Below are 56,645 nucleotides of genomic sequence, written 5' to 3'. Positions count from 1 at the left end.
GGCAGGCTCAGGAGTGCGGTGGCCAGTCCGGGGCGCGTCGACCAGACCCCGGCTCAGACCTGGGAAGCGCGAATCGCGGCGGCGAGCCGATCGGGCGTGCGCGTCGAGATCGTCCACGTGTCGACGGGATCGTCCGCGTCGAGGTTCGGGACGACGACGACTCCGTCGATCCCGCCGCGGATCAGGTGCCATCCCCGTGCCGGGAGACCGGGGCCGCGGGCGTGACGTGCGTCCTCGCCGGTCAGCGGGGTGGGGTCTCCGAGATGCTTCGTGTCGATGTGCGCCCGCCCCGCGTGCAGGATTGAGCCGGAGACGGATACCACCGGCGTGGCGGCGATCACCGCGAGCACGAGCAGGGCCGACACAGCCGCACCGACGACGAGAGCGACCGTCGAGCCGATGGGCACGAAGACGAGCGAGACCATGGGACCGGCGACCGCGACGGTCACGAGCAGCCAGAGGCTCGGCGAGAGTCTCTCGCGGTAGCGGGGACGTGAGTCTGTGACGGGGTTCTGCATTAGCCTCATGGGGTGACCGATTCCGTTGATATCCCCATTATCGCTGCAGTGGTGCCCGGGTATGCGCATCCGGGAGATGCCGGTGCCGATCTCGTGGCGGCAGAGGCGGTGCACCTCGAGCCGGGGGAGCGCGCACTCGTGCCGACCGGGGTGCGCATCGCGTTGCCCGACGGCTACGCGGCATTCGTCGTCCCCCGCAGCGGGCTGGCGGCCAAGCACGGCATCTCGATCGTGAACTCCCCGGGAACGGTGGACGCCGGATATCGAGGCGAGATCAAGGTGAGTCTGATCAACACGGATACCAAGAGCGCGTACGATGTGGCGGTCGGCGATCGTATCGCGCAGCTGATCATCATGCCGGTCACGCGCGCCACGTTCATCCCGGTCGACGAGCTGCCGGACAGCGTCCGCGGTGCCGGTGGCTTCGGCTCCACCGGCTACCAGGCAGCGACCCACCAGAGCGAAGCAGGACGAGCCAATGACTGACAACAACGAGACCCCTTCGAAGTCGGCACCGCTGAACCGTGCCACCGACGGCCCCTTCGACGACTCCGAGGCGAACCCGGTCCGCCCGTACATCGACCTCGGTGGCATCAAGATCCTGCCGCGCGAGGGGCTGAACCTGCGCCTCGAGGTCGAGGAGCAGTCGAAGCGCATCGTGGCTGTCGGCCTCGACTACGCGGACTCCTCGCTGCAGGTGCAGCCGTTCGCTGCCCCGCGCTCCGGCGGTCTGTGGGACGAGACCCGGGTGCAGCTCCGCGACCAGGTCAAGGCGCAGGGCGGTCGCGTCGAGGAGCGCGAAGGTCCGCTGGGCAAGGAGCTCCTCGCGGAGGTCCCTGCCACGGCTGCGGAAGGATCCGGGCTGCGTCTTGCGCGCTTCATCGGCATCGACGGCCCGCGCTGGTTCCTGCGCGGAGTGATCGGTGGCGCAGGAGCGTCCGACCCCGAAGCCGCCGAGAAGGTCGAGGATCTCTTCCGCTCGATCGTGGTCGTCCGCGGTGGTTCGCCGATGCCCCCGCGTGACCTCATCCCGCTCAAGATGCCGGCGACCCCGGGCTCCGCGTGAGCGTTCCCGAGCCCGACGCCGAACGCGAGAAGAGCACCTCCGAGATCCTCGGGGAGGCGCTCGGAGGAGTCGCGCGTCGTGCCGGCCTCGACCCCGCTGAGAGCTCCAGCACGCACAAGGTGGTCTGGTCTGCGATGGGCGGGTGGCGCGGCATCCTCGAGTCCGTGCTCCCGAGCCTCGCCTTCGTCATCCTGTTCACCATCCGACCGGAACCGCTGATCCTCTCACTCGGGGTGTCGGTCGGTCTGGCAGCGGTGTTCACACTCGTCCGACTGGCGCAGAAGTCTCCACCCTCGGCCGCGCTCGGTGGTCTGATCGCCGCCGTCGCCGCCGCAGCCCTCGCGCTGTGGACAGGGCGAGGCGCGGACAACTTCGTGCCCGGACTCATCACGAACGCGGTCTACGGATCGGTGATCCTGGTCTCCGCGCTGATCGGCTGGTCGCTCATCGGCCTCGCGGTCGGATTCCTGATGGGGGAGGGCACCGCGTGGCGCGATGACCGCCGCAAGCGCCGCGCGTACTTCTGGCTCGGGATCGCCTGGGCGGCGCTGTTCTTCGCACGTCTAGCCGTGCAGCTTCCCCTGTATCTCGCCGGCGACGTGACGGCCCTCGGCACGCTCAAGCTCATCATGGGGCTGCCGTTGTTCGCACCGCTCATCGCCGTGACCTGGTTGGTGGTCCGCGCTCTCCACCCCCGCGAGGCTGCGCGCGAGGACACTCCCGAGGCATGATAGATTTATCTTGACATCAAGATAAATCGCAGGCTTTCGCCGGTGCGCTTCCCGGAGCAGACTGGTTAGGTCCCCCTTGCTAGCCGCAGGGGCTCGCTGGCGAGCAAGATGGAGGCGCCTGTCGCTCCCATCCGAATAGAAGGAGACGGATTCGTGTCCACGGTGAACAGCTTCGGTGCCAAGAGCACCCTGACAGTCGGCAGCACCGACTATGAGATCTTCCGCATCGACACGGTGCCCGGTTTCGAGAAGCTCCCCTTCAGTCTCAAGGTCCTCCTGGAGAACCTGCTCCGCACCGAGGACGGCGCGAATGTGACGAAGGCGCAGATCGAGGCGCTGGGGTCCTGGGATGCCGCGGCAGAACCCAACACCGAGATCCAGTTCACGCCGGCGCGCGTGGTCATGCAGGACTTCACCGGTGTCCCGTGCATCGTCGACCTCGCCACCATGCGCGAGGCCGTGACGGCCCTGGGCGGCGACGCCAACAAGATCAACCCGCTCTCGCCCGCCGAGATGGTCATCGACCACTCGGTCATCGCCGACCTGTTCGGCTCCGAGAACGCACTCGAGCGCAACGTCGAGATCGAGTACGAGCGCAACGGCGAGCGCTACCAGTTCCTGCGCTGGGGACAGACCGCCTTCAGCGACTTCAAGGTCGTCCCGCCCGGGACCGGCATCGTCCACCAGGTGAACATCGAGCACCTCGCCAAGGTCATCTACGACCGCGACGTCGACGGCGTGCTCCGCGCCTACCCCGACACCTGCGTCGGCACCGACTCGCACACCACGATGGTCAACGGCCTCGGCGTGCTCGGCTGGGGCGTCGGCGGCATCGAGGCCGAGGCGGCCATGCTCGGCCAGCCCGTGTCGATGCTCATCCCTCGCGTGGTCGGCTTCAAGCTCTCCGGTGAGATCCCCGCCGGTGTCACGGCGACCGACGTCGTGCTCACCATCACCGACCTGCTGCGTAAGCACGGCGTCGTCGGCAAGTTCGTCGAGTTCTACGGCGAGGGCGTGGCCTCCGTGCCGCTGGCCAACCGCGCCACGATCGGCAACATGTCGCCGGAGTTCGGTTCCACGGCGGCGATCTTCCCGATCGACGACGTCACGCTCGACTACCTGCGCCTCACGGGTCGCAGCGAAGAGGCCGTCGCACTGGTCGAGGCCTACGCCAAGGAGCAGAAGCTCTGGCACGACGCGTCCCACGAGCCCACGTTCAGCGAGTACCTCGAGCTCGACCTCGGCACCGTCGTGCCGTCGATCGCCGGCCCGAAGCGCCCGCAGGACCGCATTCTCCTCTCCGAGGCGAAGTCGCAGTTCGAGCAGGACATCCTGGCGTACGCGACCGCGTCGACCTCGGACTCGGTCGTCGACCTCGAGTCGAAGCACTCCTTCCCGGCGTCCGACCCCGGTTCGGTTCCCGGCGAGGAGGAGCCGACGACCACCCGTCCGGTGCACATCAACAGCGGTGCTCCGGCGAACGCGTCCAAGCCGGTCCCGGTGACCACGCCCGACGGGGAGAAGTACATCCTCGACAACGGCGCCGTCACCCTGGCTGCCATCACCTCGTGCACCAACACGTCGAACCCGTCGGTCATGATCGCCGCCGGTCTCGTCGCACGCAAGGCGCTCGAGAAGGGGCTCAAGCAGAAGCCGTGGGTCAAGACCACTCTCGGACCCGGCTCCAAGGTCGTCACCGACTACTACGAGAAGTCCGGTCTGGACAAGGACCTCGAGGGTCTCGGCTTCTACACGGTCGGCTACGGCTGCACCATCTGCATCGGAAACTCCGGACCGCTGATCGAAGAGGTCTCCGAGGCCATCAACTCGCACGACCTCGCCGTCACGGCCGTCCTCTCGGGCAACCGCAACTTCGAGGGCCGCATCAGCCCCGACGTGAAGATGAACTACCTCGCCAGCCCTCCGCTGGTCATCGCCTACGCGCTGGCAGGGTCGATGCACTTCGACTTCGACAACGACGCGCTCGGCAAGGGCAGCGATGGCGAGGACGTCTTCCTGAAGGACATCTGGCCGACGCCCGACGAGGTGCAGGAGATCGTCGACTCGTCGATCTCGCGCGACCAGTTCATCAAGCAGTACGCCACGGTCTTCGACGGTGACGAGCGCTGGCGCAACCTGCCGACGCCCGACGACGACACGTTCCAGTGGGACGAGAACTCCACCTACGTCCGCAAGGCACCGTACTTCGACGGCATGACGATGGAGCTCACCCCGGTGAAGGACATCGAGGGTGCTCGTGTCATGGCGACGCTCGGCGACTCGGTCACCACCGACCACATCTCGCCGGCCGGGAACATCAAGCCGGGAACGCCTGCGGCGCAGTACCTCACCGAGCACGGCGTCGACCGCAAGGACTTCAACTCCTTCGGCTCGCGTCGCGGAAACCACGAGGTGATGATCCGCGGAACCTTCGCCAACATCCGCCTGAAGAACCTGATGGTCTCGGCAGTGAACGACGGCCAGGTCGTCGAGGGCGGGTACACCCGCGACTTCACGCAGCCCGGCGGTCCGCAGTCGTACATCTACGACGCGAGCATGAACTACCAGGCTCAGGGCACGCCGCTCGTGATCTTCGGTGGCAAGGAGTACGGTTCCGGTTCGTCGCGTGACTGGGCGGCAAAGGGCACGAGCCTGCTCGGCGTCAAGGCCGTCATCACGGAGAGCTTCGAGCGCATCCACCGGTCGAACCTGATCGGCATGGGAGTCGTGCCGCTGCAGTTCCCGGCCGGCGAGAGCTGGGAGTCGCTGGGGCTCGACGGCACCGAGATCGTGTCGATCTCCGGCCTGGAGGAGCTCAACAACGGCGTCACGCCGAAGACGGTCAAGGTCACGGCCACCCCGAGCGAGCACTCGCCCGAGGGCAAGCAGCCGGTCGAGTTCGACGCGGTCGTGCGCATCGACACCCCCGGTGAGGCGGACTACTACCGCAACGGCGGCATCCTGCAGTACGTGCTGCGTTCGCTGGTCTGATCGCACGCTGGTCTGATCGCACAACGGAGGGGCCCGTGTCTTCGGACACGGGCCCCTCCGTCGTGTCAAGGGGGGACTCCATCCTCGGAGCTTTCCCTGCCCGGGGCGGTAGTATCAGGACGACGCCCGCACCCGTGTCGGGCGTCTCTGACGAAGCCTGTGAGGAGGCGCAGATGCCCATTCTTCCGAGCATCTCTGGACCCCGCGATCTGGATGCCCTCTCGACCGAGCAGCTGGCGGAACTCGCCGCGGAGATCCGCGAGTTCCTGGTCGAGAACGTGTCCCGTACCGGTGGCCATCTGGGCCCCAACCTCGGCGTCGTCGAGCTGACGATCGCCTTGCATCGCGTGTTCTCGTCTCCGGACGACCCCTTCATCTTCGACACCGGGCATCAGTCCTACGTGCACAAGCTGCTCACGGGCCGCCAGGACTTCTCCGGCCTGCGCGTGCGCGGCGGACTCGCGGGTTACCCGCAGCGCGGGGAGAGCGCCCATGACGTGGTGGAGTCCTCGCATGCGTCGAGCTCGCTCAGCTGGGCGGACGGCATCTCGCGGGCGCTGACGGCCACGGGGCGCGCAGACCGGCACGTGGTCGCTGTGGTCGGCGACGGCGCATTGACCGGCGGCATGACCTGGGAGGCGTTGAACAACATCTCCGATGACAACGACCGCAACCTGGTCATCGTCGTCAACGACAACGGGCGCTCCTACGCTCCGACGATCGGCGGCATGTCGCGCTACCTCAACCGGGTGCGAACGGCAGCGGCATACAAGGACCTGCATCAGCGCTCCGACCGCCTCTTCCGCGCTTTCGGTCCCGTCGGCCGAGCCGTGTTCCGCGGCGTCCGCGGCGGTACCCACGGATTCCTCTCCAGGTTCACGAACAACGAGGCGTTGTACTCGAACCTCGACATCAAGTACCTCGGCCCGGTGGACGGGCACGACCTCCCCGCGCTGCTCGAGACGCTGGAGCTGGCGAAGTCCTACGGCGCCCCCGTGATCGTCCACACGATCACGGAGAAGGGTCGCGGCTACCAGCCTGCCCGCGACGACGAGGCCGATCAGTTCCACGCCGTCGGCAAGATCGATCCGACCACGGGGGAGACGCTGTCCTCGGGCGGTCGGGGGTGGACCGATGTCTTCTCCGACGCCCTGGTCTCCGTGGGCGAACAGCGGGAAGACGTGATCGCGATGACCGCCGCAATGCTCCGGCCGACGGGCCTCGCGCCGTTCGCCGAGCGCTTCCCCGACCGGGTCTACGACGTGGGGATCGCCGAGCAGCATGCCGTGGCCTCTGCCGCGGGACTCGCCTACGGAGGACTGCACCCGGTCGTCGCCCTGTACGCCACGTTCATGGGGCGTGCCTTCGACCAGGTGCTGATGGACGTGGCGCTGCACCGCGCGGGAGTCACCTTCGTCCTCGATCGGGCCGGCGTCACAGGTCCGGACGGCCCCAGCCACCACGGCATGTGGGACCTCGCGATGCTGCAGATCGTCCCGCACATCCGTATCGCCGCTCCCCGTGACGGTGCACGGCTGACCGAAGCTCTGCGTGAGGCGGTCGACGTCGAGGACGCCCCGACGGTGATCCGCTTCCCCAAGGGAGAGGTCGCCGCCGACCTTCCGGCCATCGAACGGTTGAGCGATGGGGTCGACGTGCTCGCGCGCGGCGAGACCGAGGACGTGCTCATCGTCGCCATCGGGCCCTTCGCAGAACTGGCGCTCGATGTCGCCGACCGGCTCCGCGCTCAGGGCATCGGCGCGACGGTCATCGACCCGCGGTGGGCCATCCCGGTGCAGCCGTCGATCGTGGAGCTGTCCGCCCACCATCGCCTGGTGATCACGATCGAGGACGGTATCCGCGTCGGCGGCATCGGCACTCGCGTCCGGCAGGTTCTTCGCGAGGCCGGCATCGACACGGCTGTCGACGAACTGGGTCTCCCGGACGAGTTCATCGATCATGCCTCGCGCGATCAGATCCTCGTCGATGCGGGGCTCACCGCCCCGAAGATCGCGCAGGACATCGTGTCGCAGGTGCTCGGGACCCGCATCCCGAAGGCGCGTCACGCGGGCGAGACCGGAACGATCGACCTTCCGCTGCACGAGCGGCACTGAAACCCGTCCGACGGCGCCCGCTCCAGCGGCGGCGCCGGGGAGATCAGTTCAGCGCGTGCAGCGCGGCGACGGCCTTGGCCTCCCGATCCACCTCTCGGAGGGCGGTCGACAGCAGGTAGCCGTCGGTGAGGGCGTCTCCGGTGACCATCACACGCACCAGCTCGACGCCGCAGGCGCGGCGAACCTCGTCGGCACTGGCCGCGATGACCCGTGTGTTGATCTCGTCGTTGCGTGGCAGCTCGGCTCCCTCGAGTCCGCGGACCACATCCCGCAGGGCTGCACCGACGATGTTCGAGGCGCGTTCCTTCACGTTCACGACGTCGAGTTCGAAGACGCGCAGATCGCGCCCGGTCGGTATGGGGCGCCACTCGAACGAGGCGTGCACGCGATGCTGATGACCGCCGGCACCGCTCAGCTCGCGCGCAGGCAGATCCGTCGCGCGACATCTGACGTCGACGAGTCTGTACCAGTAGAACAGGGGGAACGCCCCGTGCGAGCCCGGATCGAGCACGACGACTTCACCGACCGCGCCGCCACGATGGGACGGACGTCGTTGGGGACGGTTGCGGATGATGGGTTTGCCGTTACGAGTCCGGATCGCCGCCCAGCCTTCATCGACCGTGACGATGAACAGTTTGAGGAGGGCCGGGAGCACCAGGAGAGTGGTGAGGATGGCCGTCCCGGTCTTGAGCAGACCTGACATCCCCTTGCCGCCCAGCATCGTGAAGAGCATGTCCATGTCACCACTGTGCAGGTTCGCCGGGTGCCGACGTGTCGTCGGGTGGCGTGCTCGCGATGATTTCACGCGGTGTTCCCCGCGCGTTCCCTGCCTGGCCGCGCGGTGGATACGAGACGGCTCGGCACATGTCGCGGTCTGGTCACCGCGATCTGGTCCCCGCGATCTGGGCGCCGTGTCCTTGGCCTCGAGTCCTGGGCTCAGAACAGCTCGGAGATCGTCCGAGTCACGACGGCATCCGCCACCGCGAGGCAGCGCGTGCGGTCGGCGTCGACGAGTCCGATGCGCGTCCGCCGGTCGAGGACATCGTCGACCGTCATCGCCCCCTCGACCCGGACGGCGTAGACGACCTCGGCCTCGGTCAGCCCCGTCCGCTCATCCAGCAGCTCGCCCGATGCCGGCACATCGCGCTCCGCGAGCCGCAACGACGCCGTGCGGCTCCGTCGCGACGGCAGGCTCCGGGTCTCTATGGCGAGATCGACGGCATCCTCGGCCATCCGTCGATAGGTCGTCAGCTTTCCGCCAAGCACCGAGACGAATCCTGAGTCCGACGCGGTCACGAGGTGCCGACGGGAGATGTCGGCTGTCGAGTCGCTGCCGCTGTCGACCAGCGGCCGCAGGCCGGCGAAGGCGCCACGGACCTGGTCGCGTCGGACGGGTGTGGCGAGAACGCGATTGAGACTGCTCAGGAGGAACTCGATCTCCGGCTCTGTCGGCTGGGCGACCCGGGGGACGGCGCCGGGTGAGTCTTCGTCGGTGAGTCCGACGATCAGCCGGCCGTAGGCCCGAGGCAGAGCGAAGACATAGCGGCTGATCGACCCCTCGTGGGGGATGGTCAGCGCGGTCGATGGCGTGCCGAGGTCGGCGGCGTCGAGCACGATGTGGGTCCCTCGACTCGGTCGCACCGTGATCGACTGATCGAGTGCTCCCGCCCATACGCCCGTCGCGTTGACGACCGCACGCGCACGGATCTCGAAACGCTCGCCCGTGGTCGTCTCCTCGACCGAGGCGCCGTCCGCACGCAGGGAGAGAGCACGGACCCGGGTGAGGATGCGGGCGCCGAGGGAAGCTGCAGTGCGGGCCACCGTCGTCACGAGGCGCGCGTCGTCGACGAGCTGACCGTCATGGGACAGCACCCCTCCGCGCAGGCCCCTCTGGTCGAGGGCGGGCATCAGACGCAGCGCCGTGCGCGCGGAGACCAGAGCAGGCGCAGGCAGGACACGGCGAGGCGTGTGTGCGCGCATCCGCAGCAGGTCGCCGAGCCCCATGCCCACGGTGCCTGCGGTTCGCTGGCGGAGCGTGACAGCCTGCGAGAACGGCAGGAGCTGCCCGAGGGGGCGGATGAGGTGCGGGGCGATCGTCGTCATGAGCAGGTGGCGTTCGTGCGCACTCTCGCGTGCGGTGGCGATGTCACCTGTGGCGAGGTAGCGCAGCCCGCCGTGCACGAGCTTCGAGCTGAACCGGCTGGTGCCGAACGCGAGGTCCTCTGCGTCGATCAGCGTCACGGTGAGTCCACGGGACACCGCATCGAGCGCGACCCCCACGCCTGTGATGCCGCCGCCGACCACGAGCACATCCACTCGCTCCTCGGCGGCGAGCATGAGCTCCGTCCTCCGTCGCGCGACATTGAGCGCGGATGGCTCCCTGGTCATGGGCGCAGCAGTCCGTCGAGCGCGGCCCGAAGTTCGCGTTCCCATGCGCCCTCCGAGATGAGGTCTGCCACGGTGCCATGGGAGAGCACCGCCGACTGCGCGATGAGCAGCACCATGACGGCGATCTCCTGCGGCGCGCCGTCGCGGACCGATCCGTCGAGCTGTGCGGTTCCGATGGCGTCGGACAGCCACCCGAGGATCATGCGCTGGCTCGACCCCACGCGCTGCAGCGTGTAGCGCGTGAACGCCTCCGGTTCGTCGGCGAGCAGTCGTGCATAGAGGGCGTCACTCCGGAAGAGGCCGATGAAACGCAGCACGTCGTCGACGAGGGCCGACCTGGTGGCCGCACCCGCGGGGAAGGCACTGAGGATGGTGGACACACGACGCAGCAGTGCCGCACGGACCACGTCATCGGCGTCATTCCAGTTGCGGTAGATCGTCGGTCGACTGAGCTCGGCGCGGCGGGCGAGCTCTGCGACGGTGAGCCCGTGCACGCCGCGACGCTCGATCAGTGCATCGGCAGCGTCGAGGATCTTCGTCTGGGTGGCATCCCAGAGAGGTTGACGTTCTTCCATGATGTGTCACACTGTAACGCATGAGCCAAGAGGATGGCAGGGTCGATGCAGACCCGGCGATGAGATGGAACGGCTGGGGCGACCCCGCGAAGGCCAAGGAGCTGCCTCTGCCGGTCCGTGCTCTGCTCCCGATGCTGTTGGGCCGCGTCCGCAAGCCTGCACCGGCCGTGGACCTCGCCGACGTGCAACTGGAGCCTTCGCGGCTGACACCCGAGGACCACGCGGCGTTCGCCGTCGCCGTCGGCCTCGAGAACGTCGACGACACGCCGGAGGCCCGGGTGCGGCACGCGGGTGGGCGGTCCACGCCGGATCTCCTTCGCCGACGCGAGGCACGACAGGACGCTCCGGACGCCGTCGTGCGTCCCGCCGACCACGACGAGGTCCGTGCGTGTCTTGACGTCGCGACAGCACGAGGGATCGCGATCATCCCCTTCGGCGGCGGCACGAGCGTCGTCGGTGCGCTCGATCCGGAGCGGGGCGCGCATCACGCGGTGGTCAGTCTCGATGTGCGGCGACTGAGCGGACTGATCCGGCTCGACGAGACCAGCGGCGAGGCCGTGCTCGCGGCCGGGACAACGGGTCCGGAGGCGGAGGCGCTGCTGTCCGCGCGCGGGTTCGAGCTCGGGCACTTTCCACAGAGCTTCCGCTACGCCACGATCGGTGGATTCGCGGCGGCTCGGTCGTCGGGGCAGAACTCCGCGGGGAACGGGCGCTTCGACACCATGGTGACCGGGATCAGAGTGGCCACACCGACCGGCGACATCGAGCTCGGGCGGTCGCCTGGCTCTGCCGCAGGGCCCGACCTGATCCGAGTGCTCCTCGGGTCAGAGGGGATCTTCGGCGTGATCACCGAGGTGCGGGTGCGTGTGCATCCGATCCCGCGCGCCCGGGTGTTCGAGTCCTGGTCGTTTCGCGACTTCGCCAGCGGAGCGGAGGGACTCCGTCGTGTCGCACAGCTGAGCGGTGGTCCGACTGTCATCCGGTTGTCCGATGAGGCGGAGACAGCGGTGAGCCTCGCCCAGGTCGGGCGGATCGGCAAGGCGCTGGCCAAGGGCGCGAGCGTCATCACGGTGTACGAGGGCGAGGGGATCGCGGAACGACGGGCCCGTGCGAGCGCGCACCTCGCAGCGGCGGGCGGCACCTCCTCCGGGGAAGGCCCTGCAGAGGACTGGCTCAGAACCCGCTTCGACGGGCCGTATCTGCGCGATTCGCTGCTCGACGCCGGGGTCTTCTGCGAGACTCTGGAGACCGCGACCACATGGTCGAACCTGCAGACGCTGCGCTCGGCGGTCGAGGTGGCACTCAAGGAGGGGTTCGCGGACATGGGCGCCAAGTGCTACGTCATGTGCCACGTCTCCCATATCTATCCGACCGGGGCTTCTCTGTACTTCACCGTGCTCGCCGGGATCCGTACCGACCCGCTCGCGTCCTGGGAGGCGGTGAAGATGGGTGTGAACGATGCCATCATCGCGTCCGGCGGAACCATCAGCCACCACCACGCGGTCGGACGCGACCATGCGCCCTGGCTCGGTCAGGAGATCGGCGAGACCGGGGTCCGCATCCTCGCAGCGATCAAACGAGAGCTCGATCCGTCCGGCATTCTCAACCCCGGCGCCGTGATCCCTCTCGAACGGACGCACTGACATGGCCGAGCACATCGCGGTGCTCTCGAATCCGTTCTCCGGCAAGGGCCGGGGTGCGAGAGCCGCCGACGTGGCCGTCCGCCATCTCCGGGAGCGAGGCGCCGACGTGCGCACCTACGCAGGTGGCTCCGCGATCGATACCGCGCAGCTGGCGGTCAGAGCATTGGCGGAAGCTCCTCGGGCGCTGGTGGTGGTCGGGGGTGACGGTACGCTCGCGGGCGTTCTCGACACGGTGTGCGCGGCGGCGGTGCCGGTCGTGCTGGTACCGGCAGGCACTGGAAACGACCTCGCGCGCGCGCTCGAGCTGCCGCGCGGTGACGCCGCGGACGCCGCGGCTCTCGCGCTCACCGGAGTGCCGCGGTCCATAGACGTCGGTGAGATCACGTCGGCGGGGGAGAAGCGGATGTTCCTCACCATCGCGGCCCTCGGCTTCGACGCGAAGGTCAGTGATCGCACGAACCGACTCCGCTGGCCTCACGGTGCGCTGCGCTACTACCTCGCATTGCTGATCGAACTCGTGCGGCTGCGGGCCATGGACTTCACGCTCGTCGTCGACGGAGAAGCGCCACAGCGAGCTCCTGGCACGCTGATCGCGGTCGGGAGCACCTCGAGCTATGGCGGAGGCATGCCCATCTGCGCCGGAGCCGTTCCGGACGACGGACTGCTCGACATCGTGCACGTGGCGCCGCTCGGCAGACGGCGGCTGCTGCGTCTGTTCCCGCTGCTGCTCCGAGGTACGCACTTGGACCGACCGGAGGTGGTGCATCGTCGAGCGCGGACCGTGACGGTGTCGGCTCCCGGCCTCGTGGTGTACGCCGACGGCGAGCGGGTCGGCGAGGACGAATGCACGATCGCCGTGCTGCCGGCTGCGCTCACCATGCTGGTGCCGGCCTCGACCACGGGAGGTGAGTGATGACCGGTTTCGATGAGGACGTCGTGATCGTCGGATCGGGGTTCGGCGGGTCGGTTGCCGCGTTGCGCCTGGCCGAGAAGGGCTATCGGGTCCGTGTCTACGAAGCCGGTCGTCGGTTCGAGGACGAGGACTTCGCGAAGACGAACTGGAATCTCCGTCGCTACCTGTGGGCGCCGATGCTCGGATGCCACGGTGTGCAGCGCATCCACCGACTGCCGCACGTGATGATCCTCGCCGGCGCCGGGGTCGGAGGCGGATCGCTCAACTATGCGAACACGCTGTACCAGCCGGGGGAGGCATTCTTCGAAGACGCGCAGTGGCGGGACATCGCCGGCTGGGAGTCGGAGCTGGCGCCGCACTATGCCACCGCGAAGCGGATGCTCGGCGTGGTGGCGCACTATCCCCATACCGGACCCGTGGAACGGATCATGGCTGGAGCGGCGGAGGATCTCGGTGTCGGCGCCAGCTTCCGTCACGCGCCGGTCGGGGTCTGGTTCGGGAAGCCGGGGGAACGTACGCCGGACCCGTTCTTCGGTGGTGAGGGGCCCGATCGCACCGGGTGCACCCTGTGCGGCAACTGCATGGTCGGCTGCCGCGTCGGCGCGAAGAACACCCTCATGAAGAACTACCTGGCTCTCGCGGAGCGCCGAGGAGTCGCGATCGAAGCGCTCCGCACGGTGAGCGAGGTCCGTGAGCTGCCCGGAGGCGGATTCGCGGTGACGACTCAGCGCAGCGGGGCTTGGTTCCGGCATGCGCGCAAGACCGTGACCGCCCGGCAGGTCGTGCTCGCCGCCGGCACCTGGGGCACGCAGCAGTTGCTGCACCGTATGAAGGCGTCCGGCGCGCTGCCGTGCGTCTCGGACGCTGTCGGCCGTCTCACCCGCACCAACTCGGAGGCCCTTGATGGCGCAGTCGCCGTGAGGGTCCCGGACTCGCTCCAGCTCGCCCGGGGCGTCGCGATCACGACCTCGTTCCACGTCGACGACCGCACGCACGTCGAGAACGTGCGCTACGGGCCCGGATCGAACCTGATGGGTGCGCTCGCGACCGTTCTCGTCCCCGGCGATCGTCCGCTCGGTGCGCGAATCCGCAGCCTCGTGACCCAGATCCTTCGCGCTCCGGCGCGGCAGTTCCGTCTCGGGAGTCTGCGCCGCTGGAGCGAACGAGGAATCATCGCGTTGGTCATGCAGACGGCAGACAACTCGCTCACGCTCTCGTTGCGCCGTCGTTTCGGTCGCCTCGTCATGACGAGCGCGCAGGGTCACGGGGAGCCGAATCCGAGCTACCTGCCTCAGGCTCACACGGCCGCTGCGGCGATCGCGGCGCGGGTCGAGGCGGACGGCGGTGTGCCCGCCGCTGCTCGCGGATCCTGGCCGGAGGTGTTCGGCATCCCCCTGACCGCGCACTTCCTCGGCGGCGCTGTGATCTCGGCTTCGCCCGCGGACGGCGTCGTCGATGCGTATCACCGAGTCTGGGGGCACCCTGGCCTGCACGTCGTCGACGGCGCGGCCGTTCCCGCGAACCCCGGCGTGAATCCGTCTCTCACGATCACCGCGCTCGCGGAGCGGGCCCTGTCATACTGGCCTCATCGCGGCGAAGACGACGCGCGACCCGATCAGCCGGCTGGCTGAGCCTCGGCGACCGGACTCTGCCGCGCGGGGTCTGCGCACAGCGCCCGCGACGCCGACCAGTACCAGCCGTATGCGACGCTGACGGCGCTCATCCCCAGCAGGGGAAGTGCGATGTACGGTTCGCTGATGTCCGTCAACACGAACCCGAATTCTCCGGTCAGGTTCGCGGGCACGACGCCGACGACGGCGATGACGACACCTCCGACCACGAGACCGAGTCCTGCGAAGGCCATGAGGTGTCGGCGAGTGCCCGTCGTGGTCCGCAGAAGCCTGCCCAGGCCGAAGGCAGCCCCGCTGCCGATGATGGTCGCCAGAGCGGAGGCGGCCACGACGAAGAGCAGCTGGAACCACGCCACCATGATCAGGATCGAGAAGAGGGTCTGCAACGAGCGCGACATGATCGTGAGAACGACAGTCGTCACCATCAGGAACAGCGCGTTGAAGGTGACCCAGGCAGCGATGGCACCGCGCCAGAACTCGCGCCGGCTGAAGGCCATCGGCTGTTCGGCCGTGCGCGGAGACGGGCGAGAGATCATCGATCCAGGCTAGGGCTTGCGGGGCGCCGGACGGCGAAGCGCCCCACCGGATTCGCTGGGAATCAGCTGGGGCGCTTCGCCTGATGCTGTCCGACGATCAGCGGCTCTCGACGCCGCGGATCTGCGGGGTGTGGAAGGAGCCACCGAATGCCCGCTCCGATGCGCCCTCACGGTCGAGGTACGGCGAGGCACCGCCGTCGATGAAAGGCCATCCGGCACCGAGGATCAGGCACAGATCGATGTCCTCGACCTCGGGGACGACGCCCTCGTCGAGCATGAGCTTGATCTCCTGCGCCAGACCGTCCTGCACACGCTGGAGGATCGTCGCGGCCGTGGTCGGAGTCTTGCCCACCGCCGGCTTCAGGACCTTCTCGGCCTGCTTGCTCCACCCGACGACGCGTCCGCCCTTGTCCTTCTCCACGACCGTGTCGAGCTCGGCGAGCGCGTGGAAGTTCTCGTTGGCGTAGAACCGCTCGGGGAAGGCATGCACCATCGTGTCCTGCACGTGGGCGGCGACCTTCCAGCCGACCAGGTCGATCAGCTGGAACGGACCCATCGGGAGGCCGAGCGGGCCGAAGGCCTTCTCGACGTCGGCGATCGGGGTGCCCTCGTAGACGGCGCGTGCGGCTTCACCCATGACCTTCGCGAGCAGACGGTTCACGACGAAGCCGGGGGCGTCGGCGGTGAGCACCGCGTTCTTCCCCAGATTCTTCGCGACCACGAAGGCCGTCGCCAATGCGGCGTCGGCGGTCACCGGGGTCTTCACGATCTCGATCAGCGGCATGACCGCGACCGGGTTGAAGAAGTGGAAGCCGACCAGACGCTCCGGGTGGGCGAGCTTCGCTCCGATCTCCTCGACCGAGAGCGACGACGTGTTGGTGGCGAGGATCGCATCCTCGGCGATGATCTTCTCGATCTCGCCGAACACCTGCTGCTTGACGCCGACCTCTTCGAACACGGCCTCGATCACGAAGTCGCAGTCCGCGTAGAGACTCTTGTCGGTGGTCCCCTTCACGAGTGCACGCAGCTTGTTCGCGGTGTCCGCATCGAGCCTGCCCTTGGCCTCAAGCTTGCCGATCTCCTCGTGGATGTAGGCCACACCCTTGTCGACGCGAGCCTGGTTGAGGTCGGTGATGAGCACCGGCACCTGGAGCTTGCGCACGAACAGCAGTGCGAACTGGCTGGCCATGAGCCCGGCGCCGATGATGCCGACCTTGGTGACCTTCTTCGCGAGCTGCTTATCGGGCGCGCCGACCGGGCGCTTCGCGCGCTTCTGCACGAGGTCGAACGCGTACATCGACGCGGCGAACTGATCGCCCGTCACGAGTTCCGCCAGGGCCTCGTCCTCGCGGGCGAAGCCCTCCGCCTTGGTCCCGCTCTTCGCCTTGTCGAGCAGGTCGAGCGCGGCGTACGGCGACTTGGGCACCGTGCCGATCTTGGACTCCAGCATGCCGCGCGCCATCTTGATGGCGATCGGCCACTTGGTGAGGCGCTCGATCTTGCCCGGCTCGTTCTTGCGCTCGACCTTCTTGCCGCCGAGGACGGCATCCGCCCAGGTGAGCGAGTTCTCGAGGTAGTTCGCCGCCGGGAAGATGGCGTCGAAGATGCCGAGGTCGAACGCCTGCTGCGGCTTCAGCATCCGGTTCTGCTTGAGCGGGTTCGAGATGACGACCTCGAGCGCGTTCTCGATGCCGATGAGGTTCGGCAGCAGGTAGGCGCCACCCCAGCCGGGGATGATGCCGAGGAAGACCTCGGGGAGCGCGACCGCCGCCGCGGACGCGTCGACCGTCCGGTAGCTGGAGTTCAGGGCGATCTCCAGCCCGCCGCCGAGTGCGAGTCCGTTCACGAAGGCGAAGGACGGAACGCCGAGGTCACCGAGCTTGCCGAGAACCTTGTGGCCGAGCTGGGCGATGAGGCGCGCGTTGTCTCGGGACCCGACCTTGCTGATGTCGGAGAGATCTGCGCCGGCCGCCATGATGTACTGCTTGCCGGTGATGCCGACCGCCTGGATCTCACCGGCCGCTGCGCGTGCCTTGAGGCCGTCGAGGGTCTCGCCCAGCTGGGTGAGCGTCGCGGGTCCCAGCGTGTTCGGCCGGGTGTGATCGCGACCGTTGTCGAGCGTGATCAGGGCCAGCACCTTGCCGGAGGCGAGACGGATGTCGCGCACCGGCGACTGCGTGATGACCTCGCCCTCGGTGAGGGCCTGGATGGGGGAGAAGTCGATGTCGTCGTAGTCAGTCACGTGCTCACTCACTTCTTCTTCTTGCCGTCGTAGTGCGGGTTCTCCCAGATGACCGAACCGCCCTGGCCCAGACCCACGCACATGGCGGTGAGGCCGTAGCGGACATCGGGGCGCTCGGCGAACTGTGCCGCGAGCTGGATCATGAGACGCACACCGGACGCGGCAAGGGGGTGCCCGAGGGCGATCGCGCCACCCCACTGGTTGACGCGGGGATCCTCGTCGGCGATGCCGAAGTGGTCGAGCAGCGAGATCACCTGGATCGCGAAGGCCTCGTTGAGCTCGAACAGACCGATGTCGTCGATCGTGAGACCGGCCTTCTGGAGCGCCTTCTCGGTCGAGGGGATCGGTCCGATGCCCATGATCTCCGGCTGTACGCCTGCGAAGGCGAACGAAACCATCCGCATCTTCGGTGCGAGTCCGAACTCCTTGACCGCGCCGCCACCGGCGAGCAGCGACATCGTCGCGCCGTCGGTGAGGGGAGACGAGGTGCCTGCGGTGACGCGCCCGTGCGGGCGGAACGGCGTCTTGAGCGCGGCGAGGTCTTCCATCGTGGTCTGCGGGCGGCGACCTTCGTCCTCGGTGGCGAGGCCCCAGGCGCCGTCGGCACCCTTGATCGCCACGGACACGAGGTCGGGCTGGATCTTCCCTGCGTCGTATGCCGCCTGCACCTTGTGCTGGCTCAGCATGCCGAAGCGGTCGGAGCGCTCCTTGGTGAGGTGCGGGAAGCGGTCGAAGATGCGCTCAGCGGTGACGCCCATGTTGAGGGCGCCGGGATCGACCATCTTCTCCGCCACGAAGCGCGGGTTCGGGTCGGCGTTGGCACCGATCGGGTGGTGACCCATGTGCTCGACGCCGCCGGCGAGGGCGAAGTCGTACATACCGACGCCGATGGACGCGCCCATCGTGGTGACGCTCGTCATCGCGCCGGCGCACATGCGCTCGACGGCGAGACCGGGCACCGTCTGCGGAAGCCCGGCGAGGATCGCCACCGAGCGTCCGAGGGTCAGCCCCTGGTCGCCGGTCTGGCTCGTCGCAGCGATGGCGACATCATCGATGCGGTCGGCCGGGACGGAGGCGTTGCGCTCCATCAAGCCGATGGTCGCCTTGACGGCGAGGTCATCCGCGCGGGTGTTCCAGTACATGCCCTTTTCGCCGGCGCGCCCGAAAGGGGTGCGTACTCCATCGACGAAGAAGACGTCCGAGATCTCGGCCACTCTGCCTCCAAGTTAGTGCGTGGCCTCAGTCTATGAAGCCCGGGAAACAGGGAGGAATCGGTTGGTTCGAACCTACGAAGCGGGTGCGGAGGTGGTGTCGGGCGTTTGCGCGGCGTCTACAAAGGCGGTCGCGATCTTCTGTGCGGTCTGTTCAATCTGCCAGGGGCGCGCACCGAGTGCCGCCAATGCGTTCCCGATCTCCTCCGCCGTCTCGCCCGGGAGATCCCAGGCCACGCGACGGAGGTACTCCGGGGTGAGGAGGTTCTCGGTCGGCATCCCGAGCTCCTCCGCGACGGCCTCCACGATGGGGCGCGCGGACTTGAGGCGCGCATCCGCTTCGGGATTGCGATCGGCCCACGCGCGCGGGGGAGGGAGGGTATCGCTCGGGACGCGCTCGCGGGGAAGCTCCTCCGATGCGCGACCGTCGACGATCGCCTGCCACCACCTGTCGAGCTGGGAACGGCTTGCGCGACCCTGGAACTCCTTGATGCCGGCGAGGGCCTGCTTCGACGGCGGGTTGGCCATCACTGCGGCGACGAGTGAGCGGTCGGGGACGAGCCGGCCGGGGGAGACGTCCTGATCCTGCGCGTAGGCCTCGCGGGCCTGCCAGAGCGAACGTGCGACTGCGAGGTTACGAGCCCCACGCACCTGGTGCAGGCCACTGAGCCGGCGCCAGGGGTCCTCCCGCGGAGGCTTGGGCGCGCGGGTCAGAGTGGCGGCGAACTCCTGGGCTGCATACTCCGTCTTGTTCTGCTCCTCGAGCTCGAGCACGAGGACGTCGTGGACATCGATCAGGTGCAGCACATCGAGCGCCGCGTACTCGAGCCAGGAGTCGGGAAGTGGACGTGTCGACCAGTCAGCGGCCGAATGCTCCTTCTTGAGCGTGATGCCCAGCGTGTCCTCGACGACCGCACCGAGCCCGACCCGTTCATGTCCGAGCAGACGGGAGGCGAGTTCGGTGTCGAAGATCGCCGGAGGCTCGACATGCAGCTCCCGCAGCGAGGGCAGGTCCTGGCTGGCGGCGTGGAGAACCCATTCCACACCGCCGATCGCCTCCTGGAGAGGGGCGAAGTCGCCGATGGCCGGCGGGTCGAAGAGGAAGACCCCCGCATCGCGGCGGAACACCTGCACCAGATATGCACGCTGCGAGTATCGGAAGCCGGACGCGCGCTCCACGTCGACGGCGACGGGTCCGGTGCCCGCGGCGAGCACGGCGCAGGCTGCGCGGAACTCCTCAGCATCCGAGATCACGGAGTATTCAGTCACGTACAGCCTTTCGCGCGCCGATCACGGCGATGCCCTCGGAGCCGGGCGGAAGTCCCGCCAGCATTCCGACCAGCTCGGCCCATGCTTCGACGTGCGGTCGGAATGGGCCCTCCGGAGTCCAGGACGCTCGCAATTCTATCTGCGCGCCGTCGCCTTCGACGGCGAGACCGCCGAATCCCTTCGACAGCGTCTTCGTCGACGTCCCCGATTCCGAGTGGTAGACCGCATCCCGCGAGTCGAGTGCGTCGACCAGCCATGACCACGTCACGTCGGCGAGCAGCGGGTCGGTGCCGATCTCGGTCTCCAGCGGAGCCTGCGCGAAGATCACGATGCGCCACGAGCCGCCCCACGCTCCCGGCTCGTCCGGATCGTGCAGCAGGACGAAGCGGCCAGTGCCGTACACCGACTCGCCGTCGCTCTCCGGACGCACATCGGCGGCGAGCGCGATGGCGAAGGGCGCGAGACCCTGAGGTGTGGCGATCTCCCGCACCGTGATGTCATCACGGAACTCGGTCTCGCGCAGTTCGGCCACGGCGCTCTCGAAAGGCGTCCCGGCCTCGGGGTGTGCGGTCACGGCAACAGGCTAGAGTCAGGAAGCGATGAAGAGTCTCAGGCACGCCGTTACGCTCCTTGTCCCCGCGCTGTTCGCCTTCGGGGCAGCGTTCGCTCTCGTCGTGTTCGCGGTCGCCCGTCGGGTGGTCACCCCGATGCGTCGACCGACCGATACGCAGATCCTCGCTGTCGACACCGGCGCGCAGACCATCGAACTGCAGCGCACACCCGATACCGAGCTCCCGGGCCGATACGGCCTCTTCACGACAGGGACCTACGGCTACGTCAAGCTCGGCGCGGTGCTCAGTGCAGACGCCACGGCGGTGCGGCGCAAGCTGCTCACCCAGATCGAACCCGGCGCGCGTGTGGACCGTGATGCGGCGTTCAGCGGCTACTACTACTCCACTCCGAGCGAGCTCCACCTGGAGTGGGAGAACCTCCTGATCGGCTCGCCGGCGGGCCCGTGCCCGGCCTGGTACTTCCCGGCATCGTCATCGACCTGGGTGATCCAGGTGCACGGGCGGGGGGCGACGCGCGCGGAGTGCCTGCGTGCCGTGCCGGTGATGCACGCTGCGGGTCTTCCGACGCTGGTGGTCTCTTACCGCAACGACGGCGAGGCTCCCCGCACCAGAGCCGGCGCCTACGCGCTCGGAGCGTCCGAGTGGCGCGACGTGGATGCCGCCATCGCGTATGCACTCCGGCACGGCGCAGAGCAGGTCGTCCTGATGGGCTGGTCGATGGGGGGAGCGGTCTCGCTGCAGGCGGCGGTGAGCTCCGGCCACAGGGACCGCATCGCCGGGATCATCCTCGAATCCCCGGTCGTCGACTGGCGCACAGTGCTTCGGTTCCAGGCGAAGATGGCCGGAGTGCGGGCGCCGTTGCCCGAGCTCGCGATGGGCGCGCTGCAGATGCCGCTCACCGCACGCCTGAGCGGCGCGGATGAGCCGATCCTGTTCGATCGCCTGGACATGGTCGCCCGCGCGGACGAGTTGACCGCGCCGATCCTGATCCTGCACAGCGACGACGACGGCTTCGTGCCGGCGGATTCGTCCCACGCGCTGCGGGAAGCACGCCCGGACCTCGTGACCATGCCGAAGTTCACCGTGGCCCGCCACACGAAGCTGTGGAACTACGATCAGAGCGGATGGACCACGGCGATCACGGACTGGCTCGACGCCCAGGGGTTCAGCGCTTCTGCGTGACCTGGTTCTTCGCCCGCATCAGCATCCCTGTCATGCCTCCGATGCGCAGCGGCGATACCGCTCTGGTGAGCCCGATCGACTGCGGGTAGTCGTTCGGGATGGCGAGCACCTCGTCGGCGGTGAGGCCGGTGAGCCCCTGCACCAGGATGCTGGCGAACCCGCGGGTGGTCGGAGCCTCCGGAGGTGCCGTCGCGTGCATGGTCACGATGTCGTCGTGGACCTCGACGTGGATGTACACGGGGGACTGGCACTCCGCGACCCGCTCGTACATCTCGGGGTGAGCGGCCACCTCTTCGGAGACGTCAGGGAGCTCATCCGAGTACTCGAGCAGCAGCAGGAGCCGATCCGATTCCGGGGTCTCCAGGAACGCGTCGCGGATCTCGGCGAGGGTGTCAGGAACGTGGCTCGTGCTCATCCCTGTCATTGTCACATGCTCAGACGGTGCCCGGCTCTGAACCCGTGACGATCGGCACGCGCACGGCGCTGCCCCACTCGGTCCAGGAGCCGTCGTAGTTGCGGACGTTCTCGAACCCGAGGAGGTGCTTCAGCACGAACCAGGTGTGGCTCGACCGCTCGCCGATGCGGCAGTACGCGACCACATCATCGCCGTCGTTGAGACCGGCGCCGTCGCGGTAGATCGCGTCGAGCTCGGCACGGGTGCGGAATCCGCCGTCGTCCGCGACCGCCTTCGCCCAGGGGACGCTCTGCGCGGTCGGGATGTGGCCCGCTCGCAGCGTGCCCTCCTCGGGGTACGCGGGCGCCGTGGTCCGCTCCCCGGAGTACTCCTCGGGCGAGCGCACATCGATCAGCGGGCTGCCGATGTGCGCCAGGACGTCTTCCTTGTACGCGCGGATCACCGTGTCGTCGCGCTCGACCACGGGGTACTCGGTCGCCGGTCGGGTGGTCGTCTCTCTGGTGAGCTCGCGACCCTCCGCGATCCAGCGGTCGCGTCCGCCGTCGAGCAGGCGCACGTCCTCGTGGCCGAACAGCGAGAACACCCAGAGGGCGTAGGCGGCCCACCAGTTGTTCTTGTCGCCGTAGATCACGACCGTGTCGTCGCGGGCGATGCCTTTGCGGCTGAGCAGCTCGGCGAACCCCTCGCCGTCGACGTAATCGCGCACCACCGGGTCGTTGAGCTCGGTGTGCCAGTCGACCTTCACCGCTCCCGGGATGTGGCCGGTCTCGTAGAGCAGCACGTCCTCATCGGATTCGACGACCACCAGGCCGGGGGTTCCCAGACGTTCCGCGAGCCACTCCGTGGTCACGAGACGGCCCGGTTCGGCGTACTCGGCGAACTTGGGGGAGGAGGAATCGAACTCGATGGCCATGGGGTCTCCGAAGCGTTGAGCGGACGAGGATGCTGCTGCAGACGGCGTAGTGTTGATCCGTCTCTTCGACGATAGATCCCCGCCGAGCACCCTGCGCCCGATTCGTAAGACTTCGACACAGGTGAGCACCTGATTCAGGACCGTGATGACCGACCCGACCAGCCGCACGGGACTCGTGCACCTCACCGATCGTCAGCCGACCGTCAGCGGACCCGAGATGCTGGCGAGCCTGGTGCCGCCGCCGCAGTTCGGCAGCGCGACGTTCGACAGCTACCGTGCGGACCCCGCCTACCCCTCGCAGGAGGAGGCGAAGGAGACGCTGATGCGCTTCGCCGGGCGAGGTGCTCCCGTGAAGCGCGGAGGTCTGTTCAGTCGGGCCAAGAAGGAGCCGGAACTCAAACCCGGTGTCTACCTCGACGGCGGCTTCGGTGTGGGCAAGACCCACCTCCTCGCCTCGATCTACCACGCGATGCCGGCCCGTCGGAAGTACTTCGGCTCGTTCATCGAGTACACCGCGCTCGTCGGCGCGCTCGGCTACAAGAACACCGTCGATCTGCTCAAGGGGGCGGACCTGCTCTGCATCGACGAGTTCGAGCTCGACGACCCGGGTGACACGATGGTCATGACGCGTCTGCTGGGCGAGCTCGTGCCGACCGGCACCCGACTCGCCGCGACCTCGAACACCCCTCCGAACGCACTCGGTGAGGGTCGTTTCGCCGCGCAGGACTTCCTGCGCGAGATCCATGCCATGTCGGACAGCTTCCAGACGCTGCGCATCGACGGCGTCGACTTCCGCCAGCGCGCCCTCGACGGTCACGCCGTCGTGCTCGACGACGACGCGTATGCCGCGGGCATCGCAGCGGCCGGCGCGACGGGCACAGCCTCTGATGACCGCTTCGACGATCTGATCCGCCATCTCGCGCAGGTGCATCCGTCGCGCTACATCCGTCTCATCGACGGCCTCGGGAGCGTTGGTCTGCGCGATGTCCGTCAACTGACCGACCAGTCGGAGGCACTGCGCTTCGTCGCCTTCGTCGACCGCGTGTACGACGCGCAGATCCCGATCCTCGCCACCGGGCTCGGTCTCGACGCCGTCTTCTCCGACGAGATGCTGGCCGGCGGGTACCGCAAGAAGTACCTTCGCGCCATCTCCCGGCTCAACGCCCTCACACATTCTGCGTAAGCCCGCAGACTCGCGTAACGCGATGTTCACGGGCAGAGCCGCGCCGTAACAACGGGGAAACAAACCTCACGCATTGACGAAACCGCAGGTCGTCACACTGAAGCTCTCAATTACTTCGGATGTGAGGTTTTCCTATGGATGCTCCCGGCAACATCTCGTGGGCGATCACCGCGACAGCGCTGGTGCTGCTCATGACGCCCGGCGTCGCCTTCTTCTACGGCGGTCTCGTCAAGGCGAAGAGCGTCGTCAGCATGATGATGATGAGCTTCGGCTCCATCGGACTCGTCGCCGTGCTGTGGATTCTCTTCGGCTTCTCGATGAGCGCCGTCGACAGCCCGACCGCCTTCGCAGGCAACCCGTTCGCCGACTTCGGACTCTCGAGTCTCGCGGCGGGCGAGGGCTCGAACGTCGCGCTCCTCGGCGTCGCCTACGGTGCCACGTTCGCGATCATCACCGTCGCCCTGATCTCCGGGGCGATCGCGGACCGCGCGAAGTTCGGCAGCTGGCTGATCTTCGCCGGCATCTTCGCCACCGTCGGGTACTTCCCGGTCGCCGCATGGGTCTGGGGCGGTGGCTGGATCATGAACCTCGGCACCACCCTGTTCGGGGAGGACAGCGGCATCGGTGTGATCGACTACGCCGGTGGTACCGCCGTGCACATCAACGCGGGCGCTGCTGCCCTCGCTCTGGCGCTCGTCCTCGGCAAGCGCATCGGATTCCAGAAGGGCATCCTCAAGCCGCACAACGTGCCGCTGACGCTGCTGGGCGCCGCTCTGCTGTGGTTCGGGTGGTTCGGCTTCAATGCCGGCGCTGAGTGGCTCTCGGAAGACATGGGCGGGGTCGGCCTCATCGGCATCAACACGCTCGGCGCGACCGCGGCAGCCATCCTCGGCTGGATCCTGGTCGAGAAGATCAAGGACGGCAAGCCCACCTCGGTCGGTGCCGCCTCGGGAGCTGTCGCCGGTCTGGTCGCCATCACCCCGGCGTGCGCCAACCTCACGCCGGGGTGGGCCCTGCTGCTCGGCGCACTCGCCGGTGTCGTCTGTGCACTCGCGATCGAGCTGAAGTTCCGTCTGGGCTTCGACGACTCGCTCGACGTGGTGGGCATCCACCTCGTCGGCGGTCTCATCGGAACGCTCTACCTCGGGTTCTTCGCCACCGAGACCGGTCTGTTCGTCGGCGGAGACGCGCGTCAGCTCGCGGTGCAGCTGATCGCCGCCCTCGGAGTCCTCATCTACTCGTTCGTCGTGGCGTTCATCATCGGCTTCGCGATCCAGAAGACCATCGGCTTCCGCGTCACGAACGAAGACGAGATCGCCGGCGTCGACCAGGTCGTGCACGGCGAGGAGGGGTACGCACTCGTCGACGCGTGATCTGCGGTTAGGGTGACCGTGTGAGCAAGACCAACGGCATCCTGGCAACACTCGCGGAGATCCTGCTCAAGGCAGTGGGTTCCGGCCGGGCGTCTCGGACATCAGATCCGAGGCGCCCGGACGCGCGTCTGCGTACCCCGCAGGAGAGCGATACGCGTCAGGGAACGGGAGCCGACCGCGGACGCGGCAGCGGCACGGAGACCGTGCGAGTCGATCCGAATCGCATCCGGAACGTGCGGGTCGCCTACGCGCCCCAGCGGGACGGCGCACCGGACGCCGGGGAGATCGTCTGGACCTGGGTTCCGTACGAGGAGGACGACGGCCGAGGGAAGGACCGACCGGTGCTCGTCATCGGTCGCGAGTCCGCCGACCGCGTCTATGCGGTGCGGATGACCAGCAAGCCGCACGCCGGGGAACGCGACTACCTCCCGATCGGATCGGGCGCGTGGGACTCTCAGGGCAGGGAGTCATGGGTGGACATCGAGCAGCTGTACAGCGTGCACGAGCGTGGACTGCGCCGGGAGGCGGCGGTGCTGGATCGCGGTCGCTACGACCGTGTCGGGGCGTCTCTCGCACGGCGCTACGGGTGGTCCGTCGACGGTTGATTTGTCGGTGGACGCCGCCCGCAGAGAAACCGCATGCACGTGGGGCCAATCCGATCGGACGTGTGCTTCGAACCATCGGTGAGTCGCGAGAAGCGGCGCCACCCAAGGAGGAATCATGCGTTTCATCCCCACCAAGGTCCACGGAGTCTTGGACTACATCGTCGGCATCGCGCTCATCGCCGCCCCCTGGCTGTTCGGCTTCGCGAGCGTCGGCGGAGCGGCTGTCATCATCCCGATCGTGCTCGGCGTCGGCCTGATCGTCTACAGCCTCTTCACGAAGTACGAATGGGGCCCCTTCGGATTCATCCCGATGCCCGTCCACCTCGTGTTCGACATCGTCGCGAGCCTCTTCCTGGCTCTCTCGCCCTGGATCTTCGGATTCGCCGGTGAGGCTCTCAACGTCTGGCTCCCGCACGTCGTCGTCGGGGCCGCCGTGATCGTCGTGGTGCTGTTCTCACAGCCGCAGCCCGCGACCGCCCGGGGACGCGCCGCAACGGCCTGACCCCACCCCCGGACGCGGTGCCGGGCGACTGGACTTCCCGAAGCAGTCGCCCGGCACCGTCATGTCCGGGCTAGTGCCATGCACTCTCGACGCCGCGCAGCGCCTCGCTCAACCACCGCCCGTACAGCCGCCATGGCTCGCCCTCCCGTTGCAGAGCAGCGACGTGGACGCGCAGCTCATCGGTGAATGTGAACCATTCGCCGCCCTCACGGATGTCGGCGAAATCCCGGTGGCGCTGCTGCTCGACAGCTCGCCCTCCGCGCTCGAAGGCGAGGAGCTCCTCGTGCCGGATACTCGCCAGTCTCTGCCGCGGGCGGCGGCTCGTGCCGATCTTCACGCGGCGGTCGAAGCGGATGTAGTAGACGACGTCGACGCGGGGGAGCGGCAGGTCGGGATCGGGAGCGTCACCGTAGCGCCAGTCGCAGGAGGTGCAGCACAGGGCGCCGTCTCTGCGGATGCCCTGCGCGTTCCCGCAGAGGGCGCAGGGCCCCGGCAGCGTGAGTGAGGACGACACTGGGGCAGGCTACGACCACCCACCGACACGGGAGTCCCCGCGGAAGAGAGAAAGAGCCCCCGACGATGTCGGAAGCTCTGTGGTGGGCGATACCGGACTCGAACCGATGACCTCTTCCGTGTGAAGGAAGCGCGCTACCAACTGCGCCAATCGCCCATACCCTCGGGGTACGTCAACCGATACTACCGGACGCTCGGAGGCCGTGAAGACCACTTGGCGAGACACGCGCGAGATTCGCTCCCGGTTTGGCGGAGTGCGGATCATCGGCTAATGTTTCATGAGTGCCCGGGACAACCGGGAACGAAATGCGGATGTAGCGCAGTTGGTAGCGCACAACCTTGCCAAGGTTGGGGTCGCGAGTTCGAGTCTCGTCATCCGCTCGAGTGCAGTGGGTCTTCTCTGGAAGACGTGCAGCACGTGGGGTCAATCCACACGGTGGCGTGGCCGAGCGGCTAGGCACCGGCCTGCAAAGCCGTTTACACGGGTTCGAATCCCGTCGCCACCTCGCGGGAAAACTGAATAGCCCCAACGGGCGCGATTGGCGCAGCGGTAGCGCGCTTCCCTGACACGGAAGAGGTCACTGGTTCGATCCCAGTATCGCGCACAGACAGAAACCCCCGGTTCCCCCGGGGGTTTTTCGTGTCCAGAGGCACCGTCCGCCGCGAGGGACGAGGTGAGCAGACGTCGGGACAGTGGCGACCATTCCCCTGCTGGTGCCACAGTCTGCTCCACGCTACCGGTCGCACTGCGCCGTCGTCTGTAGGCCGAAGAGGGGACAGCGCGCCGCATCGATCGCTCAATACGGTGTGGACCATGACATATCTACATCGCCCAGTTCGCCGGAAAGCCCGCGCGCTCGTGATCAGCATGCTCGCGACGATCACCGTCGTGTTCGGCGTGCTGATCCCGGCCACCGCCGCCTCCGCGACGCCAGCGCAGCCGGGGACCCAGGCACTCGCTCAGCAGATCCTCGCGACCGGCAGGTTGAGTGGAACCACCGAGACCATGGCTCAGGTACAGGCCTATGCGAACGGAACGATCCGGGTTCACCCTTCCACGGGCAGGGACTGCAACATCGACCCCGTGATCATGCAGGCAGTGAAGACCGCCGTCGTCGACCACGGGTTCAGCCTCAGGATGTCCTCGCTCAACCGATACTGCACGAACCAGCTCACCGATTCCGGGACGAGCAGCTACCACTGGCGCGACGGCGGTGGTCACGCCATCGACTTCGATCGCGTGAACGGCACGAACTCGACGGGGAACACGGCGAATGATCGCGCGCTCATCAACGTGATGTTCTCGGCCCTCCCTGCGCCGGCGGGACTCGGGCAGAAGAACTGCCGTGCGGCGATCACCGTCCCGAACAACTGGGTGCAGTTCAACGACGCCTGCAACCACAACCACTTCGAGTACCGCGGCGGCCCTGTGTCGGTTCCGATCGCCGACCTCGACAGGTCCTTCAGCATCACCGTCGATGGCTCGCTTCAGGCGAAGAAGGGGATGTACGAGGCCGTCACGACTCTCCGCAGCGACATCGTCGCGCTCGACGTGGATGGCACGACCACCGCGGCTGTGGATTCTTCCGGGAACGTGTGGGTTCAGCAGGGCGACTTCTCCAACGGCTGGGTCGGTCTCGTCGGTGGCGCGAAGGACGTGGCGGTCGACGGCGAGCGCTTCGTCGTCCTGACCAACGATGGCACGGTGCTCGCGAAGGACGGTCTCTACTCCACGAACTGGACCACGCAGCTCGGGGGAGCCACGCAGATCGACGCCGATGCGGGTCGACTCGGCGTTGTCGCAGGCGGAACGCTGTACGTGAAAGAAGGCAACCTGTGGTCATCGTGGACGACGCAGTCGACCAGTGTCACAGATTTCGCCTTGGACGGTTCACGTATCGGCGTGGTCTCCAACGGGATCGCCTATGTCAAGGAAGGAAACCTGTGGACGGACTGGGTGACGATGGTGGCGGGTAGCCGCATCGACCTCGAAGGCAACCGCGTGGCTGTGCTGGCAGGCGGCAACACACTGCTCGTCAAGGAGGGCAACCTCTGGGAGAGCTGGAACACACTGACCGGCCCAGGGGTGAGCGATTTCTCGCTCTCCGGGAACCGCGTGGCCGTCGTCAGCAACGGAACCGTCCTCATCAAGAGTGGGCCGCTGAACGCCGGGTGGATCGGCGCATTCAGCAACTCCAAAGCCGTCCGCTTGTCGTAGCGCCGTTCGAATGCGAAGAGGGCCCCCTCCCGATGCGAGAGCTCGGGTGGGGGTCCTCCCCGCATTCCGCGGATGACACCGCTCAGGCCAGAAGCGTTTCGCCGATGTACCCACCCTCCGCGCACCCGGGTGGGACGGCGAACACGGCTGACCCGATGGGGACCGTCCACTCGTTGAGCAGGTCGAGTTCGTCCAGCCGACGCTGCATGGGGATGAACTGCCGCTCGACATCCGCTTGGAACGCGACGAAGATCAACCCGGACTCGGAGACCTCGGAGCCCGCCGGCCGCTCGTCGTAGTTGTAGGCGCGGCGGAAGATGCGCTCCTTCCCGTCGCCCCGAGCCCGCCGTATGTGCGCGAACTGGGGGATCACGGGGAATCCGATCGATGTCTTGGCCTCGAAGTCCGGTTCGTCGAACTCGTCCGTTCCGGTCAGCGGTGCCCCGTTGGCGAGGGTCCTCCCGACGGAGGCGTCCCGTCCGCCGCGGTCCAGCCGGTCCCACTTGTCGAGGTCCATCCGGATGCGGCGGATCACCATGCCGGTGCCGCCTGCCAGCCACCCGTCCGCGCTCCACACGACTTCGTCGAAGTCTGCCGTGCCCGGCTCCGGGTTGGTCGTGCCGTCGACCTGCCCGAAGAGGTTCCGCATGGTCGTCCCCGGGCGTTCTGTGCCGTAGGCGCGACGGAAGCCCTGCTGGGTCCATCGGATGTTCGCGAAGCCACGTGCATCCTTCAACAGCATCCGGGTCGCATGGGCCACTGTCAGCGGATCATCCCCGGCGATCTGGAGCAGAAGGTCACCGTCCGAGAACTCCGGGCGCAGTCGATCCACGCCGAAAGCAGGCAGGGGCGCCAGCCACGAAGGACCCGTCGAACTCGCGCGCGCGACGAGGCCGGGGCCGAAGCCGAAGGTGATCGTCAGCCGTGCCGGCGTGAGGGCGAGCTCCGGCTCGGAATCGGCGAGCGCGGGAAGGCCCTGCGTGAGCCGGGCCGCGTCGTCCGTCAGGATCCGCATCAGGCGGACGATCCCTTCGCGGTCGACGTCGTCGTGGAGGTCGAGGCCCACGAAGACACCGTGCGCTTGCGCCGCGGTGTCGACGCCGGCCTGGTGCGTGCCGAAGAACGGGACCTTCTGCTCGCCGTTCATCGGAGCGGCGACCGGTTTCGGGTCGTCCTTCTGAGCGTTCAAGGCGAGATCCGCTCCGACAGCCGCGACCGCGCCGACGCCGGCGACAGCTCCTCCGAGGAGGAACTGTCGCCGGGTCGAACCGGTGCGGCGGGAGCGGGCGCCCTCGGTGGGCGCCGACATCACTGCCCGGATCCGTCTTGCATCTCGCCGCCCTCGTAGTTCTCGTTCGCACCGGAGTAGTCCTTGACGGGTGCGGTGAACTCGTAGGTGGAGTCGTCAGAGAACGTCAGGGTGAACGTGACGTCGCTGCCTGCGGCGAGCGGGCCGGTCAGATCCATCATCATGATGTGGTTCGCTCCGGGCTCCAGCACGAGGCTCCCCCCGGCGGGGATGATGAAGCCGCCGTCCTTCTCGCGCATCACCATCTCGCCGGCCTCGTTCTCGACCGTCTCGTGCAGCTCGAGCATGTTCGATGCCTCGGACGCGACGGAGACGACCGTCACATCGTCGGCGCCGCTGTTGACGAGCGTGCCGAATCCGGCCGACATGCCCTCGTCTGCCGACTTGACCCAGGCGTCCTCGATGGTGACTGTCTCGCCGGCCGGGCTAGACGTCGATTCGGTCGGAGTGCTCTCGGGAGTGCATCCCGTGAGCGCGAGGAGGGCGACTGCGATCACTGCTGCGAGGCGGGGAAGGTTCTTCGTGGTGTTCATGATGGTGTCTTTCACAGGTCATCTGCCGCGGAACCGCCGGCATCTGGCGGTGCGGCTGCCGTCCGAGGACGGCGAAGGAATCGGATGGCGACGAAGACGAGGACAGCGACAGCCGCCCCGCCCGCGCCGATGAGCAGCATCCTGGTGATGCCGCCCGAATCTGCTGCGGTCTGATCCGGTTCTGATGCGGACGCCGGACGGCTCTCGGTCGAGCCGCCGGCCGTCGGGGCCCGCATCGGCTCGGCATCGCCGACCGTGAACGGGATGACCCCCGCGATCGGATGGCCGTCCTCCGACACGACCTGCCAGCGCACCTGATAGCCCGCGACAGGCATCTCGGGAGCGAGCGGGGCCGTGACAGTGCGCCCGGCGACCGTGACGTCGCCGGCGACCCAGTCCTTCCCCGAGGAGTCGACGACCAGGACGACGGCCCCGGTCAGCGACTCGTCGAGGACCAGGAGCTCGCCGGAGAAGGTCATCGTGACGCTCTCCGGGGAGGACGCCAACTGCTCATCGGCGGCCGGGGTGCTGGATACCAGCTGGTCGTGGGCAGACGCGGGCGTGGCGATCGCGAGGGTCGCGACCGTCGCCAACGCCAACCCGGCCGCAATCCTGCGGACAGGGGACATGGGAGTGGCCTCTCATCAGACGTCGCGTGGGCGACGTTCGTGCATGCGTTCGGAACGCGCGCGCATCGAGCGCGCGGCGGTGACGCGCCACGGGGCCGGCGGGCCCAGGGCGCGGATCAGATCGCAGCGGTGAGAGGGGGTGCGCGACCTCTGAGGGTCGCGAGAAGGATGAGGCTGGAGGCCTCGTCGACGTCGAAACGCCCGCGGACGAGAGGGGCGACAGGTGCGCCCGGGAGCACGAGGACATGATCGACACGCTGACGCAGCCACCGGATGACCTGTGCTGCGAGATCTCGCGTGGCGATGATCAGGCGCTCACCGCGGTACAGCGCCGCGATCGTCAGCACGGCGGCGAGCGCGTGCCCGAGCCACATCGACGCGTCAGCCGTGGCCTCGGCGGGAAGCCCCACCGTCGACGGGATCACCAGAGGCGCCCCGTGCACGTGAGGCGTCGAGACGCCGGACGGCGTGACCGTGCCGAGCACGAAGAGCGTGTGGAAGAGGAACTGGCTCACCGTCACGGAGAGCCCGAGGCGCATGAGTGACAGCGACCGACCGGCAAGCAGCACGCAGATCATGAACGAGAACACCCATGGCACGAGGATGCCGAGCGGCCCCGGCATCTGACCTCCGCCGGAGACGTGGCCGGCGAGGGCGACGAAGATCGCCAGAGAGGAAGCAGCGAAGCCGCGGATGACGGCTGGCTTCCTGGACTCGGTCACGGCACCAGTCTGGCATGGACGGCGCGGACGCCACATCGCATGCCCCCGTGCCGCGTCCGCGCTGCGCTCATTCGCGCGGTGACTTCGGCGCGCTCTTCACGACGTCGTAGGCGGCGAGCGCAGCCTTCCGTGTCTCGCCGAGGTCGACGATCGGCTCTGTGGGGGCGTCGGCGGCCCAACGCGAGATGTAGAGGTTCTGCGGGTCGAACTTCTTCGCCTGGAGTTCGGGGTTGAACACGCGGAAGTACGGTGCCGCATCGGCACCCGAACCGGCGACCCACTGCCAGTTGAACGGGTTGTTCGCCTCGTCGGCGTCGACCAGCGTGTCCCAGAACCACTCCTCGCCGAGACGCCAGTCGATGAGCAGGTTCTTCACCAGGAAAGAGGCGACGACCATCCGCACGCGGTTGTGCATGTAGCCGGTGTGCCAGAGTTCGCGCATCCCGGCATCCACGAGCGGCACACCTGTCTCGCCGTGCTGCCAGGCGTCCAGATGCGTGGGGTCCAGAGGCGGCCAAGGGAAGGCGTCGAACTCCGGGCGAAGGTTCTCCGTCGCGAGGTCGGGGGAGTGGTACAGGGTGTGCCAGGCGAACTCACGCCAACCCAGCTCGGAGAGGAAGCCCCCCGCGCCGTCGACGCCCACCGCCTCATGCCACACCGTGTACGGGCTGATCTCTCCCCAGCGAAGGTGCGGGGACAGCAGCGAGGTCGCCCCGGCGGCAGGTTCGTCGCGTGCCCGGTCGTAGTTCCGGAGATCGTCGTCGAGGAAACGTCGCAAGCGTCTTCGCGCGGCGGGTTCGCCGGGCTCCCAGGTTTCTCGCAGTCCTCCGGCCCAGTCGGGTCGGGTGGGCAGCAGGTCCCAGTCGTCGAGACGATCGGATGCGGGCGCATCGCCGATTCCGGGAACCGAGCGGGGTTCGGGAAGGGGAGCGCGCGGTGCGGGGAGAGCGAGGCATGCGCGCCAGAACGGCGTGTAGACGGAGTAGGGCGTTCCGCTCCCGGTCGTCACGGTCCACGGCTCGTGCAGCAGGGATGCGGCGAACGACGTCACCTCCAGCCCTTCTGCACGCAGCGTGGTCTTCAACGACGAGTCGATCTCGCGTTCGGCCCCGCCATAGCGACGGTTCCAGAACACCGCACCGGCCTCGACCTCGGCCGCCAGCTCGCGCACGATGCGTCCTGCGGCGCCGCGACGCAGCACCAACGCGCCGCCACGCTCGCGCAGACGCTCGTCCAGAGACGCCAAGGAGTGGTGAAGCCACCAGCGGGCAGCGCCGCCGAGCGGTCTGACACCGGCGGACTCCTCGTCGAGCACGTAGAGCGCGATCACCGGTTCTCCGCGATCGATCGCGGCGCGAAGCGCCGGGTTGTCGGCGAGCCGGCGATCATCACGGAACCACACGAGCGACGGGGACGTCATGGTGTCATTCTCCTGGAGTGAGCGCTCTCGGGTCACGCGCGACGCCGACGACCGCGTCGGCTGTGTGGGTTCGACTCCCCCGTGGACCACAGCGCCCACAGGACGAGCAGCGGCTGCAGGAAGAGCCGGCCGAGACGTCGTGCATCCGTGTCGAGACCAGGCGTCGAACGCCTGGTCCGCCACTGGTGGACGTTGCCCGGCATCACGGCGACGAAGAACGCGGCGGTCGCCCAGCCGATGCGGCGGCGCTCCTTCGGGAGGGCGAGCAGCCCTGCGGCGAGCGCGATCTCGGCGGCGCCGGAGGCGATCACGATCGTGTCCTTGTCGAGTCGGGTCAGGCGGGTCGCCCAATCGGGCACGACGACGCGGAATCCGCGGGTGCTGAGGAAGTGACCGGCCCCGATCGCGCCGAGCGCGACCGCCAGGATCCATCGTGCGACTGCTCTGTCCATCCGTTCACGTTACGTGATCCTCTCCGGTGCGCGCCGATGACGCCCGCCGAGAGGCCCTCACTCGACGAGGGAGGGCCTCTCGTGCTCCCAGGCGCGGAACGCGTCGACGATCTGCGGTGTGTGGGTGTGATGGAGGTAGTGCTCACCGTCGAGCGGCACGACGGTTCCATCCACGACGGACGCGGCCTGCTCTTCGTGCACCTGCACCCACGTGGGCACTGTGGGGTTGTCGGAGACGACGAACAGCAGCACGGGGAGGTCTTCGGGGAAGCCCGTCCCGAGCGCGTCTCGGAAGTTCACGGGGAGCAGCGACATCGCGTTCAGGTAGGTCGGACTCAGCGTGTTCCGATCGGTGAGCAAGGCGATCTGCTCGCGTGCCTCTTCGGAGTACGCGGTCTCGTCGTAGCCGGTGCCGCGAATGGCGGCGACGAGACGAGCGAGCCCGAGGTTCTTCGCAGCGCCGAACAGTCCGACCGGCAGCTCGGTCTCGGATCCCGGCTGGCCAGGAACACTGGTGTCGATGCCCACGAACGCCCGCACCTCGTCGGGATAGCGGTTCGCGAACTGGATGCCGTAGAGCCCCGCGATGGAGTGCCCCATCAGGATGTAGTCGTCGACTCCGAGTATCTGCAGGGCGGCGTGCGTCTCGGTCACGATGTTCTCGGTGGTCCGCGCACGCTCCGTGCCGTCGCTCAGCCCGTAGCCGAAGGGCTCCACCACGATCACTCGATGATCCTGCGAGAGCTCGGTGACGAGGGGCTCGAAATCGAGCACGGGCGATGCGGTGCCGAAACCGGGAAGGAGCACCACGTCCGTTGCGCCCTCGCCGGCGATCAGCACGTTCATCTTCTGACCGTCCACCGTGACCTTCTGCCCGTACGGTTCGATCCGGTCCTGTTCGACTGCCGTCGCGACCGCGTTTCCGACGGTGGTCGTCGCGAGGCCCAGCGCGAACACCCCGATGACGGAGGCGACCGTGATGAGCGTTCTCCTGACGTGCTTGTTCATGCAGACCTCTCCGAGCGCACACCCTGTGCTGCCTCTCTTCCAGCCTGTCGATGCGTATGGGCTGCCGCATCGTCGCGCCGTGGGCATCCGTGTACTGCGATCGCGGTATCTCCCCCTCATCCCGGCGGGGGATCCCTGGCGCGACCGTGCGGGGAATACTGGTGTGATGCCCTCAGCTCGTCCACGAATCGCAGCGCCTCTCGGCGACGTGCTGGCCGTGCTCGTGGTCGCGCTGTTCGCGGTCTCGCCGTTCCCTGACGAGGGTTTCCGTGCGAACGGCTGGCTGATCGTGGTCGCGCTCATCCCTGCGGCTGCGATGCCCTTCCGTCGCCGCTTCCCCCTTCTCGCGCTCGGCGTCAGCCTGACGTGCGCGGTGCTTCTCGCGTTCACCGGGGTGGTCTCGCCGAGCGCTCTCATCGCTGTCGCCATCAGCGCCTTCGCCGCGGTGGAACGGCGGGGAAGGCTCGTCGGGGGCATCGCCGTCGGCGCGGCGACGGCGATCGTGTTCTTCGTCAGTGCGATTCCTCTCGGGGGCGACCTCTGGGACGCCCGCGCGCTGCAGTTCGTGTTCATCATCGCCCTCGCCGGAGCGCTGGGCGACGCCACCCGGTCTCGTCGGGAGTTCGTGATCGCGATGACGGAGCGCGCCGAACGTGCGGAGAAGGGGCGGGAGGAGGAAGCGCGACGTCGGGTCGCCGAGGAGCGGGTGCGCATCGCCCGTGATCTGCATGACGTGGTCGCGCACCAGATCTCGGTCATCAGCCTGAACGCCGGCGTGGCCTCGTCGGCGTCGGATGCCCGGCCGGAGCGGGCGCGGGAGGCGCTGAGCACGATCCGTGTGGCCTCGCGCACGGTTCTCGCCGACATCGGAGGGCTGATGGCACTTCTTCGGTCCGACGATCCTGAGGACGTCCGTGACCTGCGCCCGCAGCGGGGACTCGCCGACCTCGACGCTCTGGTCGCGCAGTTCCGCGAGGCGGGGATGCGCGTCGAGCTGCAGGACGATCCCGATCGACCGAGGCTGTCGCCGGCAAGCGATCATGTCGCCTTTCTCGTGATCCTCGAAGGTCTGACGAACGCCCACAAGCATGGAGCGGACGGCGTGGCGCTCGTCCGGATCGGCGCGGAGGAGGATTCGCTCCACCTCTGCGTCGAGAATCCCGTGGCAGGGGAGTCCAGCGCCTCTTCGACGACAGGTGGCCATGGGTTGCGAGGGCTGCGCGAGCGCGTCGTCGCGGTTCGTGGAGACGTGCAGGCCAGTCGGACCGACGGCGTGTTCCGGCTGGATGTGCGGATAGCGCTCGGGGGAGACCTGCGATGATCCGCGTGCTCGTCGTCGACGACCAGCCGTTGGTGCGCCAGGCAGTCCGCGACATCCTGGTCGACAGTGGCATCGAGGTGATCGGCGAAGCGGCGAACGGACGAGAGGCCGTCGCGGCGGTGCGCCTGTCGGGCCCGGACGTCGTCGTGATGGACATCAGGATGCCCGAACTCGACGGGATCGCTGCCACGGCACAGATCGTGAACTCCTCCGCGGCGTCGGCGCCTCGCGTTCTCATCCTGACGACGTTCGAGGAGGATGACTACGTCCTGGGCGCCCTCCGCGCCGGTGCCAGCGGCTTCATCGGAAAGGGAGCGGAGCCGGAGGAGATCGTCGATGCCGTGCGCATGGTGCACCGAGGGGACGCGCTCCTCTCCTCGGCCGCGACTCGCGCCCTGATCGAGCGCTCGGTGCGGCCGCAGTTTCCGCGCGCCGATGCCTGGCACCGTGAGCCGCTGCGACAGCTCACCGAGCGCGAGCGCGAGGTGCTGCTCCTCGTGGCGCGTGGAGCCTCGAATCAGGACATCGCCGATGGACTCGTGATCTCTCCTCACACGGCGAAGACCCACGTGAATCGCATCATGTCCAAGCTGGACGCGCGGGATCGGGCCCAGCTGGTGATCCACGCCTACGAGACGGGAATCGTGATCCCCGAGGCCTGAACGGCACCAGTGGAGCGCCGGACGCGGACACGCACGCCGCGGTCAGGACGCTGTGATCATGCGAGTAACCTGGGTATCGACCCAGATGGAGAGTTTCTGTGCCTGAAAACGCCCGGCCGAATGACGGCTTCGCCCTGTTCACTGACCGAAACGTCGTCGCGATGCGCGTCAACGGCGATCTCAAGGATCTCGCCACGACCGTGACGGACACCGACGAGGTCGAGGCGGTCACGATCGACAGCGCGGACGGATTGAACATCCTCCGCCACTCGGCGGCCCACGTGCTGGCGCAGGCGGTGCAGCGCATCAACCCGCAGGCGAACCTCGGGATCGGGCCGCCCATCACCGACGGCTTCTACTACGACTTCGGCGTCGACACCCCGTTCACCCCCGAGGACATCAAGGCCATCACCAAGGAGATGCAGCGCATCGTCCGAGAGGGTCAGCGGTTCGTGCGTCGTGTGGTGACCGACGAGGAGGCGCGCGCCGAGCTCGCGAACGAGCCGTTCAAGCTCGAACTCATCGGCCTCAAGGGCGGCAAGGAAGCAGCGGAGGGTGCATCCGTCGAGGTCGGAGAGGGCGAGCTGACCATCTACGACAACACCACGCGTGACGGCGAGGTCGTCTGGAAGGACCTCTGCCGAGGACCGCACCTGCCCAACACGCGGATGATCGGCAACGGATGGGACCTCACCCGCATCGCCGCTGCGTATTGGCGCGGCAGTGAGAAGAACCCGCAGCTGCAGCGCATCTACGGCACGGCGTGGCCGACCAAGGACGAGCTCCGCGCGTATCAGCACCGACTCGAGGAAGCAGCCAAGCGCGATCACCGTCGCCTCGGCAAGGAGCTCGACCTGTTCTCGTTCCCCGAGGAGATCGGCTCGGGTCTGTCCGTGTGGCATCCGCGTGGCGGTGTGATTCGCGGCGAGATGGAGCAGCACGCCCGCAAGCGACACATCGAGGGCGGCTACACCTACGTGTACACGCCGCACATCTCGAAGGAGGACCTGTTCCTCACCTCCAACCACCTCGTCACGTACAAGGAGGGCATGTTCCCCCCGATCGTGATGGACGAGGAGCGCGACGACGACGGCAACGTCACCAAGCAGGGCCAGGACTACTACCTGAAGCCCATGAACTGCCCGATGCACATCCTCATCTACAAGGAGCGTGCCCGGAGCTACCGCGACCTCCCGCTGCGCTTCGCGGAGAACGGCACGGTCTACCGCAACGAGCTCTCCGGGGCGCTGCACGGTCTCACCCGCGTGCGCGGCTTCACCCAGGACGACTCGCATCTGTTCGTCACGCCCGACCAGCTCGAGGCGGAGGTCGCCAAGGTCCTCGACTTCATCCTCTCGATGCTGCGTGACTTCGGTCTGACCGACTTCGAGCTCGAGCTGTCGATGAAGGACGACGAGAAGTCGAAGTGGATCGGGTCGGACGAGTTCTGGGAGTCGTCGACCGATGCGCTGCGCAGGGTCGCGGTCGCCTCGGGGCTCAAGCTCACAGAGGTTCCGGGAGAGGCCGCCTTCTACGGTCCGAAGATCGACCTCAAGACGCGCGACGCGATCGGTCGCACCTGGCAGCTGTCGACTGTGCAGGTCGACCCGAACTTGCCCGAGCGCTTCGACCTCGAGTTCATGGACAAGGACGGGCAGAAGAAGCGCCCGATCATGATCCACCGCGCGCTGTTCGGCTCGATCGAGCGGTTCTTCGCGATCCTGCTCGAGCACTACGCCGGCGATTTCCCGGTGTGGCTGTCTCCCGTGCAGGTCGTGGGTATCCCGGTCGCCGACGAGTTCGCCGACTATTTGGGTGACGTGATCGACACACTGCGCTCTCAGGGCGTGCGTGCAGAGCTCGACACGTCCGACGACCGCATGCAGAAGAAGATCCGCACGCACACGACCGGCAAGGTACCGCTGCTGCTGATCGCGGGGGAGCAGGACCGCGCCGCCGGCACCGTCTCCTTCCGCTACCGCGACGGCTCGCAGGAGAACGGTGTGCCGATCTCCGACGCGGTGTCCCGCATCCGCGCGGCGATCGACACCCACGCACTGGTGCAGACGGCGGAGGATCTGGCGTGACCGACGGGGCGCAGCCGCTGGAGGATGCCGGGCACCTTGCCGGTGTTCCGGACGAGTTCCAGCGGCTGTGGACCCCGCATCGGATGGCGTACATCCAGGCCGGCCCCGAGCCACTGCGTGAGGACTGCCCCTTCTGCGAGGCACCGAAGTTCCCGGACGCCGAGCGGCTGGTCGTGGCGCGGGGTGAGACAGCGTACGTGCTGCTGAACCTCTTCCCCTACAACTCCGGGCATCTGCTGGTCTGCCCGTACCGCCACATCGCCACCTACGACCAGGCGACGCCCGAAGAGGTCGCCGAGATCGGTGCCCTGACGCAGACGGCGATGCGGGTGCTCCGCGAGGTCTCGCGTTGTGACGGGTTCAACCTGGGGATGAACCAGGGTGCCGTGGCGGGTGCCGGCGTCGATGCCCACCTGCACCAGCACGTGGTGCCGCGCTGGACATCGGACGCGAACTTCTTCCCCATCATCGCGAAGACCAAAGCGCTCCCGCAGCTGCTGGGTGAGGTGCGCGAAGCCGTGGCGGAGGCCTGGCCGCGCACGAACGCGTGACCCTCGGGGTGCAGAACTCGATGTCTCTCTCGCGTCGCTACGCCGCTGCCGCGGTCCTCCTCGCCCTCGCCTCATCCGTGGTCGCGTGCGCACCGCAGCCCGATCCTCAGGCGACGGCGACACCGACGACGAAACCGACGAGCGTTGAAGACGAGGGGCGCGCCTTCTACCTCGCCCAGGGATTCGCGGAGAACGAGGGGCGGCTCTCCCCGAAGACCCCGGCCCAGCAGGCCATGGTCGACGAGGTGATCGAGAGCGGAGTATGGGCAGGCATCCCCGATGAGGACGTCGCCTGGATGAGTCTCGAGCTCACGATCGACGTGTGCCTCGTCGCGATCGAGTCCGAGCACCGGGTCGATGCGGGCAAGGTCGGTGAGCACATCGATTCCTCGGAGATCATCCGGACCTGGTCGAACGCGTTCGAAGAGAGCGACCCGGGTCTGCCTTTCATGCTCGGAGGCCTCGCGATCTCCGGCATGAAGCATCTGTGCCCCGATGACTACCCCGATTGGATCGCCGCGTATCGAGAGCTCCCCGTCCCTACCGGATGACGGACGCCCGACTCAGCGCACCTGGCGTGCGGTGAACTGCATCTGCGGATTTGCGTAGAACTCCTGGGCCTCGACGAGCTGCAGCTCCCGCTCTCCGGACTCGAGTGTGGCCTTGAGGAGGTCGTACACGCTGGATGCCGTGCGCTCGAGCGCGATCTTGGCGCTGCCGGTCTCGACGTAGTGCGCGGTGAACAGGGCGGCTGTCACATCCCCGGAACCGTTCGCCTTCATCGGCAGGTGCGGGGTCTGCACGAGCCAGGCGCCCTTCTCGTCGGCGGCGAGCATCTCGATGGTGCCCTCTTCGCGGTCGGGGCGCTCCACGCTGGTGACGAGTACCGTGCGCGGTCCCATCGCGTGCGCGAGATCGACCGATGCCAGGGTGCTCTCGAGGGTCTCCGGCTCGGTGTCGGTGAGGAAGCCGAGTTCGAACTGATTCGGCGTGATGATGTCGGCGACGGGGACCACGCGTTCACGCAGCAGCACGGGGATCGCGGGGGCGACGAAACATCCCGACTTCGCATTGCCCATGACCGGGTCGCAGGCGTACAGGGCGTTCGGGTTCGCGGCCTTCACGCGCGCGACGGCGTCGATGATCACGTCGCCGATGCCTTCTCCGCCCTGGTAGCCGCTGAGGATGGCATCGATCTGCCCGAAGACGCCGCGCTCCTCGATGCCGGTGATGACCTCACGCACATCGTCGGGAGCGATCAGCGGCCCTCGCCAGGCGCCGTAACCGGTGTGGTTGGAGAAGTTCACGGTGTAGACGGGGAGCACCTCGACGCCGATGCGCTGCAGGGGGAACACCGCGGCGGAGTTCCCCACGTGTCCGTAGGCGACGGCTGACTGGATGGAGAGGATCTTCATGCTCCGGCTCTTTCGTTCTGGGCGGGTCGACGCCCGCGAGGTGTGTTCATCGCCCGGCGGCGACGAGGTCTGCGACCAGGGTCTCGGCTTCGTCGTCGGTGAGGTCGTGCACGGTCAGGCGCAGGTGGTGCGAGGGGTCCGCCTTCTCGTCGAGGGAGAAGTCGTCCCCGGTGCGGGCGAGCCATCCGCGGCGCATGAGACGGTCGGCGACGGTCCGAGCGGGCTGGGAGAACTCGACCCACAGGCTCATGCCGTCGGACACCGTGGCATCGATGCCGCTCGCTCGGAGCCGTTCGGCGAAGGCGGCATTGCGCTGCGCATAGTGCGCCGCGGCGGATGCCACCTGGGCCATCACGGTCTCGTCGGTCAGCTGCGTGAGGGCGAGGCGCTGCAACAGATGGCTGACCCACGTCGTCCCCGGGCTCAGTCGCATCGCCAGGCGCTCGGCGGTCTCGGCGTCCGTCGCCGCGATCGCGAGGCACATGTCCGGCCCCAGGAACTTCGAGACAGAGCGCACCAGGGCGAATCGACGGTGGTCGGGTCCGATGAGCGACTCGTACGGTCGCTGCGAGAGCATCGAGAAGTGGTCGTCCTCGATGATCAGCACGTAGGGGTGGTCGGCGAGCACCGCGCGGAGTTCGCCGGCTCGCGACGCGGTGAGGCTCGCCCCGGTCGGATTCTGGGCGCGGGGCGTGCAGATGATCGCGCGGACGCCGGCCTCCAGCGCGGAGCGCAGCCCATCGACGGTCATCCCCTCGGCATCGACGGGGACGGGGATCGCGCGATAGCCACCCAGTCGCACCGTGTGGATGCTCGCGAGGAAGCAGGGGTCCTCCAGGGCGACGGCGTCGTCGCGCATCAGCGCCTGAGCGAGCAGCCGCTCGACGGCATCGACCGCCCCGCTGGTCACGGTGATGCGGAAGTCCACGCCGTCGAGGTCGCGGGACATCCAGCGCGTCGACCACTCCTCGAGTCCGCGGTCGATCACGGGCTCGCCGTAGAGCACCGGGCGGGAGGCTATCGTCATCAGTGCTGGGGCAGGATCGGGGATCAAGCGGGGGTCGGGGTTCCCGGTACCGATATCGCGGAGCACGGTGTCGGGGGCGTAGCCCTCCTGCGCCACGGCCTCCAGCCCGGCGACGATGGTCCCCGCTCGTCCGCGGGAGAGGACGAGACCCGCCTGGGCGAGCTGTCGATACGCGGCGACGGCGGTGTTGCGGTTCACGCCGAGCGTCGCGGCGAGCTCCCGCACCGGGGGGAGGACGCTCCCGGGACGGAGGACTCCGCGGTCGCGCAGAGAGCGCACGCTGTCGGCGATGTCCGATGCGGTCGTGCCTGTGATCTGGTCGCTCATGGTCCTCCTCAGTGATTCTAGGTCGAATCGGACAGTGCTATGTTTGATCTAGATCAAACCCGACTTCGGTGCATACGACAGGAGTTCCCATGGCAGACCAGACAACCACCGGATCCGCGCGCGTCAAGCGCGGCCTCGCCGAGATGCTCAAGGGTGGCGTCATCATGGACGTCGTCACGGCAGAGCAGGCGAAGATCGCCGAAGACGCCGGGGCCGTCGCCGTCATGGCGCTCGAGCGCGTTCCGGCCGACATCCGCGCGCAGGGTGGTGTCTCGCGCATGAGCGACCCCGACATGATCGACAGCATCATCGATGCCGTGTCGATCCCCGTGATGGCCAAGGCACGCATCGGTCACTTCGTCGAGGCTCAGGTGCTGCAGGAGCTCGGCGTCGACTACATCGACGAGTCGGAGGTGCTCTCGCCTGCCGACTACGTGAACCACATCGACAAGTACGGCTTCACGGTCCCGTTCGTCTGCGGCGCGACCAATCTCGGCGAGGCGCTCCGCCGCATCAACGAGGGAGCGGCCATGATCCGTTCCAAGGGAGAGGCCGGCACCGGTGACGTCTCCGAGGCGATGAAGCACATCCGCAAGATCCGCGGGGAGATCGCGGCCCTCACGGCGTTGCCCAAGGACGAGTTGTTCGTCGCGGCCAAAGAGCTGCAGGCTCCCTACGAACTCGTCGCCGAGATCGCCGAGACCGGCAAGCTCCCTGTCGTGCTGTTCGTGGCCGGTGGCGTCGCGACGCCTGCGGACGCAGCCATGATGATGCAGCTCGGCGCCGACGGCGTGTTCGTCGGATCGGGAATCTTCAAGTCGGGCAACCCGGCAGAGCGGGCGAAGGCGATCGTGAAGGCGACGACCTTCTTCGACGACCCGAAGGTCATCGCCGAGGTCTCGCGTGGATTGGGCGAGGCCATGGTCGGCATCAACGTCAGCGACCTTCCGGCGCCGCACCGTCTCGCCGAGCGTGGCTGGTAACACAAGGGTCGGCGTACTCGCGCTGCAGGGCGACGTGCGCGAGCACGCCGCTCTGCTATCGGGTCTCGGTGCCGACGTGGCGCTGGTGCGATGCCCCGACGACCTGGCGTCGGTGGACGGGCTCGTCATCCCCGGCGGCGAGTCGAGCGTGATCGACAAGCTGTCGCGCAACTTCGGGATGCAGCAGCCCATCCGCGATGCGATCACGGCCGGCATGCCGGTCCTCGGCACCTGTGCGGGGCTGATCATGCTCGCCGACGAGATCGTCGACGCGATCGAGGGGCAGGAGCCGTTCGGCGGGCTCGACGTCGTCGTGCGACGGAACGCCTTCGGCCGACAGGTCGAGTCGTTCGAAGTCCAGCTCGACGTACCCGCTTTCCGCGGAGTCCCGGTTTCCGCCGCATTCATCCGCGGCCCGGTGGTCGAGTCGGTCGGTCCGCGCGCCGATGTGCTGGCGGCGCTGCCCGACGGTCGAGTGGTCGCGGTGGAGCAGGGGGATCTGCTCGGTCTGAGCTTTCACCCGGAGATCACGGGAGAGACCCGTTTTCACCAGCGGTTCCTGGCTCGGGCGAACGCGCGTCGCCTCGCATCGGCGCGGTAGAACGTCGGATCAGATCAGGCCCGAGAGCCAACGCAGAGCCGGGATCGCCTGCGCGCGCTGAAACTCCCGCAGGCCGGGGAGCTGCGGGATCTCGGGTTGCGCCTGCTGGAACCAGAGGAACGATGCGAAGGCGGAGATCACGGGGAGCAGCGCAGCCTGAGACGGCGCACCGTGCTCTTCGAAGACGGCCCACGCCTCCTCGCAGGAGGGGCCTCCGGATGCCTCGATGCTCGGGAGCAGACAGGGGAGGTCGATCCAGGCGGCGCCCCTGCGCGCATGCGGCCAGTCCAGCAGGTGCGCTCGTCCAGCGCTGATCAGGATGTTGTCGGCGCGTACATCGTCGTGCACGATGACGTCGCCGTGCAGCGCATCGCCGAAGCCCTCCTCGAGCCGCAACAGCTCGGGCATCCTCGCGGGGAGGCCGTAGGGGAGCACCTCGCGCATGCGCGGCTCCGCCGCGATCTCCGTCCACCGGGTGAAACCGGGGATCATGCCGTCTTCTGCTCGAGGCATATCCGCAGGCGCGGGGGTGGTCGACAGGGTGTGAAGGGTCCGGGCCACGGCGTGCAGGTCCGCCGTCGTCCAGGGCTGGCCCGGGTGACGGCCGTCGATCGCCTCGATGACGAGGGCCGTGCCCGTCGCGTCGTCGATGGCGGCCAGGAGTCGCGGGGCGATGGCGGTCGGCAGCTGCGAGAGCGTGCGTATCTCCTCGCGGAGGAAGTGCAGCGAGTCGGTATGCCATTCCACACCGCAGGCTTTGACGAATGCGCGCCCCGTCGTGGTCGTGACGACGCCCGCGTAGGAGGCGCTGAAGCCGCCATGGGCCGGCGCATCCTGCACGAGATCACCCCCGATCGCGGCGATGATCCGAGTTTGGAGCGGCAGCGGGAGCGTATGCCAGTCGGGTCGGAGCCGATCTGCTCCCGTCGTCATCGTGCTGTCTCGTCGACGCCGGGTCGGTCGCGTTCGACTCCGCGTCGAGGGGAGAGCATCCACTCGTAGAGTTCAGGGTTCGCGTACGACACGGTCCATGAGTCGTGACCGACGCCCGCATACCGAGTGAAACGCACGTCGGCGTCGAGGGCCTGCAGCTCGTCGACGATCCGCTCGGTCTCGGCGATCGGCACCACGTCGTCGGCGTCGCCGTGGAACGCCCAGACCGGGATTTCACGGAGCGGAGCGGCGCTCTGCATCCACAGCCCGCCGCAGATCGGCGCGATCGCCGCGAATCGATCGGGGTAGCGCACCGCGAGCGACCAGGTGCCGTAACCGCCCATGCTGAGTCCTGTCACCGATACGCGTTCCTGATCGACGCGATGCGCCGAGATCACCTCATCGAGCATTACGGCCAGCGTCGAGAGCTCGGCGACCCAGTGACTCGCCGAGCCGCACTGGGGTGTGACGAGGATGAACGGGTACTCCTCGCCGGTGTCCGCCAGCTTCGGAGGGCCGTGGACCGCGGCCATCTCGAGGTCGGAACCACGTTCGCCCGCTCCGTGCAGGAAGAGCACCAGGGGCCAGAGCCTGTTCGGGTCATCGTCGTAATCGTCCGGCAGATGAAGCAGATACCGCAGGGTGTCGGCGGGCGCCGGTGCGTCATCGAGCACCTCTGCCGAGCGGAGGGCGGGGGAGACGTGTCGTGATCTGCGCATGCTCCTATCCTGCGCCACGCCGGCCGTTCGTTAGAATGGACGATGCGCTGAGCGCGAGCTCATGCGGATACGACGAGCGGAGACTTATGTCCGGGCATTCCAAGTGGGCGACCACGAAGCACAAGAAGGCCATCATCGACTCCAGGCGCGCGAAGTCCTGGGCCAAGCTCATCAAGAACATCGAGGTCGCCGCCAAGCTCGGCGGACCGGACCTGGCGGGCAACCCCACCCTCTTCGACGCGGTGCAGAAGGCCAAGAAGACCTCGGTCCCGAAGGACAACATCGACCGCGCGGTGAAGCGCGGTGCCGGTATCGGCGGCGAGGCCGTCGAGTACCTCTCGATCATGTACGAGGGATACGGCCCCAACGGTGTCGCCCTCATGATCGAGTGTCTGACCGACAACAAGAACCGCGCGGCCGCAGAGGTGCGCACGGCTCTCAGCCGGAACGGCGGCACCCTCGCCGACCCCGGCAGCGTGGCCTACAACTTCAGCCGGAAGGGCGTCATCGTCGTCGGCTCTGAGGGCACCACCGAGGACGATGTGATGATGGCGGCGCTCGAGGCGGGCGCCGAGGAGATCGAGCCGCATGCCGAGGGCTTCGAGGTGATCACGGAGGCGACCGACCTGGTTGCCGTGCGCAGCGCGCTCCAGGAGGCCGGCATCGACTACGAGTCGGCCGACGTCGAGTTCGTCCCGAACCTCAAGGTCGAGATCGACGCGGACACCGCACGCAAGGTCTTCCGTCTGATCGACGCCCTCGAAGACAGTGAAGATGTGCAGAACGTGTTCACCAACTTCGATCTGAGCCCCGAGGTCCAGGCTGAGCTGGAGAACGACGACGCCTAGGCGCGCCGAGTGACCGGTGTCGGTTCCGCGGCCTAGCCTGGGGGAGTGACCTCCTCTCTGCGCGTGCTCGGCATCGACCCCGGTCTCACCCGCTGCGGTGTGGGGGTCGTGGATGTCGACGGATCGCGCCGTGGAACGCTCGTCCACGTCGGGGTCATCCGTTCCTCTCCGGATGCGGAGATCGGCGACCGCCTCTCGATCGTCGCGGCCGGCATCCGGGCCGTGATCGCAGAGCATCGGCCTGATGCCGTTGCGGTGGAGCGGGTCTTCGCGCAGCAGAACACGCACTCGGTGATGGGAACCGCGCAAGCCAGTGGCGTCGCGCTGCTGATCGCCTCCGAGTCGGGACTCCCCGCCGCCACGCACACCCCCAGCGAGGTCAAAGCCGCTGTCACCGGATACGGTGCTGCCGACAAGCGGCAGGTGCAGACGATGATCGCCCGCATCCTGCGGCTCGACGCATTGCCGCAGCCCGCCGACGCCGCTGACGCCCTCGCGATCGCCCTCTGCCACGCCTGGCGGCGCGGGGGAGCAGCGGCGACCGCCTCTGGTGCTCTGACCCCCGCGCAGCGCGCCTGGGCCGAGGCCGAGAAGCGTGTCGGTCGAACATACCTACGAGCGACGTCGTAGGCTGAGGGGATGATCTCCTCTCTGCACGGTGTCGTCCTGCATGCGGCATCCGATCAGGTCGTCATCGATGTGGGCGGGGTCGGATTCGCCGTCGCGGTCCCCGCTGACGTCGCGCATACGGCGGTGGTGGGCGAGAAGCTCCTGCTGCACACCAGCCTCATCGTCCGTGAGGACTCGTTGTCCTTGTTCGGCTTCGCCGACCGCGGTGAGCTCGAGATCTTCGGACTGCTGATCAGCGTGACCGGCGTCGGTCCGAAGTCGGCTCTCGGCGTGCTCTCGCACCTCACGGGCGACCAGATCGCCGAAGCAGTCACTGCGGAGGACGACGCTCCCTTCCGGCGTGTGTCCGGCATCGGCCCCAAGACCGCGAAGCTCATCGTGCTGCAGCTCGCTGGGAAGGTGCAGGCCTTCGCGGCCCCCGCCAAGGCGACTGCGCCAGGCGGCACCGACGTCGTGACGCAGGTCGCAGCGGCGCTGGTCGGCCTCGGGTGGTCGGAGAAGGTCGCCGCAGACGCCGCCGCCCAGACAGCTGCCGAGGCCAGCGAGGCGGAGAGTGCCTCCGTCGCATCGCTGCTGCGCCGCACCCTCGCCCTCCTGGGCCCTGCGCAGGGAGGCCAGGCCCGTGTCTGATCCCCTCGATGCCAGCGAGCCCTCCGACGAGACCGAACTCGCCATCGAAGGCGCCCTGCGTCCGACGAGCCTCGGGGAGTTCGTCGGACAGCAGAAGGTCCGCGGCCAGCTGCAGCTGCTGCTCGAGGCCGCCCGCATCCAGAGCCGTCCGGCGGATCACATCCTGCTGGCGGGACCGCCGGGTCTGGGGAAGACGACGCTCGCCATGATCGTCGCGCACGAGAGTGAACGTCCGCTGCGGCTGTCGAGTGGACCGGCGATCCAACACGCCGGTGATCTGGCCGCACTGCTGTCGAGCCTGGTCCCCGGTGAGGTGCTCTTCATCGATGAGATCCACCGCATGGCGCGCTCCGCCGAGGAGATGCTGTACCTCGCGATGGAGGACTACCGCATCGACATCATGGTCGGGAAGGGTGCAGGGGCCACGAGCATCCCGCTCGAGCTCTCGCCGTTCACCCTCGTGGGTGCGACGACGCGCTCCGGGCTGCTTCCCAACCCGCTCCGCGACCGCTTCGGGTTCACCGGTCACCTCGAGTTCTACGAGGAGTCGGAGTTGGAGCAGGTGATCGCCCGATCTGCGGCCGTGCTCGGCGTGGACCTCCCGACCGACTCGCTCGCGGAGATCGCACGCCGTTCACGCGGCACACCCCGCATCGCCAACCGCCTGCTCCGCCGGGTGCGCGACTACGCCCTGGTGCATTCCGGGGGAGTGGCCACCATCCACGAGGTGCGCGCGGCGTTGGATTTGTACGACGTCGACCCGATCGGCCTCGATCGTCTGGACCGTGCGGTGCTCGATGCGCTCGTGCGCCGTTTCCGCGGCGGCCCGGTCGGCCTCGGCACGCTCGCTGTCGCCGTCGGCGAAGAGGCCGAGACGGTCGAGAGCGTCGTGGAGCCCTATCTCGTGCGCATCGGCTTCCTCGGACGGACCCCCCGCGGCCGCGTGGCGATGCCCGAGGCGTACACGCATCTGGGCGTCGCACATCCGGACGGGATGCTTAAGTTGGATGACCTATAATCACTGAAGACTTCACGGTTACCTTCGCGCGCCCAAAGGCTGGAGCGTGCACCTGAGAAAGGCGCTTCCCCCATGCCCATGGAATTCCTGCTCTTCGGCCTCCTCGCCGTCCTCCTCGTCTTCATGATCTTCAACACGCGCAAGCGCACGAAGCAGATGAAGGCAGAGCAGGAGGAGAAGGCCACCAAGACCGTTCCTGGCGCCAAGGTGCTCCTGCAGGGTGGCATCTACGGGACGATCGTCGCGTATGACCCCGAAGACCTCGACACGCCGGCGCTCGTGGAGATCGCTCCCGGCACCATCATCGACGTTCACAGCCAGGCCATCCTCCGTGTGGTCGAGCCCAAGGATGTCGTCGTGGACGCACCGAGCGATGAGGTCGTCGCGGAGCAGGTCGCCGACGAGTCGACCGCTCCGGCCGTCGAGACTCCCGAGGAGACCCGCGCTCGCCTCGAGCGCGACGCCGACGACAAGTAAGCCCGGGGCCGACGCGGCCGCTCGGATCTCCGTCCTTCCAGAAAGCTGAACACACGTGGCTTCATCCTCTCCCGTCCGTCACGCCTGGCGGGTCCTTCTCGGCCTGCTCCTCGTGACGGGCGTGCTCTTCGGCATCAACGCGCTCGGCGTGTACGTCTTCAAGGACAGCAACGGAGAGGCTGCGAGTTCGTGGTCGCCGGAGCTCGCTCTCGACCTGCAGGGCGGAACGCAGATCGTCCTGAGCGCGGAGACCGAGGACGGAGCCGCTCCGTCTTCCGAGCAGCTCGACCAGGCCGCAGCGATCATCCGCCAGCGTGTCGACGCATCCGGCGTCGCCGAGGCCGACATCACGACCGAGGGCGGACAGAACATCGTCGTCCAGATCCCGGGCGAGGCGGACGCGCAGACACGTGAGCGGATCCAGTCCAGTGCGCAGCTCGAGTTCCGGCCGGTGCTCTACACGACAGCGGCGACCAACGAGTTCGTGGGCGAGGACGGCAACTCCACGCCGTACCCGAGTCCTGATCCGGGACTGAACTCGACCCCGACGGCCGCGCCGACGGACGCCAGCGACCTCTCCTGGGTCACGGACAAGCTCCAGGCGGAGTTCCTGGCCTACGACTGCGCGAACCCTGACAACGACGCCGCGAAGGCGCCGAAGGACCAGCCGCTCATCGCCTGCTCGGCCGACGGCTCCGCGAAGTACATCCTCGGCCCGGCTGAGCTCGACGGCACGGCGATCACTGACGCCTCGGCGGGCCGTGACCCGAAGTCGGGTGCCTGGCTCGTCCAGCTGACGATGAACGGCGACGGGGCCGATGCGTTCGGCAAGGTCAGCACCCGCCTGAACCAGAACCGCATCGACGGGCTCACGCCGAGGGACCAGTTCGCCTTCGTGCTGGACGGGAACGTGATCAGCGCTCCGCGGATGAACGGGCAGATCCTCGATGGTCGCCCCAGCATCTCCGGAAGCTTCACGCAGGAGTCTGCGACCACTCTCGCCGACCAGCTCAAGTTCGGTGCCCTCCCGCTCAGCTTCACGGTGCAGAGCTCCGACACCATCTCGGCCACCCTCGGCACGCAGCAGCTGCAGATCGGTCTGATCGCGGGCCTCATCGGTCTCGCGCTGGTGGCGATCTACTCCCTGATCGTCTATCGAGCGCTCGGGTCGGTGATCATCGCGTCGATCGCGGTGATGGCGATCCTGACCTACATCGTCATCTGCATCCTGGCGTGGCGCATCGGCTTCCGCCTCTCGCTGGCCGGTGTCGCCGGTCTCATCGTGTCCATCGGATTCACGGCCGACTCGTTCATCGTGTACTTCGAGCGAATACGAGACGAGCTCCGCGACGGAAAGTCGATCACCGCTGCAGTCGAAGACGGCTGGGGCCGAGCGAAGCGCACGATCTACATCTCCAAGTCGATCAACATCCTCGCAGCAGTCGTGCTCTACATCCTGGCCGATGCCACGGTGAAGGGCTTCGCCTTCACGCTCGGACTCACGACGCTCATCGACGTGTTCATCTTCGTGATCTTCACCCACCCGGTGATGCAACTGCTCGCGCGCACCCGGTTCTTCGGGGGCGGCCACAAGCTCTCCGGGCTCGACCCCGAGGCCCTCGGCGCCGTCTACCGCAGTCGCTCGCAGTTCCGAGAGGTCGCCACGGCGTCGGCGGGACGCGGTGCGAAGAACGCCCGGTCCCGGGGAGAGGCCGATCGCAGACAGACGATCGCCGAACGCAAGCGCGCCGAGGCCCTCGCGGGCGAGAAAACCACCAAAGCCGGAAGTGAGGGAGACGCCTGATGCCTTCCATGAATGAGTTCGGCAACAACCTCTACTCGGGAAAGACCTCCTTCCCGTTCGTCGGCAAGCGCCGTCTGTGGTTCATCATCGCGATCATTCTCGTCGTCGGTTCGGCACTGGTGCCGCTGGTGCGTCCGATCCAGTTCTCGATCGAGTTCACGGGCGGGTCGCAGTTCACCGTGCAGGCGCCCGACAGCCTCGACCAGGAGACCGCGACCACGGCTGTGCAGTCGGTCGTGCCGGGCGCGGCGACCAAGGTCGTCGTCGTCAGCGGCAAGGACGTGCGCGTCCAGACCGACCAGATGAGCGCCGCCGAGACCCAGCAGGTCGGCGAGGCGCTCGCGAAGGCCTACGGCGTCGATCCTGCCGATGTGACGTCGTCGTTCATCGGACCCGCATGGGGTGAGAACGTCACCAAGCAGTCGCTGTGGGGTCTCGCGATCTTCCTGGCGCTGACCTTCCTGATCCTGGCGATCTACTTCCGCACGTGGAAGATGTCGGCCGCAGCCATCATCGGTCTGCTCGACGTGCTCGTGATCACCGTCGGCGTGTACGCGCTGGCCGGTTTCGAGATCTCCCCGGCTGCGGTGATCGGATTCCTCACGATCCTCGCGTACTCGCTGTACGACACCACGGTCGTGTTCGACAAGGTCCGAGAGAACACGTCGGAAGACGGAGAGAAGTCTGCCCGGTTGTTCGGGGAGTCCGTGAACCTCGCGGTGAACCAGACGCTGGTCCGTTCGATCAACACGTCCGTCGTGGCAGCTCTGCCTGTGGGCGCGGTGCTCTTCATCGGCGCCTTCTGGCTCGGCGCCGAGTCGCTCACCGACATCTCGCTGTCGATCTTCGTCGGCATCCTCGTGGCCACCTATTCGACGCTCTTCGTCGCTGCTCCGCTCTACTCGCTGTTCCGCGAGAACGAGCCGCAGCTGAAGGCCCGCGATGCCCGCATCCGCGAGGCTCGCAGCAGGGCAGCCGTCGAGGTCTGATCGGCTTCCTCAGCGGGGCCCACCCCGTACAGCGCGCGTAGGATTGATCGATCAGGAGGTGAGTAGATGGCGGAACCGCAGACGTCATCGCAGGGCTCTAGTCTGCGACGGCTGGTTCCCCGCATCTTCTCCCGCGCGTCGAGGATCAACGACCTCGACAACCTGATCCGCACCGTCCGGGCCAACCACCCCAAGGGCGACTTCTCGGTGATCGAGAGGGCCTACGCGGTCGCGAAGGAGAAGCACGAGGGACAGAAGCGCCAGAGCGGCGAGCCCTATATCACCCACCCGCTCGCGGTCGCTCAGATCCTGGCGGAGCTCGGGCTGGGACCACGGGCGATCGCCGCTGCGCTGCTGCACGATACCGTCGAGGACACTGGTTACGCGCTGACCGACCTCACCGCCGAGTTCGGTGATGAGGTCGCCATGCTCGTCGACGGTGTGACGAAGCTCGACAAGGTGAAGTACGGCGAGAGCGCGCAGGCCGAGACGGTCCGCAAGATGATCGTGGCGATGTCCAAGGACATCCGGGTGCTGCTGATCAAGCTCGCAGACCGGCTCCACAACGCGCGGACCTGGGGCTTCGTCCCGCCGGAGAAGGCGGCGAAGAAGGCCAAGGAGACCCTCGAGATCTACGCTCCTCTGGCCAACCGCCTCGGAATCCAGGCGATCAAGTCGGAGCTCGAGGATCTGTCCTTCGCCGTCCTGCACCCCAAGATCTACAACGAGATCCACAGCCTGATCGCGCAGCGCACACCGCAGCGCGAGAAGTACCTGAACCAGGTCGTCGAGGAGATCGATGAAGACCTGCGCGACCTCCGGATCCGCGGCAAGGTCGTCGGGCGCCCGAAGCAGCTCTACTCGGTGTACCAGAAGATGGTCATCAGGGGACGTGAGTTCGACGATATCTACGATCTGATCGGCATCCGAGTGCTGGTGGCCTCGGTACGTGATTGCTACGCGGTGCTCGGCGCCATCCACGCACGCTGGACGCCTCTGCCTGGTCGCTTCAAGGACTACATCGCTACTCCGAAGTTCAATCTCTACCAGTCGCTGCACACCACGGTGATCGGCCCCTCCGGCCGCACGGTCGAGATCCAGATCCGCACGCACGAGATGCACCAGCAGGCCGAGTACGGCGTTGCTGCGCACTGGATGTACAAAGAGCGGATGAACGGCGGCGGCAAGACCGAGGTCCGCGCCTCCGACACCGACATGGCGTGGCTCGCGCACATCTCCGACTGGCAGGCCGAGACCGCCGATCCCGGGGAGTTCCTCGAGTCGCTCCGGTTCGAGATCGGAGCCAAAGAGGTCTACGTGTTCACGCCGAAGGGGCGAGTCATCGGGCTTCCCTCCGGTGCGACCCCGGTCGACTTCGCCTACGCCGTGCACACCGAGATCGGCCACCGCACCATGGGGGCCAAGGTCAACGGTCGCCTGGTGCCGCTCGAGTCCGAGCTCAAGAGCGGTGATGTCGTCGAGGTCTTCACGTCGAAGAACCCCGACGCCGGTCCCAGCCAGGACTGGCTCGGCTTCGTCGCGAGCACGCGCGCCCGCAACAAGATCCGCGGCTGGTTCACGAAGGAGCGCCGCGAGGAGGCGATCGAGCAGGGCAAGGAGGCCATCGCGAGGGCGATGCGCCGGCAGAACCTGCCCCTGCAGCGCCTCATGAGCCATGACTCGTTCACCGAGGTGGCTCGGGGCATGCACTACGAAGACGTCTCAGCGCTCTACGCTGCCGTCGGTGAGGGACACGTCTCGACCCAGTCCGTGCTCGAGAAGGTCACGGCACTGGTCGCGGCGAACGACCCGGCGACGGGCGCGATCGATCTTCCCGGCAGCGTTCAGACCCGCGAGCCGCGATCGGGCGACTCCGGCGTGCTGGTGCGCGGCGCCAACGACATCCTCGTCAAGCTCGCGAAGTGCTGCACACCCGTTCCCGGCGACCAGATCGTCGGTTTCGTGACCCGTGGCAGCGGCGTCTCGGTGCACCGTGCGGACTGCGTGAACGTGAAGGCGCTGGGCGCGGAACAGGATCGCTTCGTCGACGTGTCCTGGGCGCCGACCACCAAGAGCGTCTTCCGGGTGCAGATCCAGGTCGAGGCGCTCGATCGCTCCGGGCTCCTCTCGGATGTCACCCGCGTGCTGAGCGAGCACCATGTCAACATCCTCTCGGCGACGGTCACCACGACGGATGAGCGACTGGCTCTGAGTCGGTTCGTCTTCGAGATGGGTGACGCCGTGCATCTCGACCGGGTGCTCAACGCGGTGCGCAGGATCGACGCGGTGTACGACGTCTACCGCGTCACCTCTTCTTGACGGAGAGTCTGTCCAATACGGCCCGTCCGGCACGGCTTCCGGGAACCCGGCTCATGCGGCGCAGGCTGTCCGCCGCGGCTTCCGAAGCATCGGGGAACACGAGCGCGAGCCGGTCCATCCAGGTCAGCACGCGCGGATCACGGTGCACGGCGGTGGCGAGGTCGAGCATCGTCCGGACGGGAGTGGTCACCGGAACCCCGCCGATCAGCCCGAGGTCGGATGCGGGGACGACCGTATCGTGGAAGACGAGTCGAGAGCTGGTGGCCGCGCGGATCCGCCGTTCCACGCATCGTCGCACATGATGCACGTTCGGGGGAGCATCTCCGGCTCCGTGGATCCATGCCGCTGTCGGCCCTGACGCCGCCGTGCCCGCCTGCACCAGGGAGGCGACGGTGCTCGCTCTGACATGGGCACCCTCCGGCAGGTCCGCCGGAACATACGCATCTCCGACCTCGACCACGTGTCCGTCGATGCGCGCCGCACTCAGCTCGGCGAGGCTCAGCCGCACGCCGGGGAGATACAGGAAGACGGGGTGCACCACGTCAGTCTGACGCAGTGCACCCCGCCTCTACCGTGATCGTGCGGACCTGTGGAGAACGGGTCAGCCGCCGAGCGCGCTCAGCCAGGCGCGGCGTGCCTCGAGAGCATCCGCAGCGGCCTTGGCGGCCTTCTTGTCGCCGGACTTCTCCGCCGCAGCGACCTCGGCCTCGAGCTTCTCGATGGCCTCGAGCAGCTGCGAGCTCATGTCGTTCGCGCGTGCCTTGGTCTCGGGGTTGTTCTTCTTCCAGTCGACGTCTTCGCGGCCCTTGAGCCCCTGCTCGATCGCACGGAGCTTGTCATCGAGAGCGCGTTCCTTGTCCCGGGGGAAGATGCGTCCGATCTCATCCCACTGTCGCTGGATGCGGGTGAGAAGCGCACGAGCTCGCTTGATGTTGGGCTCGTCCGCGACAGCCTTCGCCTCTTCGAGGAGTGCTTCGCGTGCCTCGATCTTCGGCGCGGAATCCGCTTCCTCCGCAGCGGCCTGCTCGGCGCGAGCGGCGTAGAGCGCGTCGCCGGCTGCCTTGAAGCGCGCCCAGAGAGCGTCATCGGCCTTACGGCCGGCACGACCCGAAGCCTTCCACTCGTCGAGCAGGTTCCGGTAGGCGGGAATGCCGTCCGTGCCGCGCGGAGCGAGAGCCTCCGCGCGCTCGACCAGACGGGTCTTCGCATCGCGAGCGACCTTGTGGGCGTCGTCGAGCTCAGAGTAGAAAGCACGGCGCTGCTTGTCCACGATGGCACGCGCGTCGCGGAAACGCTTCCACAGCTGCTGGGAGATGCCCTTCGACAGGCGGGGGCCGTTCTGCTGCTGGGCCTGCCAGGCGTCGAACAGCTCTCCGAGTTCGGCCGTGACCTGCTTCCACTGCACCTTGCTGAGGTCGCGTGCGGCGATGGCCTCAGCCCGCTCGACGAGAACGGTCCGTTCTGCGATCGCCTTGTCGACGAGCTCCTTGGCCTGCTTCGCCTCCTGCTCCGTCGCCTCCGAGAGGGACGAGGTCAGTGCGTCGAGTCGATCGCGCAGGCCGACCAGGTCGCCGACCGCCGCAGCATCGGTCGCTTCATCGATCAGGTGCCCTGCCTGCTTCGCGAGATCGGTCGCCGAGGCGCCGCCTGCCTGGTGGCGCTGCTCGAGGGCGTGCACCTTGAAGGCGATGTCGTCGAACTTGCGGACGAAGTAGGCGAGGGCCTCGTCCGGCGTGCCGTCGGGATACTGGCCGACGACGCGCCAGGCGTCGCCTTCCTTGACCTCGACGGTTCCGTCCTCGGAGACTCGCCCCCATTCAGCTGACGTCGAAGACGCAGCGGGCACCGATGCGGCAGGCGCGACGGCAGCCGGTGTCGGCGCCTTGCGGGGCATCGGCACGGAGGGGGGTCCGGGGAGTCCCTTATA

At 67.7% G+C, this 56,645-nt stretch carries 54 protein-coding genes and 4 tRNA genes; 32 read left to right on the top strand and 26 right to left on the bottom strand.

Features of this window, described 5'->3' with window-relative positions; genetic code table 11:
- Window positions 1-53 precede the first annotated feature (53 nt).
- Window positions 54-518 carry a DUF3093 domain-containing protein gene (locus RN51_RS14720; protein ID WP_045264799.1) on the bottom strand — a complete coding sequence of 155 codons (465 nt, stop codon included), beginning with the start codon at window positions 516-518 and terminating at the stop codon, window positions 54-56.
- Between the two features lie 12 nt (window positions 519-530).
- Between RN51_RS14720 and dut the strand changes: the two genes are divergently transcribed.
- The 5 genes from dut (at window position 531) to dxs (ending at window position 7,420) form a co-directional block, all read left to right on the top strand.
- Window positions 531-1,004, top strand: coding sequence for a dUTP diphosphatase (dut, locus tag RN51_RS14715; RefSeq protein WP_045264798.1), 474 nt, complete (start codon window positions 531-533; stop codon window positions 1,002-1,004).
- Window positions 997-1,584 carry a DUF3710 domain-containing protein gene (locus tag RN51_RS14710; RefSeq protein WP_045264797.1) on the top strand — a complete coding sequence of 196 codons (588 nt, stop codon included), beginning with the start codon at window positions 997-999 and terminating at the stop codon, window positions 1,582-1,584. Before dut ends, RN51_RS14710 begins: the two co-directional genes overlap by 8 nt.
- Window positions 1,581-2,315: a DUF3159 domain-containing protein gene (locus RN51_RS14705; protein ID WP_045264796.1), complete on the top strand. Its 735-nt coding sequence runs from the start codon at window positions 1,581-1,583 to the stop codon at window positions 2,313-2,315. Before RN51_RS14710 ends, RN51_RS14705 begins: the two co-directional genes overlap by 4 nt.
- A 153-nt stretch (window positions 2,316-2,468) precedes the next feature.
- Complete coding sequence (locus tag RN51_RS14700) at window positions 2,469-5,306, top strand: aconitate hydratase (RefSeq protein ID WP_045264795.1); 2,838 nt, start codon at window positions 2,469-2,471, stop codon at window positions 5,304-5,306.
- 173 nt (window positions 5,307-5,479) lie between these two features.
- Window positions 5,480-7,420 (top strand): 1-deoxy-D-xylulose-5-phosphate synthase, encoded by a 1,941-nt coding sequence (gene dxs / locus RN51_RS14695; RefSeq protein ID WP_045264794.1) that lies wholly within the window; start codon window positions 5,480-5,482, stop codon window positions 7,418-7,420.
- Window positions 7,421-7,463: 43 nt separating this feature from the next.
- Here dxs and RN51_RS14690 read toward each other — a convergent pair whose 3' ends face one another.
- From RN51_RS14690 to RN51_RS14680, 3 genes are all read right to left on the bottom strand, one after another.
- Complete coding sequence (locus RN51_RS14690) at window positions 7,464-8,159, bottom strand: SPFH domain-containing protein (protein ID WP_045264793.1); 696 nt, start codon at window positions 8,157-8,159, stop codon at window positions 7,464-7,466.
- Between the two features lie 197 nt (window positions 8,160-8,356).
- Window positions 8,357-9,808 (bottom strand): glycerol-3-phosphate dehydrogenase/oxidase, encoded by a 1,452-nt coding sequence (locus tag RN51_RS14685; protein WP_045264792.1) that lies wholly within the window; start codon window positions 9,806-9,808, stop codon window positions 8,357-8,359.
- Window positions 9,805-10,383, bottom strand: a complete 579-nt coding sequence (locus tag RN51_RS14680; RefSeq protein WP_052674743.1) for a TetR/AcrR family transcriptional regulator — start codon at window positions 10,381-10,383, stop codon at window positions 9,805-9,807. Before RN51_RS14680 ends, RN51_RS14685 begins: the two co-directional genes overlap by 4 nt.
- A gap of 20 nt (window positions 10,384-10,403) precedes the next feature.
- Between RN51_RS14680 and RN51_RS14675 the strand changes: the two genes are divergently transcribed.
- Genes RN51_RS14675 through RN51_RS14665 form a run of 3 tightly spaced genes read left to right on the top strand, consistent with a single transcriptional unit; the run spans window position 10,404 to window position 14,570 of the window.
- Window positions 10,404-12,026 (top strand): FAD-binding oxidoreductase, encoded by a 1,623-nt coding sequence (locus tag RN51_RS14675; protein WP_231579314.1) that lies wholly within the window; start codon window positions 10,404-10,406, stop codon window positions 12,024-12,026.
- A 1-nt stretch (window position 12,027) separates the two neighbouring features.
- Window positions 12,028-12,939, top strand: a complete 912-nt coding sequence (locus RN51_RS14670) for a YegS/Rv2252/BmrU family lipid kinase (RefSeq protein WP_045264789.1) — start codon at window positions 12,028-12,030, stop codon at window positions 12,937-12,939.
- Complete coding sequence (locus tag RN51_RS14665; RefSeq protein WP_045264788.1) at window positions 12,939-14,570, top strand: FAD-dependent oxidoreductase; 1,632 nt, start codon at window positions 12,939-12,941, stop codon at window positions 14,568-14,570. The genes RN51_RS14670 and RN51_RS14665 overlap by 1 nt, the downstream gene beginning before the upstream one ends.
- Here RN51_RS14665 and RN51_RS14660 read toward each other — a convergent pair.
- From RN51_RS14660 to RN51_RS14640, 5 genes are all read right to left on the bottom strand, one after another.
- Entirely contained in the window at window positions 14,555-15,106 is a 552-nt protein-coding gene (locus RN51_RS14660) for a hypothetical protein (protein ID WP_045264787.1), read from the bottom strand. The genes RN51_RS14665 and RN51_RS14660 overlap by 16 nt on opposite strands.
- Before the next feature lie 97 nt (window positions 15,107-15,203).
- A complete protein-coding gene (locus RN51_RS14655) occupies window positions 15,204-17,348 on the bottom strand; it encodes a 3-hydroxyacyl-CoA dehydrogenase NAD-binding domain-containing protein (protein WP_045264922.1) in 2,145 nt (714 codons plus the stop codon).
- 8 nt (window positions 17,349-17,356) lie between these two features.
- Window positions 17,357-18,562 (bottom strand): thiolase family protein, encoded by a 1,206-nt coding sequence (locus RN51_RS14650; RefSeq protein WP_045264786.1) that lies wholly within the window; start codon window positions 18,560-18,562, stop codon window positions 17,357-17,359.
- A 72-nt stretch (window positions 18,563-18,634) separates the two neighbouring features.
- On the bottom strand, window positions 18,635-19,828 hold the full coding sequence (locus RN51_RS14645; protein WP_045264785.1) for a ribonuclease D: 1,194 nt from the start codon (window positions 19,826-19,828) through the stop codon (window positions 18,635-18,637).
- A complete protein-coding gene (locus RN51_RS14640; protein ID WP_045264784.1) occupies window positions 19,821-20,402 on the bottom strand; it encodes a DUF3000 domain-containing protein in 582 nt (193 codons plus the stop codon). The genes RN51_RS14645 and RN51_RS14640 overlap by 8 nt, the downstream gene beginning before the upstream one ends.
- A 25-nt stretch (window positions 20,403-20,427) precedes the next feature.
- Between RN51_RS14640 and RN51_RS14635 the strand changes: the two genes are divergently transcribed.
- Window positions 20,428-21,582 (top strand): alpha/beta hydrolase family protein, encoded by a 1,155-nt coding sequence (locus RN51_RS14635; protein WP_045264783.1) that lies wholly within the window; start codon window positions 20,428-20,430, stop codon window positions 21,580-21,582.
- On the opposite strand, the gene RN51_RS14630 is transcribed toward RN51_RS14635, so the two are convergent.
- Complete coding sequence (locus RN51_RS14630) at window positions 21,566-21,997, bottom strand: SufE family protein (RefSeq protein WP_045264782.1); 432 nt, start codon at window positions 21,995-21,997, stop codon at window positions 21,566-21,568. The genes RN51_RS14635 and RN51_RS14630 overlap by 17 nt on opposite strands.
- Window positions 21,998-22,016: 19 nt before the next feature.
- Window positions 22,017-22,910 (bottom strand): sulfurtransferase, encoded by an 894-nt coding sequence (locus RN51_RS14625; RefSeq protein ID WP_045264781.1) that lies wholly within the window; start codon window positions 22,908-22,910, stop codon window positions 22,017-22,019.
- 145 nt (window positions 22,911-23,055) lie between these two features.
- Between RN51_RS14625 and zapE the strand changes: the two genes are divergently transcribed.
- From zapE to RN51_RS14605, 4 genes are all read left to right on the top strand, one after another.
- Complete coding sequence (gene zapE, locus RN51_RS14620; protein ID WP_045264780.1) at window positions 23,056-24,093, top strand: cell division protein ZapE; 1,038 nt, start codon at window positions 23,056-23,058, stop codon at window positions 24,091-24,093.
- Between the two features lie 134 nt (window positions 24,094-24,227).
- Window positions 24,228-25,466: an ammonium transporter gene (locus RN51_RS14615; RefSeq protein WP_045264779.1), complete on the top strand. Its 1,239-nt coding sequence runs from the start codon at window positions 24,228-24,230 to the stop codon at window positions 25,464-25,466.
- 20 nt (window positions 25,467-25,486) lie between these two features.
- The gene (locus RN51_RS14610) at window positions 25,487-26,071 is read left to right on the top strand and encodes a type II toxin-antitoxin system PemK/MazF family toxin (protein WP_156149199.1); all 585 of its coding nucleotides are present in this window, start codon (window positions 25,487-25,489) and stop codon (window positions 26,069-26,071) included.
- 115 nt (window positions 26,072-26,186) lie between these two features.
- Window positions 26,187-26,573: an SPW repeat domain-containing protein gene (locus RN51_RS14605; RefSeq protein WP_045264778.1), complete on the top strand. Its 387-nt coding sequence runs from the start codon at window positions 26,187-26,189 to the stop codon at window positions 26,571-26,573.
- Window positions 26,574-26,643: 70 nt separating this feature from the next.
- Here the strand turns inward: RN51_RS14605 and RN51_RS14600 are convergent, their stop codons facing one another.
- Window positions 26,644-27,087 (bottom strand): GIY-YIG nuclease family protein, encoded by a 444-nt coding sequence (locus tag RN51_RS14600; protein ID WP_231579313.1) that lies wholly within the window; start codon window positions 27,085-27,087, stop codon window positions 26,644-26,646.
- An 80-nt stretch (window positions 27,088-27,167) separates the two neighbouring features.
- Window positions 27,168-27,243, bottom strand: a tRNA-Val gene (locus RN51_RS14595).
- 151 nt (window positions 27,244-27,394) lie between these two features.
- Between RN51_RS14595 and RN51_RS14590 the strand changes: the two genes are divergently transcribed.
- The 4 genes from RN51_RS14590 (at window position 27,395) to RN51_RS18060 (ending at window position 29,304) form a co-directional block, all read left to right on the top strand.
- Window positions 27,395-27,467, top strand: a tRNA-Gly gene (locus RN51_RS14590).
- A gap of 54 nt (window positions 27,468-27,521) precedes the next feature.
- Window positions 27,522-27,592, top strand: a tRNA-Cys gene (locus RN51_RS14585).
- Between the two features lie 27 nt (window positions 27,593-27,619).
- Window positions 27,620-27,691 (top strand) — tRNA-Val (locus RN51_RS14580).
- Window positions 27,692-27,954: 263 nt separating this feature from the next.
- Complete coding sequence (locus RN51_RS18060; protein WP_197073266.1) at window positions 27,955-29,304, top strand: hypothetical protein; 1,350 nt, start codon at window positions 27,955-27,957, stop codon at window positions 29,302-29,304.
- Between the two features lie 82 nt (window positions 29,305-29,386).
- Here the strand turns inward: RN51_RS18060 and RN51_RS14570 are convergent, their stop codons facing one another.
- From RN51_RS14570 to RN51_RS14540, 7 genes are all read right to left on the bottom strand, one after another.
- Window positions 29,387-30,613, bottom strand: coding sequence for a Dyp-type peroxidase (locus RN51_RS14570; protein ID WP_045264777.1), 1,227 nt, complete (start codon window positions 30,611-30,613; stop codon window positions 29,387-29,389).
- On the bottom strand, window positions 30,613-31,146 hold the full coding sequence (locus RN51_RS14565; protein WP_045264918.1) for a copper chaperone PCu(A)C: 534 nt from the start codon (window positions 31,144-31,146) through the stop codon (window positions 30,613-30,615). The genes RN51_RS14570 and RN51_RS14565 overlap by 1 nt, the downstream gene beginning before the upstream one ends.
- A gap of 11 nt (window positions 31,147-31,157) precedes the next feature.
- Window positions 31,158-31,775, bottom strand: a complete 618-nt coding sequence (locus tag RN51_RS14560; RefSeq protein WP_045264776.1) for a copper resistance CopC family protein — start codon at window positions 31,773-31,775, stop codon at window positions 31,158-31,160.
- 116 nt (window positions 31,776-31,891) lie between these two features.
- The gene (locus RN51_RS14555) at window positions 31,892-32,497 is read right to left on the bottom strand and encodes a hypothetical protein (RefSeq protein WP_052674741.1); all 606 of its coding nucleotides are present in this window, start codon (window positions 32,495-32,497) and stop codon (window positions 31,892-31,894) included.
- A gap of 67 nt (window positions 32,498-32,564) precedes the next feature.
- Window positions 32,565-33,917, bottom strand: coding sequence for a cryptochrome/photolyase family protein (locus RN51_RS14550; protein WP_045264775.1), 1,353 nt, complete (start codon window positions 33,915-33,917; stop codon window positions 32,565-32,567).
- A 32-nt stretch (window positions 33,918-33,949) separates the two neighbouring features.
- Window positions 33,950-34,369, bottom strand: coding sequence for a membrane protein (locus tag RN51_RS14545; protein WP_045264774.1), 420 nt, complete (start codon window positions 34,367-34,369; stop codon window positions 33,950-33,952).
- Between the two features lie 57 nt (window positions 34,370-34,426).
- Window positions 34,427-35,377: an alpha/beta fold hydrolase gene (locus RN51_RS14540; protein ID WP_045264773.1), complete on the bottom strand. Its 951-nt coding sequence runs from the start codon at window positions 35,375-35,377 to the stop codon at window positions 34,427-34,429.
- Between the two features lie 166 nt (window positions 35,378-35,543).
- Between RN51_RS14540 and RN51_RS14535 the strand changes: the two genes are divergently transcribed.
- The 5 genes from RN51_RS14535 (at window position 35,544) to RN51_RS14515 (ending at window position 40,549) form a co-directional block, all read left to right on the top strand.
- On the top strand, window positions 35,544-36,698 hold the full coding sequence (locus tag RN51_RS14535) for a histidine kinase (protein ID WP_045264916.1): 1,155 nt from the start codon (window positions 35,544-35,546) through the stop codon (window positions 36,696-36,698).
- A complete protein-coding gene (locus RN51_RS14530) occupies window positions 36,695-37,360 on the top strand; it encodes a response regulator transcription factor (RefSeq protein WP_045264772.1) in 666 nt (221 codons plus the stop codon). Before RN51_RS14535 ends, RN51_RS14530 begins: the two co-directional genes overlap by 4 nt.
- 161 nt (window positions 37,361-37,521) lie before the next feature.
- Window positions 37,522-39,447, top strand: coding sequence for a threonine--tRNA ligase (gene thrS / locus RN51_RS14525; protein WP_045264915.1), 1,926 nt, complete (start codon window positions 37,522-37,524; stop codon window positions 39,445-39,447).
- Entirely contained in the window at window positions 39,444-39,998 is a 555-nt protein-coding gene (locus tag RN51_RS14520; protein ID WP_045264771.1) for an HIT family protein, read from the top strand. Before thrS ends, RN51_RS14520 begins: the two co-directional genes overlap by 4 nt.
- Before the next feature lie 20 nt (window positions 39,999-40,018).
- Window positions 40,019-40,549 (top strand): hypothetical protein, encoded by a 531-nt coding sequence (locus RN51_RS14515; RefSeq protein WP_156149197.1) that lies wholly within the window; start codon window positions 40,019-40,021, stop codon window positions 40,547-40,549.
- 12 nt (window positions 40,550-40,561) lie between these two features.
- Here the strand turns inward: RN51_RS14515 and pdxY are convergent, their stop codons facing one another.
- Entirely contained in the window at window positions 40,562-41,413 is an 852-nt protein-coding gene (gene pdxY / locus RN51_RS14510) for a pyridoxal kinase PdxY (protein WP_045264769.1), read from the bottom strand.
- A 46-nt stretch (window positions 41,414-41,459) separates the two neighbouring features.
- Complete coding sequence (locus tag RN51_RS14505; protein WP_045264768.1) at window positions 41,460-42,767, bottom strand: aminotransferase class I/II-fold pyridoxal phosphate-dependent enzyme; 1,308 nt, start codon at window positions 42,765-42,767, stop codon at window positions 41,460-41,462.
- A gap of 89 nt (window positions 42,768-42,856) precedes the next feature.
- Between RN51_RS14505 and pdxS the strand changes: the two genes are divergently transcribed.
- Together pdxS and pdxT are read left to right on the top strand one after the other, a co-directional pair.
- On the top strand, window positions 42,857-43,750 hold the full coding sequence (gene pdxS, locus RN51_RS14500; protein ID WP_045264767.1) for a pyridoxal 5'-phosphate synthase lyase subunit PdxS: 894 nt from the start codon (window positions 42,857-42,859) through the stop codon (window positions 43,748-43,750).
- The gene (gene pdxT, locus RN51_RS14495; RefSeq protein ID WP_045264766.1) at window positions 43,740-44,351 is read left to right on the top strand and encodes a pyridoxal 5'-phosphate synthase glutaminase subunit PdxT; all 612 of its coding nucleotides are present in this window, start codon (window positions 43,740-43,742) and stop codon (window positions 44,349-44,351) included. Before pdxS ends, pdxT begins: the two co-directional genes overlap by 11 nt.
- 9 nt (window positions 44,352-44,360) lie before the next feature.
- On the opposite strand, the gene RN51_RS14490 is transcribed toward pdxT, so the two are convergent.
- Both RN51_RS14490 and RN51_RS14485 read right to left on the bottom strand, forming a co-directional pair.
- A complete protein-coding gene (locus tag RN51_RS14490) occupies window positions 44,361-45,284 on the bottom strand; it encodes an aminoglycoside phosphotransferase family protein (RefSeq protein ID WP_045264765.1) in 924 nt (307 codons plus the stop codon).
- A complete protein-coding gene (locus RN51_RS14485) occupies window positions 45,281-46,003 on the bottom strand; it encodes a prolyl oligopeptidase family serine peptidase (protein ID WP_082066609.1) in 723 nt (240 codons plus the stop codon). The genes RN51_RS14490 and RN51_RS14485 overlap by 4 nt, the downstream gene beginning before the upstream one ends.
- An 86-nt stretch (window positions 46,004-46,089) precedes the next feature.
- Between RN51_RS14485 and RN51_RS14480 the strand changes: the two genes are divergently transcribed.
- The 8 genes from RN51_RS14480 (at window position 46,090) to RN51_RS14445 (ending at window position 54,718) form a co-directional block, all read left to right on the top strand.
- On the top strand, window positions 46,090-46,851 hold the full coding sequence (locus RN51_RS14480; RefSeq protein ID WP_045264764.1) for a YebC/PmpR family DNA-binding transcriptional regulator: 762 nt from the start codon (window positions 46,090-46,092) through the stop codon (window positions 46,849-46,851).
- A gap of 45 nt (window positions 46,852-46,896) precedes the next feature.
- Window positions 46,897-47,481: a crossover junction endodeoxyribonuclease RuvC gene (gene ruvC / locus RN51_RS14475; protein ID WP_045264763.1), complete on the top strand. Its 585-nt coding sequence runs from the start codon at window positions 46,897-46,899 to the stop codon at window positions 47,479-47,481.
- 9 nt (window positions 47,482-47,490) lie between these two features.
- Window positions 47,491-48,111: a Holliday junction branch migration protein RuvA gene (ruvA, locus tag RN51_RS14470; protein ID WP_045264762.1), complete on the top strand. Its 621-nt coding sequence runs from the start codon at window positions 47,491-47,493 to the stop codon at window positions 48,109-48,111.
- Window positions 48,104-49,129: a Holliday junction branch migration DNA helicase RuvB gene (ruvB, locus tag RN51_RS14465; protein WP_045264761.1), complete on the top strand. Its 1,026-nt coding sequence runs from the start codon at window positions 48,104-48,106 to the stop codon at window positions 49,127-49,129. Before ruvA ends, ruvB begins: the two co-directional genes overlap by 8 nt.
- Window positions 49,130-49,207: 78 nt before the next feature.
- Window positions 49,208-49,606: a preprotein translocase subunit YajC gene (locus RN51_RS14460; RefSeq protein WP_045264760.1), complete on the top strand. Its 399-nt coding sequence runs from the start codon at window positions 49,208-49,210 to the stop codon at window positions 49,604-49,606.
- A gap of 55 nt (window positions 49,607-49,661) precedes the next feature.
- Window positions 49,662-51,410, top strand: coding sequence for a protein translocase subunit SecD (secD, locus tag RN51_RS14455; protein WP_045264759.1), 1,749 nt, complete (start codon window positions 49,662-49,664; stop codon window positions 51,408-51,410).
- Window positions 51,410-52,399 carry a protein translocase subunit SecF gene (gene secF, locus RN51_RS14450; protein ID WP_045264758.1) on the top strand — a complete coding sequence of 330 codons (990 nt, stop codon included), beginning with the start codon at window positions 51,410-51,412 and terminating at the stop codon, window positions 52,397-52,399. Before secD ends, secF begins: the two co-directional genes overlap by 1 nt.
- Before the next feature lie 66 nt (window positions 52,400-52,465).
- Window positions 52,466-54,718 (top strand): RelA/SpoT family protein, encoded by a 2,253-nt coding sequence (locus RN51_RS14445; RefSeq protein WP_045264757.1) that lies wholly within the window; start codon window positions 52,466-52,468, stop codon window positions 54,716-54,718.
- On the opposite strand, the gene RN51_RS14440 is transcribed toward RN51_RS14445, so the two are convergent.
- Both RN51_RS14440 and RN51_RS14435 read right to left on the bottom strand, forming a co-directional pair.
- Window positions 54,705-55,256, bottom strand: a complete 552-nt coding sequence (locus tag RN51_RS14440; protein WP_197073265.1) for a type IV toxin-antitoxin system AbiEi family antitoxin — start codon at window positions 55,254-55,256, stop codon at window positions 54,705-54,707. The two genes, RN51_RS14445 and RN51_RS14440, sit on opposite strands and share 14 nt — an antisense overlap.
- 63 nt (window positions 55,257-55,319) lie before the next feature.
- On the bottom strand, window positions 55,320-56,645 hold a 1,326-nt coding region (locus RN51_RS14435; RefSeq protein ID WP_231579311.1), incomplete at its 5' end, for a DUF349 domain-containing protein.

It is taken from the genome of Microbacterium oxydans, assembly GCF_000956405.1.
In the GTDB taxonomy this organism is placed as follows: domain Bacteria; phylum Actinomycetota; class Actinomycetes; order Actinomycetales; family Microbacteriaceae; genus Microbacterium; species Microbacterium oxydans_C.
This window is presented reverse-complemented; position numbering and strand designations above follow the sequence as displayed.

Excerpts from the sequence above, each read along its gene's own strand:
- RN51_RS14720 (WP_045264799.1), bottom strand. The coding sequence starts at position 518 with ATGCAGAACCCCGTCACAGACTCACGTCCCCGCTACCGCGAGAGACTC.
- RN51_RS14710 (WP_045264797.1), top strand. The coding sequence starts at position 997 with ATGACTGACAACAACGAGACCCCTTCGAAGTCGGCACCGCTGAACCGT.
- dxs (WP_045264794.1), top strand. The coding sequence starts at position 5,480 with ATGCCCATTCTTCCGAGCATCTCTGGACCCCGCGATCTGGATGCCCTC.
- RN51_RS14690 (WP_045264793.1), bottom strand. The coding sequence starts at position 8,159 with ATGGACATGCTCTTCACGATGCTGGGCGGCAAGGGGATGTCAGGTCTG.
- RN51_RS14685 (WP_045264792.1), bottom strand. The coding sequence starts at position 9,808 with ATGACCAGGGAGCCATCCGCGCTCAATGTCGCGCGACGGAGGACGGAG.
- RN51_RS14680 (WP_052674743.1), bottom strand. The coding sequence starts at position 10,383 with ATGGAAGAACGTCAACCTCTCTGGGATGCCACCCAGACGAAGATCCTC.
- RN51_RS14675 (WP_231579314.1), top strand. The coding sequence starts at position 10,404 with ATGAGCCAAGAGGATGGCAGGGTCGATGCAGACCCGGCGATGAGATGG.
- RN51_RS14670 (WP_045264789.1), top strand. The coding sequence starts at position 12,028 with ATGGCCGAGCACATCGCGGTGCTCTCGAATCCGTTCTCCGGCAAGGGC.
- RN51_RS14665 (WP_045264788.1), top strand. The coding sequence starts at position 12,939 with ATGACCGGTTTCGATGAGGACGTCGTGATCGTCGGATCGGGGTTCGGC.
- RN51_RS14660 (WP_045264787.1), bottom strand. The coding sequence starts at position 15,106 with ATGATCTCTCGCCCGTCTCCGCGCACGGCCGAACAGCCGATGGCCTTC.
- RN51_RS14635 (WP_045264783.1), top strand. The coding sequence starts at position 20,428 with ATGAAGAGTCTCAGGCACGCCGTTACGCTCCTTGTCCCCGCGCTGTTC.
- RN51_RS14630 (WP_045264782.1), bottom strand. The coding sequence starts at position 21,997 with ATGAGCACGAGCCACGTTCCTGACACCCTCGCCGAGATCCGCGACGCG.
- RN51_RS14625 (WP_045264781.1), bottom strand. The coding sequence starts at position 22,910 with ATGGCCATCGAGTTCGATTCCTCCTCCCCCAAGTTCGCCGAGTACGCC.
- zapE (WP_045264780.1), top strand. The coding sequence starts at position 23,056 with ATGACCGACCCGACCAGCCGCACGGGACTCGTGCACCTCACCGATCGT.
- RN51_RS14615 (WP_045264779.1), top strand. The coding sequence starts at position 24,228 with ATGGATGCTCCCGGCAACATCTCGTGGGCGATCACCGCGACAGCGCTG.
- RN51_RS14605 (WP_045264778.1), top strand. The coding sequence starts at position 26,187 with ATGCGTTTCATCCCCACCAAGGTCCACGGAGTCTTGGACTACATCGTC.
- RN51_RS18060 (WP_197073266.1), top strand. The coding sequence starts at position 27,955 with ATGCTCGCGACGATCACCGTCGTGTTCGGCGTGCTGATCCCGGCCACC.
- RN51_RS14570 (WP_045264777.1), bottom strand. The coding sequence starts at position 30,613 with ATGTCGGCGCCCACCGAGGGCGCCCGCTCCCGCCGCACCGGTTCGACC.
- RN51_RS14565 (WP_045264918.1), bottom strand. The coding sequence starts at position 31,146 with ATGAACACCACGAAGAACCTTCCCCGCCTCGCAGCAGTGATCGCAGTC.
- RN51_RS14560 (WP_045264776.1), bottom strand. The coding sequence starts at position 31,775 with ATGTCCCCTGTCCGCAGGATTGCGGCCGGGTTGGCGTTGGCGACGGTC.
- RN51_RS14550 (WP_045264775.1), bottom strand. The coding sequence starts at position 33,917 with ATGACGTCCCCGTCGCTCGTGTGGTTCCGTGATGATCGCCGGCTCGCC.
- RN51_RS14545 (WP_045264774.1), bottom strand. The coding sequence starts at position 34,369 with ATGGACAGAGCAGTCGCACGATGGATCCTGGCGGTCGCGCTCGGCGCG.
- RN51_RS14540 (WP_045264773.1), bottom strand. The coding sequence starts at position 35,377 with ATGAACAAGCACGTCAGGAGAACGCTCATCACGGTCGCCTCCGTCATC.
- RN51_RS14535 (WP_045264916.1), top strand. The coding sequence starts at position 35,544 with ATGCCCTCAGCTCGTCCACGAATCGCAGCGCCTCTCGGCGACGTGCTG.
- RN51_RS14530 (WP_045264772.1), top strand. The coding sequence starts at position 36,695 with ATGATCCGCGTGCTCGTCGTCGACGACCAGCCGTTGGTGCGCCAGGCA.
- thrS (WP_045264915.1), top strand. The coding sequence starts at position 37,522 with ATGCGCGTCAACGGCGATCTCAAGGATCTCGCCACGACCGTGACGGAC.
- RN51_RS14515 (WP_156149197.1), top strand. The coding sequence starts at position 40,019 with ATGTCTCTCTCGCGTCGCTACGCCGCTGCCGCGGTCCTCCTCGCCCTC.
- pdxY (WP_045264769.1), bottom strand. The coding sequence starts at position 41,413 with ATGAAGATCCTCTCCATCCAGTCAGCCGTCGCCTACGGACACGTGGGG.
- RN51_RS14505 (WP_045264768.1), bottom strand. The coding sequence starts at position 42,767 with ATGAGCGACCAGATCACAGGCACGACCGCATCGGACATCGCCGACAGC.
- pdxS (WP_045264767.1), top strand. The coding sequence starts at position 42,857 with ATGGCAGACCAGACAACCACCGGATCCGCGCGCGTCAAGCGCGGCCTC.
- RN51_RS14490 (WP_045264765.1), bottom strand. The coding sequence starts at position 45,284 with ATGACGACGGGAGCAGATCGGCTCCGACCCGACTGGCATACGCTCCCG.
- RN51_RS14485 (WP_082066609.1), bottom strand. The coding sequence starts at position 46,003 with ATGCGCAGATCACGACACGTCTCCCCCGCCCTCCGCTCGGCAGAGGTG.
- RN51_RS14480 (WP_045264764.1), top strand. The coding sequence starts at position 46,090 with ATGTCCGGGCATTCCAAGTGGGCGACCACGAAGCACAAGAAGGCCATC.
- ruvA (WP_045264762.1), top strand. The coding sequence starts at position 47,491 with ATGATCTCCTCTCTGCACGGTGTCGTCCTGCATGCGGCATCCGATCAG.
- RN51_RS14460 (WP_045264760.1), top strand. The coding sequence starts at position 49,208 with ATGGAATTCCTGCTCTTCGGCCTCCTCGCCGTCCTCCTCGTCTTCATG.
- secF (WP_045264758.1), top strand. The coding sequence starts at position 51,410 with ATGCCTTCCATGAATGAGTTCGGCAACAACCTCTACTCGGGAAAGACC.
- RN51_RS14445 (WP_045264757.1), top strand. The coding sequence starts at position 52,466 with ATGGCGGAACCGCAGACGTCATCGCAGGGCTCTAGTCTGCGACGGCTG.